Raw genomic sequence first — 56,652 nt, 5'->3', positions numbered from 1 at the left:
AAATTGTTTCTCAAACTACTTGACCTGTCGTAGTAGTTGTGTTATAGTGAGAATATAAATTACTACGACAGTCGTACTACTATAGTCGTAATAGATTTTGAGGTGAGAACATTGATCAGTAGTGACGTTATCAGAGGGTACAATGATACCATTATCCTGTTTCTGCTCATGGATCAGCCTTCTTACGGTTATCAGATTTCTAAGATGATCAGAGAACTTTCGGAAGAAAAATACATCATCAAAGAGACTACACTCTATTCTGCTTTTACCAGATTAGAAAAGAATGGGTACGTGGAGTCCTTTGCTGGGGGAGGAGAATCCGGCGGCAAACAGAGAACTTATTACAAGATAACTGATGAGGGTAGGCGATATTATGAAGAGAAATGCCAGGAGTGGCAGGTTACAAAAGAAGTAGTAGAGAGATTTATCAGAAAGAAGGAACTATAATGGAGATTATTTTAAATTATTTAGACAGTATGTTTGCCCAGCTTCCAGATACGGAAGAAGTTAGAAAAGCAAAAGGGGAAATGGCTTCGACGATGGAAGATAAATATACGGAGCTGAAGGCAGAAGGCAAGAGCGAAAACGAGGCCATCGGCATCGTCATATCAGAATTTGGAAATATGGAAGAGCTGATTCGAGAACTGGGAATCAGAGAGAGGGATGCTTCATCTAATGCAATGCAGGAAACCAAGCCGAGTCCGGCTGTGAAAATCAATTTGAACCAGGGAAGGGAATATATTGAAGACATGAAAGGTTATGCCCGAAAAATCGGTATCGGCGTGGTATTGTGTATCTGCTCTCCGATTCTTCTGATCAACAGTGGTGTAAGAACTGACGCGGCTACGCCGACAGCCATAGGACTGGTCGTGCTCTTCGTCATGGTTGCTGCAGCTGTCGTTCTCTTCATCGTCAATGGCATTTCCATGTCAAAGTATGAATACCTGCAGCACGAAGTTTTTGAACTGGAACCGGGAGCTAAATCGGTATTTGGGAAACTGCAGGGGGAAGCAAGGCCGGTCTTCGGACGGAAGATGGCCATCGGCGTCAGCTGCATCATTATCGGCGTGATTCCTGCTATTGTCGCAGGAATTATCTTCGACGAGTCACAAGCCGCAAAGATTGGCGCGGCGGTTTCCCTGCTGCTCTTGTTCGTAGCGGCGGGCGTCTATATTCTGATTACAGCCGGCATGCCCTATGGGTGTTACGACGTACTTTTACAAAAAGGAGACTACTCTGTAGAAAGGAAAAAGAACAAACTGATTGACAAGGTTGCGACGATTTACTGGCCTGTAATTGTCGCGATTTATCTGGCCTACAGCTTCTTGACAGAGGACTGGGGCAGGAGCTGGATCATCTGGCCTGTAGCAGGTGTTCTCTTTGGTGCCATAGCGGGAATCTGCAGTATCAGTTCGAAGAACGATAACGATCGTTAAACAAGGGGTGATCCGGCGGATAAAAAGTAAAGACCGACATAGCCATTGCGATGAGAAAGAGCAGCAGGCTGCCGGATAGAGTGGCTGCGGGCATGACGGAAAGACCGCTCTCTGTCAAATGATAATCCGTACAGAAAACTGCCAGCGTGGAAAGCATAAAAACCGTCAGATCTATCCAAGGTACGTTTCTGCGCAAAACCTTTGCGGATAAATACAATAGCAAGATGAGGACCATCATCCCGGCAAAGAGGGTAACCGCTTTGACTGGGATGAAGTTTTTTGTGAACTGACCATAATGCTCATATTCTATCAGTGCCCAGAGCATGTACGGCGTATAAAGCAGCTTCAGTTGCTGAAAGATGCTGCCATCGACAGGCGCTACCACTGCAATGAATGGACTTCGATCTGACCACACATAGGTAAAGTGAAGCAGTATGCCGATGATGACCGTAAAAAGCATTCCGTAGATTTTCATCACAATAAATCACCTCGTTATATTGTATGTGACACTTGCCAATCTGTGCAGAATGTTATACAATATTAGTCAAATTAATGGTAAGGAAGTGAAGAAATGTCAGAACATAAATTCAATACAAACTGCATTCATGCAGGATACAAGGCAGAAAGCGGCCAGCCGCAGGTACTGCCTATCGTTCAGAATACTACATACAGATACTATAACGCAGAAGATGTAGCGAAACTCTTTGACCTCGAAAGCGCAGATTTCATGTACACCAGATTGGGCAGCCCTACGGTTAACGCTCTGGAGGAGAAGATGGCGGCATTAGAAGGAGGCACAGCGGCTATCGCAACCAGTGCTGGTCAGGCCGCTAATCTGATTACCATGCTAAATATCTGTGAAGCAGGGGATCACATCATCGCCTGTGCCAACATCTATGGCGGAACCCATAACCTCTTCGGCGTAACCCTCAAGAAGATGGGCATTGAAACGACCTTTATCGATCAAGATATCAGCAAGGAGGAAATCGTCGCTTTGGCAAAGCCCAACACGAAAGTCCTCTTCGGAGAGTCTTTGGGGAATCCAGCGCTGACTGTTCTCGATATCGAAAAATTCAGCCAGGCAGCAAAGGAGATCGGAGTGCCTCTTGTAGTAGATAATACTTTAGCTTCTCCGTACCTCTGCCAGCCGCTGAAGCACGGCGCTGATTTTGTCGTTCATTCTACGACAAAGTGGGCAGATGGTCACGCTACTTCCGTAGGAGGAATGGTCATCGAAGGTGGAAACTTTGATTGGAACAAATATGCTGATAAGTTTCCAGGCATGGTAGAACCGGATGAGAGTTATCACGGTATCAAGTATTATGAGAAGTTTGGCGGTCAGGCATTCTGCCTCAAGTTGAGAGCACAGATGCTGCGGGACTTGGGATGTACCATGTCTCCGATGAACGCATTTCTGACCTTCCAGGGACTTGACACTTTGCATCTGCGTATGGAAAGACACAGCAAAAATGCTATGGCGCTTGCGGAGTTCCTGCAGAAGCATCCAAAAGTAGACTGGGTAAAATATCCTGGACTTCCTGGCGACGATGACTACGAGAGAGCGCAGAAATATCTGCCGAAGGGAGCCAGCGGCGTTCTCAGCTTTGGCGTCAAAGGCGGCAGAGCAGCAGGCGAAGCGTGTCTGGCAAATCTGAAATTGGCCAGCATCGTAGTCCATGTGGGCGATATCCGTACCAGTGTACTTCACCCGGCATCCACTACCCACAGACAGCTCAGTGAAGAAGATCAATTGGCAGGCGGCATCAAGCCGGAACTGATCAGAGTGTCCGTCGGATGTGAAGACATCGAAGATATCCTGGCAGACTTTGATCAGGCATTGAACCAGGTAAAATAGGATACATTGTAAAAATGGCGGCGTAAGGCCGTCATTTTTTGTTGGATTTTTGCTGCGTTTTTGCTGAACTCGCTCCCACGAGTGTCGTTTTACCCGTCATTTTGCAAAAAATAGCCCAAAACGCCTAAAAAATTTGGAGCTTTGGGCGGTGTGCACGCTGTATATGCAGAGAGTGCTAAAAGCTGCGACGAAGTTCCAACGGTTACAGCCGACGAAGCAGAGGGCACACCCTTTGTAGCATCTAAGGTTTTAGGTGCTATTGGTTTTTTTGATCAAATAGAGGTTAAAAGTGATATCGTCCTTGACAGATTAGAGTGATTATATTACAATAATGTAAAATAATGTATATAAGGAGGGGCGATGTACGGATTTACGCAAGAGATAGAGGACGAACTGGAAAATATCCGATTTTTGATTAACGAACTGGAGACCCGTGGTTGTGAAGTGCCCGATGGTGCGCTCGTTTACAAAAAAATCAATGGACAATTCTATTATTATCGTCAGTATTACGATGGTAATATAAAGAAGTCTGAGTACCTGGGAAAATATAATGATGAGAAGGTTCTTAAGTTTAAATTCGCTAAATTCAATGCTCTGAGGCTGAAAGTGCTGAAGCAGGATCTGGCACTACTCATGAATCTGCGAGAAAAATATGTACGTTATGAGCCTGCGGAGATTCACAGGCGGCTGCCATCTTCCTATAAAGACCTGCCTGACGAGTGCTATGTGGATGATAAGTTTGAAAGGCTCTGTGACTGGGCAGCGGAAGATTATGAGTCCAGTTCCTTTCCTTTTGCAAGCACGGGATGCACGACTATCGATGGAACAAAGGTCAGATCAAAGGGGGAGTGCATCTGGTATGACACCCTCTACAGATATGCAGTTCCCTTCAGGTATGAAGAAACGTTGGAACTTAGAGATGAAACTGGGCGCAAGGTTGCCGTGCATCCGGATTTTTCAATCATGTGTTATAACGAGAGGGTAATCTACATAGAACATGCGGGGATGCTGCTGAAACCTTCCTATATGGAAGACTTTAAGTGGAAAATCACGACGTATCTACGCAACAATATCGTTATGGGAGATAACCTCTTTGTCACCAGCGATAATAAGGACAGCGGAATCAACTCACAGATGATCGACCTCTTTGTAAAAAATATGATCAAACCGCTGGTTTTTGGAAACAAAACGTAGTACAATGGTCTTAAATACAAGGAGGAAAGACATGGATTACAGAATCGCTTTGAAACAACTCATTGAAGAATATCGGGACGGTATTTTAGAAATTTATCAGGTGACATCGCCCACTGCCATGAAGGATGCAAAGAAACTGGGCCTTTTTAAGAAGAGAAAGTTCGGATCGTATATTGAGAGTTTCAGAAGCCATATGGAGACCGCAAAGGCACTGGATGTGGATGCCATAGAGATCCCAGAGACGGACGAAGAATCTGAGAACTTAGTAGAATTGTTGAGAAAAAGTATTGAATCCTTCTGCCTGTTCTGCGACTTGAGTATAGAGTTCTACGAAATAGCGGAGAAGAAACAGTACAAGGACGGAGGCGTTACAGTAGAGGAATATACCCAGGCTTTGAGCCAGATGCAGCGAGTCCTCATGCGGTCTTTCGAGGATTTGAACAACCTAGGACAGGGATACGACGCGTTCCAAGCCAGCTAAACGTGCAGCTAAACTGTACTCCTTCGCGGCAGATGCCGCTTCGCTGTCCCATTTTCCATTGCAGCTGAAGCTGCGGAAAATCGGCAAGCTGGGGAACGCCAGCAGTCAATTGCCGCCGGCCAAGGCCGGGCAATTGTTGCATAAGGTCTTCCCTGCAATTCGCTATGCGAATTGGGGCAAGAACCATTAACCATAAATTCTGTCTAGCAAATTGAAGCCCTAGCCCGGTTTGCACAAGCAAACCGCGGCAGGTCTCATGCACCGAATTCGCAAATCTATGATTTGCTGAATTCGACTGCCGCCCGAGGCTCTTTGGACAGAATGTCATACGACGAGTATCATACTGACGATCTTACCGATTAATACAGAAATTATCAAGCTTCCCAGCCAGATCAGACAGGCCTTGGGAAGTTTTTGTTGTTTCACCAGAAGAATGCTGGAGTTAAAACAGGGCACGGAGAAAGTCATCATCATCATCATGACGATGAGCTGAATCGCATCGAAGGTTCCTTTGCTGGCAAAGGACAACAGTGAAGCGGAGCCAAAGTCTCGTTTGAGGATGTTGAGCACGAAAAGGCTGGCGGCTTCTTTTGGCAGATGGAGAAAATGTTCCATAAAAGGACCAAAGGCCTCAGCGATGAAATCCAATATGCCATAATAGGCTGCAATGCTGATGATGATGCTGCCGCCGCAGAATGGCAATGCGGTGTCCGCTACGGAGAGAAAAGCTTCTTTGACAATGCGGAACAGGTTGAACGAAGACGCGTCACTAGAAATTTTCACCAGGCCCTGGTTTAAGGGATACACTTTGGAAATGAGAAAATAGATGACCGCCATGAATCCGAAACAGAAGAACAGATATAACAGGAAGACGCGCAGTGTGACCATAGCGGCAAAAGTGGCGATGATGGCCAGCTGTGAGGAACAAGGTACGACCAGGATCAAGAGCCAGATCATACGCGTTCTCATAGGCGGGTTTTTTATGTAATCCAAAGAGGCAAGGGCTACTGTCGTGCAGCCAAGACCGATAAAGCTATAAAAAAATTGATTGATCAGGGGGCTCGTTTTTTGCAAAAAAGGAATTTTCGGTAATATTTGTCCAGAAATTCCTAAGAATACCATAATAGGAAACAGCACCAGAAACAGATATCTGGGAGTCAGAGTTAGGAGACCGAAGTCACCGAATAAGATTGACTGCAAAAGAGTTGTAATATTGTTCATTTCTCCTTTTTAATCCTTTCAAAGAATGGTATACTATATGTGTATGTGTAAAAACAGATTTCATGAAAGAAAGAGGTACATCAGGTGGGAGCAATTGAAATCGTAATGATGATACTGTTAGGTTTGACACTGGTCATGCTCATCCTCGTCTACAGCAGGTTTTCTGCCATAAAGAGAGAAATCAAAGAGTCCAGAGTGGAGACCATTCAATATATCAATAATTCCTTTAAAAATTTTGGCGACATGGTTACGGGCAATCAAAAAGAAATCACTCAGATGCAGGACAGGAGGCTCTACGAACTCAACGAAAAGTTCAATCACATGGCTTTGGAAAATGAGCAGAAATTAGAGAACATCCGCTACACCATGTCTAAGAAAATCGGCGAGTTGACGGAGGATAACAACAGGCAGCTCGAACAGATGCGGCAGACAGTTGACGAAAAGCTGCAGAAGACTTTGGAAGACCGCATCGGACAATCATTCAAACTGGTCAGTGAAAGACTGGAACAGGTTTACAAAGGATTGGGCGAGATGCAGACCTTAGCCACAGGCGTGGGCGATTTGAAAAAAGTGCTCTCCAATGTGAAAACGAGGGGCATTTTGGGAGAAATCCAGCTGGGCGCCATCTTAGAGCAGATTCTTTCCCCTGATCAATACGAAGAAAATGTGACGACCAAAAGCACGGGGGCAGAGCGAGTGGAATATGCCATCAAGCTGCCAGGTGAGGACGATAGATTCATCTATCTGCCCATCGATGCGAAATTCCCGGCGGATGCCTATTCCAAACTTGCAGATGCCTACGATACTGGAGATACAGCGGCCATCGATGCGGCTGGAAAAAACTTGGAACGTGTCATAAAGTCAGAGGCAAAAGATATCAAAGAAAAATACATAGAACCGCCCGGCACCACGGATTTTGGCATCATGCTCCTGCCGTTTGAAGGGCTGTACGCCGAAGTGGTCAGGCGCGGACTTGTAGAGGTATTGCAGAGAGATTACAAAGTCAATATCGCAGGACCTACGACGATGGCAGCGCTGCTTAACAGTTTACAAATGGGCTTCAAAACCCTGGCGATACAAAAACATTCCAGCGAGGTCTGGGACATTCTGGGCGCAGTCAAAAACGAATTCGGCAAATTTGAAGATGTTTTGACGGCAGCACAGAAGAAAATCAATCAGGCAGGAGACGATTTGGACAAACTGGTGGGCACCAGATCGAGAATGATCAGAAGCAAGCTGCGTAAAGTTACCACACTTACAGATGAAGAATCAAACGCATTACTTGAATTAGAGGAGAAATAAACCTTGAGAATTTATGCAATAGGCGATTTGCATCTGTCCTTTGATGAGAGGATAGAAAAACCCATGGACATCTTTGGTCCCAGATGGGTCAATCACCACGAAAGAGTAAAAGAAAAATGGGAAAGTCTGGTCAGACCGGAAGACGTGGTCATCATACCTGGCGACGTATCCTGGGGTTTGCGGCAGGAAGAAGCTATTGCCGATCTGGACTGGATTCACAGGCTGCCAGGCAGAAAGGTGATTACCAAAGGCAACCATGACCTGTGGTGGACATCTGTGACGCGGCTGAACCGGCTGTATGACGATATGACATTTCTGCAGAATCACTGCTATCTGGCCGATGAGAACACCGCCATCTGCGGAACCAGGGGTTGGATCTGTCCTGGTATGGAGGGCTTTGACGAACACGACCAGAAGATTTTCAACCGAGAACTTCTGCGGCTTGAATTTTCCCTCAAAGAAGCGAAGAGCAGCGGTGCGGAGACGATTATTGCGGCGCTTCATTATCCGCCGACCAATGACAAAATGCAGGGGTCGGGTTTTACTGAAATGCTGACAGAATACGGCGTAAAAATCTGTGTATATGGACATTTACACGGTAAAGATGCTTTTAAAAATGGGATTAAAGGTGTTTTGAACCGCGTAGAATATAAATTGGTTTCCCTCGATTATCTCGAAGGACAGCCAGAGCTAATTGTAAAGGTGGGTGAATAAAATGAAAAGGGTAACATTAATCGTAATGGACAGTATGGGAGTTGGAGCGCTGCCTGATGCCGAGAAGTATGGCGATAAAGGCGCGGACACCTTTGGACACATTGTAATGAATAACGCAAAATTTGAGATTCCAAATCTGCGGGAGCTGGGGCTTGGCAATATTCCAGGCATCGCAGAAGGAACCCTGAAAATAGACGAACCGGTAGGGGATTTCGGCAAGATGAAGGAACGCTCCACCGGCAAAGATACCATTACTGGACATTGGGAAATCACGGGACTTGAGACGAAGACCCCTTTTAAGACCTATCCTGACGGTTTCCCGAAAGAATTCATGGAACAGTTTGAAGCGAAGATTGGCGTAGGCTGTCTGGGCAACTATCCGGCCTCTGGGACAGAAATCATCGAGGAATTGGGTCCAGAACACGAGAAGACAGGAAAACCCATTGTCTACACATCTGCGGACAGTGTCTTTCAGATTGCGGCTAATACCGATGTCATCCCTTTGGGAAGACTGTATGAAATCTGCGAAGCGGCAAGAAAACTGCTGGTAGGCGACTGGGCTTGCGGCAGAGTCATCGCCAGACCATATATCATAGAAAACGGCAAGAGGGTGAGAACCTCTGATCGAAAGGATTATGCGGTTTCACCCAGTGGAGAGACCCTTCTGGATAAAGTGAAGAAAACAGGCAAGACTGTCTATGCCATAGGCAAGATCAGCGATATTTTTAACGGACAGGGTGTGACACAGGCCGTACACACAGAAAATAATATGGACGGCGTAAGTAAGACCATAGAAGCCTTAAAACAGCCCTTTGAGGGATTTATTTTCACCAATCTGGTGGACTTTGATTCCAAATTCGGCCACAGAAGAGACCCGATCGGATACGGGCAGGCGATTATGGATTTCGACCGCAGACTGCCGGAAGTCATCATGGCTATGGAAGACGATGATTTGCTGATGATCTGTGCAGATCACGGCAACGACCCTGTTCACAGCGGATGGGATCACACCAGGGAATACGTGCCGATTTTGGTATGGGGAAAGAAGATCAAAGCTGGCATCGACTTAGGTGTGCGCAACTCTTTTGCAGATATCGGAGCCACCATTGCAGAGTATCTGGACGCAGAACCTACGCTCATCGGAGAGAGCTTTTTAAAGGAGATTTTTTGAAATGAATATGAATGATATCATTCTGAAGAAAAGAGATGGGGGGAAACTGTCACAGGCAGAGATTCAATACTTCATCAAGGGTTATGCAGAAGGGGAGATTCCTGACTATCAGGCCTCAGCGCTTCTGATGGCTATTTATTTTCAAAAGATGGATAAGGAAGAGACCTTTGAACTGACCAATGCCATGAGATATTCCGGCGATAACATCGACTTATCTGGCGTCAAAGGTATCAAAGTAGATAAGCACTCCACTGGCGGCGTAGGTGATAAGACGACGCTGATCGTAGCACCCCTTGCTGCCGCCTGTGGCGTTCCCATCGCAAAGATGAGCGGACGTGGTCTGGGATTTACGGGAGGAACTGTCGATAAACTGGAAGCGATTCCGGGATTTCAGACTTCTTTAGAGGCCAGTCAATTTCTCTCGCAGGTCAATGAAATCGGCATTTCTGTCATCGGGCAGACGGCCCATATCACTCCTGCAGACAAGAAACTCTATGCCCTGCGGGACGTAACAGGTACGGTCGAAAACCTGAGCCTGATTGCTTCCAGCATTATGAGCAAAAAGCTGGCGGCTGGCAGTGATGCCATCGTGCTGGACGTAAAGTGTGGTAATGGCGCTTTTATGGAGAATTTGGAAGACGCTACAGCTCTTGGCAGAATGATGTGCGAAATCGGTACTGCCGCCGGTAAGCGAACTGTAGCTGCCATTACGGATATGAGCCAGCCTCTGGGCAAAGCAGTGGGTAACAGCCTGGAAGTGTTGGAAGCCATCGAAACCCTCAAGGGCAGCGGCCCGGACGATATCACAGAATTGTCCCTGCGCCTTGCCGGGATCATGATATACCTGGGCGGCAGAGTAAAAACCCATGCAGAAGGTCAGATCATGGCACAGCAGGCGCTGGTCAGCGGCGCTGGCCTGGAGAAGCTGAAGAGCTTTATCGCCAGACAGGGCGGAGATATGGCCGTGACAGAGGATTACAGCCTGTTCCCTCACGCTTCAGTGAAAAAGGATATCCTTGCCCCTGAAAGCGGCTTCATCGAGTCAATCTGTGCGAAGTCCATCGGTTTGGCATCACAGCATACCGGTGCAGGCAGAGCGACCAAAGAAGATGTCGTTGACCTGGCAGCAGGCATCTACATACATAAAAAAGTGGGGGATCGTGTTTACAAGGGAGAGGCCCTGGCCACGATTTACGGGAATCATAAAAACAAAGTCACCAATGCGGAGAAGGAAGCGGCAAAAGCCTTCTCAATCAGCAGAGAAAAGCCGCGCAGACCAGAGCTGATCAAAGAGGTTCTAGGATTATGAGTGATACGAAATTAGGTGTGTGAATGAAATTGGACGAAGTGAAAGAAAAGGTACTAGTTGTAGACGATAACAAAATAAATCGGGCGATCCTGTCCAAGATACTTTCTTCAGAGTATGAAATCCTAGAGGCGGAAAATGGAAAAGCGGCCTTGGAGAAGATGAAGGAACAGCAGGATATTATGGCAGTCCTGCTGGATTTGCGTATGCCGGTTATGGACGGATACGAATTTTTACATGTGGTGCGGGCAGAAATGCATAACGATACGCTGCCCATTATCGCCATCACTGCCATGGAGGGAGACTCTTCCGAGATACAGGCTCTGAATTTGGGTGCAGACGATTATCTGGTCAAGCCGGTAGTACCATCAGTGGTTCGCAAAAGACTGGAAAATGCCATCAGACTACAAAAAGCATTAAAGCAGGCCAATCACGATATGATGACGAATCTCTTAAACCGCAGCGCTTTTATTGACAAAGTAGAGAAGATGCTCTTTGAAGCTGAAAAAGATGTAAAATGTGCATTCTTTGTCATCGACTTGGACAACTTCAAGAAAGCCAATGATACCCTTGGACATACCTATGGCGATCACGTCTTAATCGATTTTAGTCGTAAGCTCATCGAGATGGGTAACAGAAAACTGATTGCCGGCAGACTGGGCGGGGATGAATTCACCCTGTTCTTATATGACTATAAAGATGAAGAAGAGGTGAGCCGCACGGCGGAAAACTGTCTTGCAGCCATGGCGTCTCTTCACACATCGAAATTAAATGCTGCCCCTACCTGCTCAGTAGGGATTTCCTTGTTTCCCCAGGACGGCCACGATGTGAACAAACTATACTATATGGCTGATCAGGCCCTGTATGAATCCAAAGGTCTGGGAAAAAACCGCTATACCTTTTATGGATCAGGGAAGACAGTGGAAGAAAAATTCTCCCGGGAGAGCAGGGAATGGATTTTGGACGAGATGGATTCTTACATCTATATCTGCGACGCTGAGACCCACGAAGTTTATTATGCCAATGCGAAGGCTTTGAACTTACTTGCGGGAGCAAAGCGGGGGGAGCCAAAGTGTTTCTGTTACTTATTGGGATTGAGCGATAAAGGGTTCTTTTTCTGCAGTGAGATGAAGCTGCAGGCAAAGACCTCCACCGGTAAAATTGTCGGCAGCAAGAAATTAGGCAGAGACATGTTTTACCGTGGGAAATTGATCAATTGGGATGGACGCCTGGCCAGAATGGCTATCGTAAGCGAAATAAAGGATGACTAGCGGTCATCCTTTTCTTTTTGGGCAGATAATTCCTCCATGTAGCCTGCGGTGATGACACCGGCAGGCAGAGCGATGATGGCGATACCGACGATAGCTGATAAGATGGTGATGACTCTGCCCAGCGTGGTAACAGGGTAGATATCTCCATAGCCGACGGTAGACAGGGAAATGACTGCCCAGTAGACTGCCTCAAAAAAGTTATGAAAAGTCTCAGGCTCCACATTGAAGATAATCAGGGCGCAGATAAACACGTAGGACATGGCCAGCCCGAAGACGAAGATCAGTGCATCTTTTTGGTTGCGAAATACGTTGAGCAGGATTGTCACATTTTTAGAATAGCGGAACAGCTTGACCACTCGAAAAACCTGCATGGTGCGGAAGAGGCGAAAAAGCCTGAAGATTTTCAGGCCGTTGTGCATGACAATGATCAGAGACGGCAGGATGGAAACCAGGTCTACAATCGCCATGGGTGTAAAAGGGTAGAGAAAGAAAGCCTTCTTTCCCTTTTCTTTCAACAAAAAATCTGCTACGAGAAATCGCAGCACGTAGTCGATGATGAAGATACCGGCACAGACTTTGTCAGTATAGTAGAGGAACGGGGTGATGTGACTGCTTTTGACTAGAAGTGGCATCAAGCTGGCAAAAATCGTAAATACCATGCATATATCGTAACCTCGCGCATATACTGTAGCATTGTCCCCCACACTGACCAAATCATAAATTTTCACTCTCAAATTTTTCATATCTCACGCTCCGATTTGATTCTAACATAATTATTTAATATTGAAAAGCTTTCTATTCACCCTCATGGGAATACAATTTTGGTACAATTATACAAAACCATATTGACAAACAAACCGTAAACAATTATACTTGTATACAAGAGATTGTAGCACGTTATTGCGCTAAAGAACAGTAGTGGAATTGGGAGGTAATATTTATGCTGGAAATATCTAAGAAGTCAAACCTGTTGGAACAGGGTACATATAAGTACAGTCTGCAGGATATAAAAGAACCGAATCTTTACAGAGATATGTACAACTACGACGAAGTACCGAAAGTCGTATTTAACCAAAGACGTGTACCGATGAATATGCCGGAAGATATTTGGATTACGGATACTTCGTTCAGAGATGGCCAGCAGTCTATGGCGCCTTACACTGTGAAGCAGATTGTAGATTTATATCAGCTGCTGTCAAAATTAGGCGGCCCTTATGGACTGATCAGACAGTCCGAATTTTTTATTTACACCAAAAAAGACAGAGAGGCTGTAGAAAAGTGCATGGAGCTGGGACTGCGGTTCCCTGAGATCACCACTTGGATCAGGGCGAAGAAGGAAGATTTCAAGTTGGTCAAAGAGCTGGGCATCAAAGAGACAGGCGTACTGGTATCCTGCAGCGATTACCATATCTTCAAGAAGATGCAGATGACGAGAAGACAGGCGGTGGACTATTACCTGGAGACCATCAAGGACGCTTTTGATGCAGGGGTCGTACCGAGGTGCCATCTGGAGGATATTACGAGAGCGGATTTCTACGGTTTTGTCGTGCCTTTCGTCAACGAGATCATGGAATTGTCAAAAGAGGCTGGCATTCCGATCAAAATCAGAGCCTGTGATACCATGGGCTACGGTGTGCCATATACGGAGGCCGCTCTGCCGCGAAGCGTTTCTGGCATCATCTACGGTTTACAGCAGTATTCCAACGTGCCGAGCGAAATGCTGGAATGGCACGGTCACAACGATTTCTACAAGGCAGTAGCCAACGCTTCCACGGCATGGCTGTACGGAGCCAGCGCTGTGAACTGCTCTCTGCTGGGAATCGGAGAGCGAACTGGCAATGTGCCTCTGGAGGCCATGGTCTTTGAATATGCTTCACTACGAGGTTCCATGGACGGTATGGATCCGACGGTCATTACAGAGATCGCCAGGTATTTCAGGGATGAGATGGGCTACGATATCCCATTGCAGACGCCGTTTGTTGGTGAGAACTTCAACGTCACAAGGGCGGGCATTCACGCTGACGGTTTGATGAAAGACGAGGAAATCTATAACATTTTTAATACGAAAAAACTTCTGAACAGGACGCCAGGCGTGGCAGTGAGCAAGACCAGCGGACTGGCCGGTATCGCTTATTGGCTCAACGAACATTACGGACTCACAGAAGAGAGGAAAGTGACGAAGGACAGCCCTTTGGTCATACAGTTGAAGGAATGGGTAGACGAGATGTACGCCGACGACCGTACTACCAGCTTGTCTAATAAAGAGCTTGAGGATAAAATCAAGGAGTTAACCAAGAGTGAGGAGTAAAGGAGAATAGAGATGATAGAATACAAGTCAGTATCCCTGGCAAACCAGGTTTACGATACATTAGAATACAACATTTTGAGCGGAAAATATGCTTATGGGGAAATCATCAGCGAGACGAGACTTTCTGAGGAATTGGGCGTCAGCCGCACACCGATCAGAGAAGCCATGTCCAGATTGTCTCACGAAAAACTGATCAAGGATTCACCTAACGGCACTGTCGTCGTGGGCGTCACAGAAAAAGACGTGCGCGATTTATTTGAGGTGAAGCGGAGAATCGAGGTCATTGCCACGAGAAGAGCTGCAGAGAATATCAGCGAAGAAGGGCTGCAGCAGCTGAAAGAGAACATCGACCAGCAGGAGTTCTTTGCCCAGAAAGACGATGCCGTAAAGGTGAGGGACCTGGATACGGAATTCCACGACATCATCTATAGAGAATGTGGAAGCATCATCTTAGAAGGCATCCTCTCGCCGATTCATCACAAGATGATGAAATACAGACGGGTGTCACTGGAGAGGGCACACAGAATCATGGATTCCGTAGCGGAACACAGAGCCATTTACGACGCCATCGCTGCAAAGGACGGCGATAAAGTAGACACATTGGTACTGGTACATATCGACCACGCATACAACAATATCATGGAGGGAAACAATCAATATGGGACTGACAATAGCACAAAAGATAATTAAAGAACACTTGATCAGCGGGGAGATGACCGTGGGCAGTGAAATCGCTCTGCGCATCGATCAGACGCTGACCCAGGATGCCACAGGCACTATGGCTTATCTGGAATTTGAAACCATGGGTATTCCGAGAGTGAGAACAGAACTCTCTGTCGCATACATAGATCACAACACACTGCAGTCTGGATTTGAAAATGCCGATGACCATCGGTTCATCCAGTCTATGGCGAAAAAATACGGACTATATTTCTCAAGGCCGGGCAATGGCATCTGTCACCAAGTGCATCTGGAGCGTTTTGGTAAGCCGGGAAAGACTTTGATCGGCTCTGACAGCCATACGCCGACAGGCGGCGGTATCGGCATGCTGGCCATGGGCGCTGGTGGTCTTGACGTGGCGGTTGCCATGGGCGGCGGCGCTTACTACATCACTATGCCGAAGATGTACAAGGTCAACCTGACAGGTAAGCTGCGTGATTTCGTGACGGCAAAGGATGTCAGCCTGGAGATTCTGAGGATTCTCTCTGTCAAAGGCGGCGTGGGCGCCATCATCGAATGGGGCGGTCCAGGACTGGATTCCTTGTCGGTACCTGAAAGAGCGACGATTACAAACATGGGAACGGAGCTGGGTGCAACCACTTCCATCTTCCCGTCAGACGAAGTGACCAAAGCCTTCCTGGAAGCAGAAGGAAGAGGTGAGGACTATAGAGAGTTAAAAAGTGATGACGATGCGGTTTACGACAAGGTCATCGACATCGATTTATCTTCTCTGAAACCGATGATCGCATGTCCCCACAGTCCGGACAATGTAGTTACCGTAGAATCCCTGAAAGGAACTAAAGTGGACCAGGTCTGCATCGGTTCCTGTACCAACTCTTCTCTGCATGACATGCTGAAAGTAGCGGCATTGCTGAAAGGAAAGACGATCAGACCGGAGGTCAGCCTGTCTATTTCACCGGGATCAAAACAGGTTCTTTCCATGCTAGCTGACTGTGGTGCTCTGTCGGATATTCTGGCCAGCGGCGCAAGAGTTTTAGAATGCGCGTGTGGTCCTTGCATCGGCATGGGATTCTCACCGAATTCTGGCGGTGTGTCCTTACGTACCTTCAACAGAAACTTTGAAGGCAGAAGCGGTACTGCAGATGGCCAGGTTTATCTGGTGTCTCCAGAGACTGCCGTTGCAGCTGCACTGACTGGCGAAATTACAGATCCGATGCTCTTAGGAGCTATGCCGGCGGTCAGTATGCCGGAAGCATTCAAGATAGACGACAGCGCCTTGATTCCACCGGCTTCTCCGGAAGAGGCTGAGGAACTGCCGGTTCTGCGCGGACCGAATATCAAAGCCTTCCCGGACAGCAAGCCGCAGGAGGACATTTTAGAAGCACCGTTGGTGCTGAAGGTAGGGGATAACATCACTACTGACCATATCATGCCGGCAGGCTCCAAAATTCTGCCGTATAGATCCAATATTCCACACTTGTCACAGTTCTGCTTTGCCGTCTGTGACGAGACATTCCCAGAGAGAGCTAAGGCTGCTGGAACCAGCATCATCGTAGGCGGCAACAACTACGGACAAGGTTCGTCAAGAGAGCACGCAGCTTTGGTACCTCTGTATTTGGGTGTAAGAGCGGTAATCACCAAGAGTTTTGCGCGGATTCACGTTGCCAATTTGATCAACGCCGGCATTATGCCGCTGACCTTTAAGAATCCTGACGATTATGAGAAGGTAAGTCAAGGCGACGAGTTAAAACTGACTGACATTTATGCTGGCATGGACAGCGGCGAGATGACTTTGACCGATGTGACTACAGGAGAAAGCTTTATATTGGTGTGCAGTTTTACAGACAGACAGAAGGAAATCTTGAAGGCGGGAAGCCTTTTGAAATACGTAGCAAAAGAGGGAAAATAAGATGACGAACAAGGATTACATAGAAAAAGCCTGCGAGCAGTTCAAGTCTTTGATGGAAGAACAGCTGGCTCGTCAGGAGCGAATGGAAGCAGGCAGTGCGCCAAAGGACTTTGCGGCCATGGATCAAATCACCATCGGCGTCTGCGGCGGCGACGGCATCGGACCGATTATCATGGAACAGGCAGAACGCCTGCTGCGCAAAGTTATGGCAGAAGAAATCGCTGCCGGCCGCATTATACTGAAGCAAATCGAAGGACTTACCATCGAAAACAGAACAGCGCTGGGCAAGGCGGTACCGGACGACGTCCTGGCAGCTATCAAGGAATGCGACGTTCTGCTCAAAGGACCGACGACCACGCCAAAAGGCGGCACCCTGGAGAGTGCCAACGTGACCCTTCGCCGGGAACTGGATCTCTATGCCAACGTGAGACCGGTACAGGTACCGGAAGAAGGAATCGACTGGATCTTCTATAGAGAAAATACAGAAGGCGAATATGTTCTCGGCAGCAGAGGTGTTGAAATACCTGGTAAACTTTCCATGGATTTCAAGGTGACAACAGAGTCTGGAACTCGCAGGATTGCAAAGGCCGCCTTTGATTATGCTGCTGCTAACGGTAAGGACAAGGTAGCCATTGTAACCAAAGCGAATATCATGAAAAAGACGGATGGTAATTTCACTCGCATCTGCCATGAGGTGGCGGCTGATTATCCGAATATCAAGGCTGACGACTGGTATATCGACATCATGACGGCAAATCTAGTCAACAAGGACATCCGAAACCAGTTCCAGGTATTTGTACTGCCAAACCTGTACGGCGATATCATCACTGACGAGGCGGCGGAAATCCAGGGCGGCGTAGGAACTGCCGGCAGCGCCAATATGGGCGACCAATACGCCATGTTCGAAGCCATCCACGGCAGTGCGCCCCGCATGATCGAAGAGGGGCTGGGCGATTATGCCAACCCGTCCAGCATTTTTAAGGCGGCGGAGATGATGATTCGTCATATCGGTTTCACGGCACAAGCTGACAAGCTGGCAGCTGTGCTGGAAGAGTGCAGCGAAAAGGAAAAGAAGGTTGTCGTAACCGGTTTTGCTGACGGCGCTACCTGCAAAGAATTTGCCGATTATGTAATTGAGAAGTTATAAAAAGAGATAGAATGGAATTGAAAAAGCGCACAGCGGGAGAACCGTTGTGCGCTTTCTTGGTGTTGCTTACGCGCATCTGACGACGCCACGGTGTTTTTATGTTTTTGTTGGTGAATTGGTTGATTTGACATAATAGATTTCTTTCGAATACCTACGAGTCTGTTCATAAAAGTTGAATTTAGAGGATTTTGTTATTCTTTTGTACGGATTACCGTTTGTAGTGTAGGCTGAGCATGCAAAAAAATAACCCACTGTTCAATATGCCTTTATTATTGTAAGTCTAAGCGGCTTCATAGCTCTGAGGCAGTGCTTCTGCGTAGCTGATTTTATGTCAAATAATTTAAAATCCCTGCAAAAACATAAAAACACCGTGACACATTGCGAGCTGTCATAGGGTTTGACGGAGATACTATTAAAGTGTATAATATAACTACATATAAAGTTTATCACAGTAGTAGATTTTAAGAGGTAAATGATGAAATTATATTTTAAACAGAGATTCTTTTCCTGGCTGGACAGTTATGATATCTTTGACAAGAATGGAGATACAGTTTTTACGGTAGAGGGACAGTTGTCGTGGGGGCACAAGCTGGTCATTTATGACGCGAGCAGTCAGGAAGTCGGAATGGTGAAAGAGATTGTTCTCACTTTTCTGCCTAAGTTCGAGCTGTATACCAAAGGACAGCTTGCAGGTACGTTGTGCAAGGAACTGAGCTTTTTTAAGCCTCGATACGATATCGATTTTAACCGCTGGCATGTAGAAGGCGATTTCTTTGAATGGGACTATCAGATTGAGGATGAGCAGGGAAATCCGGTTGCCTCCATATCAAAGGACCTGTGGCACATGACAGATCATTATGTCATTGAGGTAAATCAGGCAGAGAATGCCTTAGATGCCCTGATGGTAGTGCTTGCCATCGATGCAGAGAAGTGCTCCAGACAGTGAGGAAAAATAATGGCGAGAAGAATTCTGGCACTGATAAAAAAGACCTCCGCTTAACTGGAAAATCATAATCGGCGTTAGAACAGAAGACAATTCTCTTCTCTTCCCATATCACCAGTGGCATTGACAAAATTGGAGATCGGGTGATGTAACATGGTGGACGGGAAGCTGGCACTCGATAAGCGGATCGAAGAAATCCGGGAGGATTTTGTCAAAATCAGACCCAACGCAGATGCCACTCTGGCTGAAGTTCACGAAAACGGCGGCATCATGGTGGAGTATGGCATTGTCTTCTACGGTTTGAACATGGATGAGGATTTCTGCGAGCGTATCGAAAAAGATATCATCGATGTAACCGTAGAGGATGTGTTGTTCTATTACAACAGGGGAGCGGGCGCATATGAATAAATTACAGAAGGCACTGATAAAAAAGGATCTGTTGTTCAGCCGCAAGCTGGCGCCGGTATCTCTGATCTGTGCAGCGGCGATATCAATTTACGGAGGTGCCTTTGCCCGCGGCGTGTTTGCAAGTCCTCTGGTGACGCTTTCCACAGCGTCTGTCATTGCAGTCCTCGCCTATCTCTCTGTCATCTGCTATCTTGAGGATAATCTCGAGACAGAAGGCTTTCTCGATGCGCTGCCTGTGGCGAAGCGCTCCAGGATCCTTGCCCGCTATGCTGTTATGCTGCTTCTGGTTATTGCGGCACATGCAATTGCGGCGGCAGCCTTTGTCATCGCTAGCGGCGGGCTGGCATTTGGCGATGTGATGTGGGCTTTATCCATCACATTGGCACTTTACAGCATATTTTTATACGTGTTTTTTCAGCCGGGGTTGCAGACTGCACAATACGTGCCTGTAACCGTTCTTCTTGCAGGAGCCGTTGCTGTGAAGACAGGGATTTTTGGCGATTTTGCACTGCCTGCCGGATACGGGTACGCGGCATTACCTGCAGCGGTAATCGTTTTTGTCGTCTCTGCTAAATGTAGTGCAAAAGTGTAGTGCTTCAATGCGTTACCGCGCGGATGTGGAAAACTTGTTCTTTTTGCGCACTCTGCAAACTTTGCAAAAATATGTGGATAACTCACCTATTGACAAATCAAGGTAACTGTGTAAGCATTGGAATCACGGACATATAGCGATTTTAGTTATCCACAGCAAGATGTGAAAAGAATTGTATACAATATCGTGGAAGCTGTGAATAAACTCTGGAAGCCCCGAAAAACAGAGGAATTCTCCATGTGGAAAATATAGCCGCTTTTTCATCCGGCTTAAATAGAATTCAAATACTGCGTCGGGCTGCTGCGATATTGATTCGGCGTGCAGCCCTTGATTTTTTTGAAGCAGGATGTATAGTAACTCTGTGTGGAAAATCCGCAGCGCTGTGCTACCTCGGCAATCGTAAGTTCGGTATTGGACAGAAGATCCAGGCTTTTTTTGATACGGTATTGGCCGATAAACGAAAAGAGGGACGTGCCGATGATTTTTTTGAAGTACCGGCTGCATTCTTCTGGTGAGAGGAAAATCTGAGCAGCGATAGAACGAAGGGTGATTTTTTCTGCGTAATGTCCTTCAATATAGGTGACGATCTTTTTGATTCGGTCATTTCCAAGAGCGCTGACGGGACTGCCCGCATTCTGCGCTCTTTTTAGTATGGACGGCCACAACCTCAGTATTTCACTTTGAATGAAGAGCTCGCGGCCCAGAAGTCCTTCCTGGTTAAATAGTGTGAAAATCCTCTTAAGAGAAGAGAGCACCGCGATTCCTTCTGGCGTATCGCCCGAAAAAATGAAGACGGGAGAACTCGTGTTTCGGAAAAAGGGTTCCACCATCTGCTTGTAGACAATACTTTCTGCGTCAGGACAGATCAGGTCGGGATGCGTATCTACACAGTAATAGGCAGCATCGGGCGATATAGGTTCTGCGGTATGGGCTAGGCGGCAGTTGATAAAAATTCCGCTGTCCTTGGGCAGAGTGTAGCTTTGATCTACCACTTGAAAGCGCACAGTTCCTCTGTATACCCAGCAAAATTGGAAATCTTCATGCCAGTGCCAGATGACAGACTTATATGGCTTTGCGGAAAAATCGGTCTGGTAGACGGATACCGGAAATCCCGGGGTTATGCGCTGCATGATTTCACGCTGATCCTCTGCCAGCTGTAGCTGATTTACAATCATAAACTCCTCCAAATCTCAATATAATGATAAAATGAACCACTTTTTTGATATACGTCTTATGTTAGCATCTATATAATGATAATGTCAAGATGATAAACATTTAGGAGGTATGTCGATGAAAGAGAAAGAACGTAAAAAAATAGGAACTTTATGCTGTGTTGTCGGAGCCATATGCTGGGGATTTTCAGGAACTTGCAGTGAGGCTTTGTTTCGCAGCTATGAGATAGATACGTCCTGGGTGACAGCAATCCGCATGAGCGTCACGGGGATTTTGCTTCTCGGGTGGACGGCTGTGCGTAAAAAAGGCACTTTGACGGCTATGGTGAAAGACAAGAAAACGGGTATACAGCTGCTGCTCTTTGCATTGGCGGGATTGCTGCTCTGTCAGTACACCTATCTTGCAGCAATCAAGTCGAGCAATTCGGGAACGGCGACAGTGCTGCAGAATCTGTCTATTGTATTGATTGCGATTTTTATCTGCGTTACTACGCGGTCTCTGCCAAAAAAGAAACAGACGATTTCTATCCTGCTGGCATTGATCGGCGTATGGCTGATTGCCACAAAGGGCAGTTTTACGAGTTTGAAACTCAGTGGACCAGGCCTTTTCTGGGGAATTGGAGCTGCTACTGGAGCCGCCAGTTATTCTCTGCTCTCACGCAATCCGGTGTCAAAATGGGGCAGCCTGCCGGTGACTGGCTTCGGCATGCTCATTGGCGGACTGGTGTTCTTTATCATCACAAGATCGTGGTATCTTCCAGCCGGCTTGGACACCTATGCTTACCTCCTGCTGGCAATCATCGTTCTCATCGGAACCTTGGGCGCGTTCACTTTGTTTGTCCAGGGAGTCAGCATGGTCGGACCGGTGACGGCTGCTTTGCTTGCCTGCTTGGAACCCCTGACCGCCGCTTTGCTGTCTGCGGTCTGGCTTGGCTCCGTCTTTACGGCGGCTGAATTGATCGGATTTACCTGCATTTTGTCAACGGTATTCCTGCTGAGTAAGGAGGTTTGATCTGTAGGGGGTGATTGTGCGAAGCTGTTTTGAAAATACCTGAAATTGCCTATGTACATTGATTGCTCTGTTAACCCCTATTGCCATAAAAAAACGTAAAAGCACCTAAAAAATTTGTGGGCTGAAAAGGGAATATTGCGGTCGCGGCGGCTGTAACCGTTGAAACTTCGTCAAATCTCTTACCGAGGTTATTGCAATGGCACCTCAAAAGTCGCAATTTTTAGGTGTTTTTAGCCCTTTTAATAAAATGACGGGTAAAACAGCATCAGGGGCGGTTCGTCACAGACGACGATGATGATAAAAGCGATTTGAATATATTCCATTTTTTTACAAATACCTGCTATTTTCGTTGACATCATAAATAAAAATGCTTATAATAAAAGAAACTAAAGAGAGAATTTTTCTTCGCAGATGAGACGAGTGACGGTTCCGACTCGTCGGTAAAATAAAAATTGACCGAGCGAAGATGATTCAGCAAGAGGACATGGACTGTCCTCTTGTTTCTTTATATAGGCAATTTCCCCATAGATTTTTAAGGACTTTATGATGGAACAAGACTTTGATTTTCAGATTTTATGCCTCAGTAGTACATTTTATAGAGCGTATCCTAATCCACCATACATAGAGATATTAAAAAAAGAAACGAGGCCGTATAAGTGCCTATTATTAGAAACTCACTATGACTATTATATCTGCATTCCTTTTCGAACAAATATCCGGCATAACTATTGTTTTTTGACCAGAAGTTCTGAAAGAACAGAGGAAGGCAACACGAGACTTGATTATACAAAGATGGTTGTTATACAGAAATCGGAATTCTTAGACAGCGAAACAGCAGTCATCGGTCATGATGAGTACGTAAAAGTAATAAAGAACCTTGATAGAATCAAAAGAGATTCGCTGCAATATCTGGAGCAGTATTGCAATCATCATAGAGGGATTTCTGTTTTGAGTTCCAGAGAATATAGAAAGTACAGATATTCTCCCCTTAAATACTTTCACAAAGAACTGGGAATTTAGGAAGGCATCGTACATTCCTGTCATATTTACCCCTCTCGTTAATATATTACTTATGAATGAGAGGGGTGTTTTTGTGAGAAAGAATATAAAAAAACTGATTTGCTTAGCCTGTATTTTATCTTTATGTGGAATTATGGGAGTGAAATACTTTTCAAACCCTCAGGAACCTGTGACTTTGGAAACGGTTTCTGCCAGCCTTGAGGATCAGGGGGCACCGTCAGAGGAACAGAAAAATGCGAATTTAAAACTAAATGTTAAGGCCGCGGTTTTGATTGATGCGGATACCGGGAAGGTTTTGTTCCAGCAGGACGCACACAAAGAATTGCCGCCGGCATCGGTAACAAAGGTCATGACCATGCTGCTGGCTCTGGAAGCGGTGGAGGATGGCAAAGTGAAGCTGTCTGACAAAGTGACTGTTTCCGAGCGGGCTGCATCCATGGGCGGCAGCCAGATGTACATGGAAATCGGTGAGGTACATACGTTAGAGGAAATGCTGGAGGGCATTGCCATCGTTTCCGCTAACGATGCATGTGTCGCTGTATCAGAATACATTGCAGGCAGTGAAGAGGTCTTTGTGGAGAAGATGAACCAGAGGGCGAAAGAACTGGGAATGAGAGACACTCATTTTGTCAATACCAACGGTTTACCTGTAGCAGAACACTATACCAGTGCATATGATATAGGGTTGATGTCGCGTCTCCTTCTGAAGCACCAGCACACGCAGAAGTGGTTCAACACGTGGCAGACCACCATCAAAGTGGGGCTGCCTGGCAAGGAGAAGGACTTCGGCCTCACCAATACGAATAAACTGATCAAGCAGTATCCAGGCGCAAACGGCATCAAAACCGGATTCACCCAGGATGCGGGTTTCTGCTTGTCAGCGTCGGCAACAAAGGAAGACACGACTTTGATTGCTGTCGTATTGGGCGCGCAGACATCAAAGATACGTTTTGAAGAAGTATCGAAACTTCTCAATTATGGCTTTGCAAATTATTCATCGGTAACCCTGGCTGATAAAGGACAGAAAATAAAAAAGGTCACACTAGATAAAGGCGAACCATATACCATCAACGCAGTTGCTAAGGAGAAAGCCACCGCTTTTGTAAAGAAGGGCGAAGAAAAAACGGCGAAGTTCAAGGCCTCCATTGATAAAAATATCAAGCTGCCTCTTAAAAAAGGCGCGAAGGTCGGAACGCTCAATGTGTACTGCGGCAAGGAAAAGGTCGGTTCCTGCGAGCTGGTCTCTGACAGAAAGGTAGAAAAGGTTTCCTTTGTGACCTATTACATACGAAAGATAAAAAATCTGTTCTAACAGTTAGGGGGAAGAAGCGTGGATAAAGAGTTTATCATGTCTTTTTCATCGTTTTACAAGGCGGCGTATGCCAGAGACGTACTGGAGGAAAATGGGTATCACTCCACTTTACGCAAGCTGCCGCCACAGGTCGCCCATTCCTGCAGCACCGGACTATATCTGAGAATCGACTCCATAGAAAGGGTGCGGAGTGTTCTTGATGAAAGACAAATTGTTGCAAAGGGCGTCTATCACATTTCAAAGAATGAAAAAGGCGTAAAAACGTATAACAGAGTGTAAAATAAGAGCGGCTCACAGAGCAGGGCTGGGGCGAAATGAACTCTCAATCAGAGTCTTTAGCAACAACTTGGCGGCAGAGCCGCTCTTTTTTTGCCTGTACTTAGATATCATTGCAGTTTCTTCCCCGATATGATATTAGGAATAATTATGATGGATTATCAAAAGATGTTGGTATATAATAGATATATGAGTGAAAGGACGGTGTTTGATGGTGAGGGATCGAAAAATCATAACGGATGATCAAGTCGTAAAAAGAGCAAATGCTGCCATAAGATTGGAGTTAGAGAAGAGAAAAGCTAGAAATCAGCCAATTGCTGTTTTTGATAGAGAAACACAGAAGGTATGCATGCAGGCAAGTGATGGAACCATCATAGAATCAAAAGATCGACTGCGGAGAGGACGGTATAGTGAAAGAAAAAGAAACCGCACCTGAGGTTGTAGTGTTTGCTGGACCTAATGGATCAGGTATCTAGCAGAGCAACAGCGCTTGCGACACTTAGAAAAGATGGAAGAATTCTGTTTTGAAACTGTGTTATCCACGGATCGGAATTTAAAGCTGCTCCAACAAGCTAAGGGAAAAGGCTACTTTATTCGATGCTATTATATTCTGACTGCAGACCCTTTAATCAATGTTTACCGTGTGAAATCGAGAGTGGCAGCAGGCGGACATGATGTGCCAGAGGAGAAAATCATTTCCAGATATGATAAGGCGTTGGATTTAGTGAAGAATCTTTTACAAGTATGCGATATCTGTATGGAGTTGAAAGAACTAAATTAATATAAAAAGAGGCAAATGAACCAATGCCATTAAGTTAATGACATTGAATAAACCGCCTCTTTTTTTGTTGGACATCTTGACTTGGAGTGTACTCCAGGTAGTATAGTAATAGAAAAGACAAATAAAAGGAGCAACAGATGGCGATTATATTCTACTTATTAGCAGCGGGGTTTGTGGTACCGGCGGGAATCTATTTTTACTTCTTTTTTCGTCGGCTGCTTACGCTGTTTGGAATTGAAAAGAAGACGAAGAAGAGCAGGGCTTTGGCAGTGCTGCTGGCTGCAGCTGTGGCAGCCTTGGGTATAAGGATGATGGATTTCAGTTTCATGATTATGCTGCACCTCCTTCTGGCGTGTTTTTTCATGGAGCTTGCTAATTTCTTACTGAAAAGAATTCCGCAGGAGAAATTCCAGAGGGTTTGGTCATTTCTTTACAAAAGCGGCATCATCAGTGTCGTCGTGGCCGTGGTAGTTTTGACCTATGGCTATTTTAACATGCACAATGTACAGCGCACGGAATATACGGTAGAGGCGGCAAAGGCGGTCGGCAGCGATCTGAAGGTGGTACAGATATCGGACCTGCATACGGGAACATCTCTGGATAAAAAGGAGATGGAAGAATGTTTTAAACAGATTCAGGCAGAGGAAGCCGACCTTTTGGTTTTGACTGGGGATATCTTTGACGAAACCACCACCCTAGGGCAGATGAAAGAAACCGTGGATATGTTGTCAAAGATTGAAACAACCTACGGATCTTATTACATATTCGGCAATCACGACGTCAATCAGTATACGGCCAGCCCGGCTTATACATCTGAACAGCTGAAAGAGGCACTGGCAGGAGCTGGTATCAAGGTTTTGGAAGACGAGGTTATAGAATTGGCCGATGGATACACCTTGATTGGCAGGCAGGATGCGTCCGTCAAAAATCGCGCGTCCATTGCATCTCTGACATCACAGGTGCCAGAGAAAAATTTCCTACTGCTGCTGGATCATCAGCCGGTGGACCTTGCGGAGAATGCAGAGGCAGGAATTGATTTGCAACTGTCCGGACACACCCATGCGGGCCAGATTTGGCCTATGGGTTTTCTGAGCAAACTGGTCGGCGTTAACGAAGAGTACTATGGAATACATGACATTAAAAATTTCAGAGTCATCGTCAGCTCAGGCATGGCAGGCTGGGGATACCCAATCAGGACAGAGGGGCCTTCAGAGTACGTTGTCATAAATATTGTGCAGCCTGCTTGAGCACTGCAAAACATGAGAGTCTGATCGCAGACGAAGTCGGTTCAGCTGCAACAGAAGTTTTACTATATAGAGTCTTTTTCAAAAAATGAGTATAAAAAAATCCCAGTGTATCCCATAAATAGACGTTAGAAGAGTCATTGCTGGTTAATACCAACAGTAAAAGCTCTCCAGTGCCAATGATTTTTACATTAACTTCCAAATAATTATACTCAAATTGTGAAAATAACGTCATATAGTAAAAATTGTCTCTGCAGGTCAACTTGGGCAGCTTTTATGCTTTTGCCGCGGTCCGCCTGAGGAAAATCCTTGCCTACCGCTAGTCCTGTGTGTTAAAATATGGTATTATGAAAGAGAAAAATAGAAAAGTATTATTTGTATTAGCGATTATGTTTATCGGGTTCAATCTGAGGGCTGCTTTAACAGGTGTCGGGCCTCTGGTGAGCATGATTCAAAGTGACCTGCACTTATCTTCCGGTGCTACAGGTTTTATTACGACCATACCACTGCTGGCCTTTGCGGCGATGTCGCTTTTGGTGAGCAAAATCTCTGCAAAGCTGGGAGAGGGAAAGACCATCCTGCTTTCTTTTTTCATTATGGCAGCAGGACTTCTGGTTCGCTCCTATCTTGGAACTGCAGGGTTGTTTTTGGGGACTGTTTTAGCCGGCGTGGGCATCGCCTTTGGCAATGTGCTTCTGCCCGTCATCATCAAAGGAAAATTCCCAGAGAAAGCGGCTGCTCTGACCAGTGTCTATACGGCATCCATGGGTCTCTTTGCCAGCATTTCAGCGGCAATCAGCGCACCTCTGGCGCTGCATGTAGGATGGAGAAACTCCATGGCAGTGTGGGTTATTTTGGTTGTAATCGGGCTTCTGTTCTGGCTTCCTTTTGTTTCGATGAAGATGAAGCAGGAACATGGCGATGCGGTGAAGGGACTGTTTAAAAATTCCATAGCCATCTGGTTGTCCCTCTTCATGGGGCTTCAGTCTCTGCTCTTCTACTGCTTCGTGGCCTGGCTGCCAACGATCCTGGCTGTCAAAGGTTTTGATGCAGAGACAGCAGGTTATCTGTTCAGCATCTATCAGATTTTAGGAATACCGGCATCCTTTATCACGCCGCTGCTGGCAGGGCGTAAGAATGACCAGAGATGGGTCGTATGTCTGATTGCAGCTGCTTACGTGCCGGGACTCCTGATGATTACGGCTTTCCAAATCAAAGCGGTCATCAGTATCGGTGTGGCCATCTGTGGTTTCTGTTCTGGCTGCTGCCTGAGCATTGCCATGCTGATGATCAATACCAGAGCCAGCAATGCCGCCGTTTCCGGTCAGCTTTCCGGCATGAGCCAGGCGGCTGGTTATATCCTCGCTGCTGTTGGACCTTCTGCTATGGGAGTTGTCTTCGATCTGACACAGAATTGGACCATCACTCTGACCATTTTGATCGTCATCATGGTGCCACTGTTTACGGCAGGCTGGAACGCAGCCAAAGATCGAAAAGTATAAAAGCGTATTAAGAAAAAATAGAATAATAAAAACCAGCTATTGAGAAATGAAGTATCTCGTTTTCAATAGCTGGTTTTTATATTGCTGGGTTTGATGCATATTTTTGTCTTCTCAGAGAAAAAGCCTTGACTTGGAGTGCACTCTAAGTAGTAAAGTGTTTATAGAACAGAAAAGGAGGAAAGAGAATGGCTACAGATCAATTTGCAGAGCAATGTCATCGGCAGATGTTCCCTGAAGGCAGTGGGACTATAAGAGAAACAGATCCAGAGTTTGCTGAACTCTTTGCGCATTTCGCCTTTCATCAAGCAGCGGATCAGGATGACTTGAATGACCACAGCCGCATGCTCGCTATTTTAGCGGCACTTCTTGGATGTCAGGGTCTGGACGTATTTAAAAATATGACAGGTGCAGCTCTGAACCTTGGCGTAACGCCTGTGGAAATCAAGGAAATTGTCTACCAGGCGACGGCATATCTGGGTATAGGCAGGGTATATCCGTTTTTAAAGGTGCTCAACGGAATCCTGGCAGAAAGAGGAATTCGAATGCCTCTGAAAAGTCAGAAAACGGTATCAAGAGAAGAACGGCTGACAAGAGGAAATGAAAAGCAAGTGGAAATCTTCGGCGAAGGGATGAGAGACTTTTGGAACCAAGCGCCGCAAGAGACTAGACACATCAATGCGTGGCTGGCAGAAAATTGCTTTGGAGATTATTACACCAGATCCGGTTTGGATAACGAACAGCGGGAACTGATTACATTTTGTTTTCTGGCGGCACAGGGGGCTTGCGAATCGCAGTTGACCGGCCACGCAGCAGGTAACATGAGAATCGGTAATGACAGGCAATTTCTGATCAAAGTTATATCACAATGTATCCCTTATATCGGTTATCCGCGGGCACTGAATGCGTTGCAATGTATTGATACAGCGGCAAAAACTATAGGGATAGACAAGGAGGAGCGATGAACACAAAAGTATATTTTACAAAAGAAATAACAGCGGAAAAGGTACTAGACCTTTATAAGATAGTAGGAAAAGAACTGAACGGTAAGACTGCCATTAAGGTTCATTCCGGGGAAGCGGGCAATCAGAACTTTTTGAAACCGGAGTTTTGGAAGCCTGTCATTGATCATGTAGGCGGAACTGTAGTTGAATGCAACACAGCTTACGATGGAGAGCGGGATACTACCGAAAAACATTTGCAGCTGATGGAAAACCATGGTTGGAGTAAATCTTTCGAGGTCGATGTTTTGGATGGAGAAGGGCCTGATCTGGAACTTGCTATTCCAAGTGGAAAAGTCATCCAGAAGAATTATGTCGGCAAAAATTTGGCCGCTTATGATTCCATGCTGGTACTGTCACACTTTAAAGGACATCCCATGGGAGGATATGGAGGCGCTATCAAGCAGTTGTCCATCGGTGTCGCATCGTCTTACGGCAAAGCATATATACACGGTGCGGGTAAGCCCGATGAAATGTGGACGGCTGATCACGACCGATTTTTAGAATCTATGGCAGATGCGGCAAAATCTGTTACAGACTATTTTGAAGGGCACATCATCTATATCAACGTGATGAAGAATATGTCCGTAGACTGCGATTGTTGTGCAGTGGCAGAAGATCCGTGTATGCAAGATATCGGTATTCTGGCATCTACAGATCCTATCGCCATTGATCAGGCTTGCTTAGACTTAGTATACGCAGCAGAAGATCCGGGCAGAGATCACCTTTTGGAACGAATTGAATCCCGCAACGGTGTTCATACCATCGAGGCCGCATCCGCGCTGGGTTATGGAACAAGGGAATATGAATTGATTACAGCAGAGTGAAGACAAGGGAGGTCGATCTATATGAATGATTTTATGGAAAGTTCCATTTTTCCTATCGGTGAAAAGAACGAGGCGTTCGCTCAGTATTTTGTTGGCCAGAGTTATCTCTCCATGCTGACGACCACAGGCGTTTCTATCGGCAATGTGACTTTTGAACCGGGGTGCCGCAATGATTGGCATATTCATCATAAGGGCGGACAGATTCTCCTCGTTACCGGCGGCAGAGGCTGGTATCAAGAATGGGAGAAACCAGCCAGAGAATTACACCCTGGTGATGTGGTGAATATTCCGCCAGAAGTAAAGCATTGGCATGGTGCGGCAAAAGACAGTTGGTTTTCCCATCTGGCCGTAGAGGTGCCGGCAGAGGGTGCTTCGAATGAATGGCTGGAAACTGTCGCTGAAGAGGAGTATAATCGTTTGTAATAGGAGGTGTATGTGATGACAATCGCTGAAGTGAGCAAAATAATGGATATCTCAGCAGATACGCTTAGATATTATGAGAGAATCGGTTTGATTCCGCCTGTCAAAAGAACGAAAAGCGGCATCAGAGACTACGGCGAAAAGGATCTGGGATGGGTTGGTTTTGCTAAATGCATGCGCGGCGCGGGGATTTCCATCGAGGCGTTGATAGAATATGTTTCCTTGTTTCAGCAGGGAGACGACACGATCACGACCAGAAAGCAGATTCTGATCGATCAGAGGGATGAACTGATCAAGAAAATTGAAGAGATGCAGGGAACCTTGGAATATCTGAATACGAAACTGGAGCACTATGAAGATACCTTGGTGCCGAAGGAAAGAGAACTGGCAGAGGAATAGCGCAGCCATAAGACTTAGGTTCGAAGAGCGGAGGGAAATTGTGAAATACAAGATTCCCTCCTTTTCTTTTTATAGAGTACAAGAATTGTTTCGTCGAGTGCCGAACTGATTCTTAAGATACTGAAGTGGTTTCGCTCTAAAGTTCTTTGAGTTCATAGACGTCGGTCCTGCGCGCTGAGAGGAGAGGCAGCTGGCGGCGAATTTTGTCCACATCGTCCAGGTTGATTTCAGAGATGATCCATCCCTCTTTTTCATCCATCTCCTGTATGATATCGCCCCACGGACTGACGAGCAGCGAATGTCCCCAGGCTACATAGGAAAAATCTGTATCTCGAGCTGGAGACGTACCGGCCACAAAACATTGGTTGTTCAGCGCCTGACTGCGGAACATGATTTCCCAATGAGCGGGGCCAGTGGTCATGTTAAAAGCGGCGGGCACTAGAATCAGTTTGGCTCCTGCAAGTGCCATCAGTCTGCCGAGTTCTGGAAAACGAAAATCAAAACAGATGCAGAGTCCGATTTTGCCGAACTCCGTATCGAAGACCGTAACCCGGTTTCCAGATGTCAGCGTATCGGATTCTTTGAAGGATTGTCCGCCAGCGATGTCAATATCAAAGAGGTGCATCTTTCTATGCTTTGCAATTTGAGAGCCATTCCGATCGAAGACATAGGCCGTGTTATAAATATGTCCGTCTTCCACTTCTGGTACGGAACCGGCGGAAAGATAGATGCTGTATTTTGCAGCGAGAGCACTGAGCTTTTGCCAGATATGGCCGCCTTCGGCTTCCGCATAGAGGGGAAAGTTCTCTGTAATGTAAGGGCAGCTGAACATTTCCCCTAAGGTGATGAGATCAGGGGCTTCCGGCATCACCTTGTCGATATGCTCCTCAAGACAGACCATATTGCGCTCTTCATCTGAAAAGACGTGGGTCTGCAGTTGTGCGATTTTCATAAAAGATACCTCCATCGTGGATTTTTCGATCAACTGGAACCAATATTGAGTTCATCGTACTTCTCATTTTACTCCTACTGCATGACTTGGCGCAAGATACAATTCTCAGCAATAGGAGAACCAATGTGTATAACTTTTTTTCTTAAATTGTAAATTTTGCAAAAATAATTAATATTTTGCAAATATATTGACGAAAGGGTGACTATGTGATATTTTATAATATATAAAAACATTTTGCAAAATTATTCCTGATTTACAACCTATTTTATCTGATGTAATTTATAAATAAGGAGAAAAAATGAGTAAAGGAAGTAATGCACAGATTAAGAAAATCGGCCTCATCGGCTGTATTGCAACAGGTATTGGCACAATTATCGGATCCGGCATTTTCGGATCTCTGCCAGAAGTGATTAACAGCATCGGTCCAGGTGCTGTAGGGGCTCTCATAATCGCTGTAATTTACATTATCGCTTGTCTAATTCCAAATATGTTTGCTTCTTCGGTGATTCCGGCAACGGGAAGTTTTTTCCTCTATCAGGCAAAGCTGGTTCATCCCATGGCAGGGTTGTTCATGGCAGTTCAAAATCTGCTGTTCCCCGTACTGGTATCGGTTTTTGCCGTACTGTTTTCGGATTACTTTGTTGCCTTAATCCCTTCGTTAGATGGCAAGCAGGTTTTGATCAGCATCGCCATTTTGATCATTTACACAGGGATTGGCTGGTTTGGCAACCATACCTTCGTATCGGTAAATAATATCATGGTGGCCATGCTGTTGGTAGCGATCGGACTTTATGTTTTTATCGGTGTGCCAAATATGAATCCGGGCCAGCTAGTTTTGGCAGACATTATTCGCCCCGGAGTAAAGCTGACCTCTTTCAGCGCTGCCGTCGGCATTTTGTCATCCTCTTTGTCGGGAGCGGGGTCAATTTCACAAATTGCAGGCGATGTGGAGAATCCGAGAAGAAATCTGCCTCTTGCCATGATCCTGGCTCCGGTATTGGTCTGCGTGGTCTATATCCTTATGGCTGTTGTCAGCCTGGGCGCTATGGAAGGCAGCCAGCTAGTGACATTGTCTGATGTAGCGAGGGAGTTCATGTCACCTGCGTTGGTAACCTTTTTTATCGTAGGCGGACCGCTCTGCGGCGTCCTGACTTCTATGGTACCGCAAATCATGTTGTCAGTAGCTTCTGTAGCCGTTGCTGCGGACAGCGGTGTATACCCGGAAGGCTTTGCAAGGAGAAACAAGCACAATGTACCTGTTGGAACCTTTATTTATGTCATGGTCTTTGCCATGATCCTGGCGGCTACCGGCGCAGGCTTTGGCGTGCTGATGACCATGTTTTCTTTTGTAAATACCCTTTCTAACCTGTTGATGGCATTGATTCCGTTTTTCTTGTACAAGCGGTATCCTCATGCGTGCCATCATGCCGGTTTTAAGATGAACAAGGCATTCACCTATGTCGTTTCAGTCTTTGCGGCGATTGCTTCTGGATATCTGTCCTTTACCATGCTTTCTACTCTGGGAGCAACCGTGTGGGTTCTGATCGGAATCGGGGCGGCAGCATCGGTGGTCTATTTCTACCTGAGAATCAGGTATTTGAAGAGGCAGGGCCGTGATCTGATTGCGGATATGAGATCCCCTTATCCAGAGTGGAGTGAGAGAGAAGAGGCGTGCAGAAAGATGGATGAAGAATTAAAGAAAAGTGTTTAAAATTTAGACAGATAGAAAAAGGATGTGGCCTTACATACAGCCGCATCCTTTTTCTTTAAATTCTTTATATGCGTTGAGAGCATAGACCATATTGTATTGAAGGTGGATGCACATGATAGCTGCAGCCTCTTCAAAGTCGCCTTTCTTGATACACTCCAAGATGGATAGATGTCCGTTATTGATGTTCTCTACTTGGATGGGATCACCGTCATAATACAAGTTAGAGAGGAGATCAATTTTTGCCCGCAGCCGTTTGGCGGAGTCATCCAGATAGTGGTTCTGTGCATGGCGATAGAAGACTAAGTGCGCTTCGTCGGAATAGTGTCTCCAGCTTTCAATATCCCCTTCTGCCAGAAGCTTGCTGCCGGTCTCTACAATTTTTTCTAACTCAAAAACTAGAGGCGCATGGGTAAACGAATTGCGGCAGAAACGGATTGCCAGTGCGTCAAACTCACTGATACACTGAAATAGTTCCCGAATATCTGCTTCCGTAAACTCGGTCACAGCAACACCCAGATTAGAGTAATAATTGATCAGCCCGTCTTCGGTCAGGCGTGTCAGGGCTTCTCTGATCGGCGTCTGGCTGGTGCCGAAGCGCTCTTTTAACTCCTTCAATGTAAGTTTTTGTCCGCAGTACAGTCTCTGTTTTGTAATATCTTGGTAGAGTTCTTGATATATTTGTTCTGATAGAGTGGTCTTGCTTCCCATGATAAACCTCCAATGTAAACCATCATTTTATAAGACCATTTTAGCATCTAACTTCTGAGAAATCAAATCATTTAATAATATAAGTATAAAATTTGCAAAAAAATCAAAATAGTCATTGTTTTTTGGAATAGTTTATGATATTTTATAAAAAGGGAATAAATTTTGCAAAATAATTCTGAAAGGAGAAAATGATGAAAGAGTATAAATGGCCGTACGAAAATGAGATTGGAGACGTACAGACCGATAAGGCGGAGGTCCTGGTACTGGGCGGCGGTCTGGCCGGATGCTTTGCTGCCATTGCGGCGGCCAAAAAAGGCAAGTCGGTGATTTTAGTGGAGAAAGGTGCCACCGTGAGAAGCGGCAGTGCAGGTACCGGTTTCGACCATTGGGAATCTGCCTGCACCAATCCATGCTCCCAAGTAACCCCAGAAGAAATTGCAGAAGCCTATGTGGATGAACAGAGCCATTACAGCAATGGAATCGCTCATTATATCGAATGCCGCGAAGGTTATGACCGCCTTCTGGACATCGAGCGCTTTGGCGGAAAGATCAGAGATACAGATGGAGAGTTTGCAGGCGCAGAATTTCGCGATGAAAAGACGAAGCTGATGTTTGCTTATGATTATAAAAATAAATTCACCCTCAGAGTATGGGGTTCTACCTTTAAACCAGCGTTGTATAAACAGCTTCAGCTTCTGGGCGTAAAAATCTTTGACCGTACAGAAGCTACGTCGCTTCTGACTGCGGTGGAAGACGGAAAGAAGAGAGGAATCGGTGCCTGCGGCATGAATGTGAGGACCGGCAAATTTCACGTATTTAAAGCGAAAGCTACGGTGCTGTGCATGTCCAGGCCTGCGCGTGTCTGGCTATTTAATCCGGATTTAGTCGGTCTCTGCGAATTTCGTCCAATGCAGAGCATCGGCAGCGGTCATGCCATGGGCGCCCGGATCGGCATGGAATTCACCATGATGGAAAAGTCCGTCAAAGGTGAGTTCTCTGCAGCAGGAAGAAGTTTTCCTCCTTATGGGGCGGGAAACAATCACAATACGTGGTATGCGGCCACCATGGTTGATGCCAGAGGTGTGGAAATCCCTTATCTGGACCGTGACGGCAATATTCTGGAGATGGTATCTCAGAGATATTATCCGGTAGAAGGGCAGAAATTCTTCCTCAAAGGCGGCGTTATCGATGAGCCGAAGTACGAGTACAGAGGTCCTGAAACCATGCCCTTCGATCAGCTGATGGAAAGGGGATATCAGCTGCCGTTTTACGCAGATCTATCCAAGATGCCGGAAATGGAACGCAAGGTGATCTGGGGGATGATGGTCGGTGAAGAAGGAAAGACGAAGATTCCCATTCTGCAGAATTATACGGAGAGGGGCTTTGATCCTGCAAAACATGCATTGCAGAGCTATGGCACCGGCTGGCAGTCGGCAGCGTTCTTAACCCAGGAACGCCAGCTTTTCGGAGCGCCGGGCGGCATCATGCACGATTGGGATCTGAAGACTAACATTGACGGCATTTACGCGGCAGGTGACCAGCTTTTCGCTTCTGACTGCTGTGGCTATGCCTGTGCGACGGGTCATTATGCGGGCAGAAAAGCCGCTGACTATGCGGGAACTGTAGATTACATAGCACCCGTTCAGGCGGATATTGATGCCGAGATGACGAGGCTGTATAAGCCTTTGGAAAAAGAAGACGGCATGGGCTGGAGAGAATTGAATATGGCTATTTCGAAGGCTATGCAGAATTACTGCGGCGGCGTCAAGTGCGCAGAACTTCTAAAGGAGGGATTGGATCTTCTTACAAGCTATGAGCAGGAAAAGGTTCCGCAGCTTTGCGCAGTTACGCCTCACGACTTGATGAGGACCCACGAAGTGCTGGATATCTTAGAGGTCTGCAAGCTAATTCTAGGCGCCTGCCTGATGAGAGAATCCAGCTCTGCACCGCTCTGCTTTGAGCGCAGCGACTTTCCTGCATTGGATCCGGAGAAGGACCGGCATTTTATCACGATCCGCATGGAAAATGGCAAGCCGGTGAAGGGGATCATACCTCATGACTATTTCGGCAACCTGAAGGAAGAGTATGAGAAAAGGAATCAAGACTATATAGGAGGTGCGCACTAATGGAAAAGAAGGAACTGTATACATCCGTCGTCAGCAGCAGCGCAAGGCCGATTCTTTATGATGAGCATCTCTGCATTGGATGTAATCGTTGTGCAGATGTCTGCCAGGTCGATGTGCTGGTGCACAGCGTCAATCAGGGAGAGCATCCCATCGTCATGTATCCTGGTGAATGCTGGTACTGCGGTGCCTGTGTCATGGAGTGTCCCGTCAAAGGCGCGATCAAACTACAGCACCCATTGATGAATGAAGCCAAGTTCATTCCCATAAAAGAATAGAAGAGAACGAAAAACCTGTGATTTGGGGATGCCCCAGTTCACAGGTTTTACTTTTCGTTTCTATTTGTTTTTGTCCTGATACTCTTTATAGGCGTTCAGCGCATAGACCATGTCGTATTGCAGGTGGCTGCGCATCAAAGAGGAGGCCTTGTCAAATTCGCCGTCTCTGATGAGATTAAAGATGTCCTGATGTCTCTCATTGATTTCTTCTACGTTGGTCTGTTGATAATACATGCAAGACAGGACCTCGATTTTCGCACGGAGTTTTTTTGCGGCTTCGTTGAGGTATTCGTTCTGTGCGTGGCGATAGAAAGCTACGTGGAAGTCTTCCGAGAATTCTTTCCATTCGGTGATTTTTCCCTGCTCCAGCATCACATTTCCTTTTTTGATGATCTGCTCCAGTTCAAAAAGCAGGGGTGCTTCGGAAAAGGCGTTCTTACAGAATTGAATGGCCATCGCATCCAGTTCTCCGATAAATTGAAATATCTGACGGATATCGGTTTCCGTAAATTCTGTCACTGTGACGCCGCAGTTGGAATAGTATGTGACTAAACCGTTCTCGGCCAGCCGGGTAAGAGCCTCCCTGATCGGGGTATGACTGACATTGAATCTGTCTTTCAGTACCTTCAGGGTCAATTTTTGTCCACAGATGAGACGCTGATCCGTGATGTCGTGATACAATTCGTCATAAATCTGTTCGGACAGTGTGGTTTTATTTGCCATAATTTTCTCTCCTAAATGATAAACTACACTTCTATTTTAACAAAACTATCTTAAAAATCAATAGAACCAGATAAAATGAAAAAATATTTTGCAAAATGTAATCGTTTGTTCCTAAATGACGTGATGTAATGCGTCATTTTAGATTCTCTGGATTCAGATTTTCTAACTCTGGCAGCACAAAGCTGCCGTCCTTGCGAATCAGCATGTCATCAAACCAGATTTCACCACCGCCGTACTCCGGACGCTGAATCAAAACCAGATCCCAGTGCAGAGCGGACTTATTGCCATTAAAAGCGTCGTCGTAAGCCATGCCAGGGGTGAGATGGAAGCTGCCGGCAATTTTCTCGTCAAAAAGGGTATCTTTCATCGGCTCCAGAATATGAGGGTGCACGCCCAGGGCAAATTCACCGAAATAGCGAGAGCCTTCATCTGTATTCAGCAGTTTGTTGATTCGCTTAGTATCGTTGGCTGTCGCTTCTACGATCTTTCCGTTTTTCACTTCGAACCGAACTTTCTCATAGGTAAACCCCTGTTCATTGGAAGGCGTATTATAGGTGATGATCCCGTTCATAGAATCTTTTACCGGGGCAGTGTAGACTTCTCCGTCAGGGATGTTCATCCTGCCATCGCACTTAATGGCATCGATGCCCTTGATGGAAAAAGTGAGGTCTGTTCCTGGACCGAGGATGTGTACCTGATCTGTCCGGTTCATCAGTTCTACCAAGGGGTCCATGGCTTTACTCATCTTTTCATAGTCAATGGTGGAGACATCGTAATAGAAGTCTGCAAATGCTTCTTCACTCATACCCGCAAGCTGAGCCATAGACGCATTGGGATATTTGAGCACGGCCCATTTGGTGTGGTCAATCAGGTAGCTGCTGGCGCGGCGCATGGTCCGCTGATAAAGATTCATCTGTTCTGTAGGAACGTCCGCAAGCTCAGAAATATTGTCGAAGGCGCGAATACCGATGTAGGCGTCCATACCCTGATTCTGACTAAGCGTATAGTCCGCTTGATATGCAAGTTGTTCTTCACTGCAGTGCATGGCCAGTTCTCTGATGATCTTTGACTCCCTGATGGATACATAAGGCCAGCCGCCGGCCGCATAGATATCTCGAATCAAAGCCTTGACCAGTGGCAGGCAGCAGGCACCCTCATATTCGATCAAAACCTTTTCTCCTGGTTTGATCTGGGTACTGTAGTTGATGAGAAGATTGGATAGTTTTATATCTCGGATATCCATTCTCTGCTCCTTTCTTACATCGTGTAAATATGCGAAAACCCCTGAGTTAGGGGTTTCGCATGGATATGATTTTATTCTTTTAGGATTTTACCATGAGAAGTCGTAAATGTAATAAACACCTTCTACTGGCAGATGATGAATCTTGAGGCCAGCGTTGCGTGCATAGAGCATGGTAGGATTGTAAAGTACCGCATAGACTGCTTCTTCCTGTACTTTCTGGAAGATTTCATCGTAAACCTTTGCACGATCCTCTTCCTTAATTGTCGTCACTGCTTTCTCAAAGAGCTGGTCGATTTCAGGATTGCTGTAACGTGCGTTGTTGGCTTGACCTACATACTGGGAACAAAGAGCCATTGCCACCTGCTGCGTGTCTCCCTCCAGTGACATCTGCAGTGTAGTGATGCCGAAGTCTCCCTGTCTCAGCTTATTCAGATAAGCGTTGAACTCAAGAATCTCGATTTTGCATTTGAGGCCGACTTTCTCCAGGTTAGCCTGCACAACCTCCGCCAGGGATTTATACTGTTCAGCCACGTACATCTTGCCCAAGTCATATTCACCTTTGATACCGGCTTCTTTCAACAGGGCTTTTGCTTTATCAAGATCATATGTATAGGATTTCTGATCTTTTGACCAGCCCAGTCTGTCTGGTGTCAGCAGGTTGGAGTTCTCTGTGGCATAACCTTCCTGTACGCTGTCGATGATGCCCTGACGGTCGATGGCGTAGTTGATCGCCTGACGGAATTTTACATTGTTATACGGCGCTTTTTCTGTATTCATAGCCACGAACCCAAAAGTTGTCTCTGTCGCTTCTTCCAGCGCCACGTTCTCATCGTCTTTTATGGTGCTGACTACAGATGGATCCACTTCCGCGAAGTCCACTTCACCTGTCTGAATGCCAACGCCCATGGAGGCTACGTCTGAAATGATCTTAAAGGTCACGTTTTTAATTTTAGGCTCGCCTCTGTAATAATCTTCATAAGCCTCAAAATCTGCTTTGTTGCCGTCTTCATGGCTGACCCATTTGTAAGGGCCGCAGCCGACTGGCTCCTGTGCGAACTTATCTTTGCCAGCCTTTTCATAATAAGCCTTGCTGGCGATGAACATCTGATCCATGCTGTCCAGGAATGGGGCGTAGACGCTCTTGGTGTAAACTTTGATTGTCGTATCGTCGACGATATCGTAGTGGTCAAAACCTTCGACAACAGCACCCTGATATTCTGATTTTGCGTAGAGGTCGAGGGTAAAGCCGATGTCTTCTGCTGTCAATTTGCTGCCGTCGTGGAAGGTTACGTCATCACGCAGATGGAAGGTATAGCATTTACCATCTTTGCTGACTTCCCACTTTTCTGCCACCCGTGGTTCCAGCTTTGTCTGGTCTTCATAATTCTTTCTCAGCAGCGTGTCGTAAATCTGGCTGTTCATGCGCTGCTCTACCGTGGTACTCCAGTTACATGGATGGAGTGTTGCGTAGTCGTTATCTACAGCAACGACCAGCGAAGTTTTGCCTTCTGTGTCGCTGCCGCCACCGCCGCAGCTTGCAAATAAACCCATAACCAGGGCCAGGGACAGAAGAAGCACTGCCGCCTTTGTCATTTTCTTTTTCATTATTTTTCTCCTTTCAGTTCTAACTTAATTCGCATTTATTCAGCGAAATTGAAGACTCTTTTGGTATACTTATCAGCAAGATCGATAGCGCCTCGTACATCTTTTTTGCTGATAATGGAGCTTTGACTGTGTGGGAAGCGGTCCACGATGGAAATACCGCATACCTTGACGCCGCAGCCAGATAAATTGATGCTGCTGGCATCGGTGCCGCCTCGATCCATGACATCCCTTTGATACTCGATGTCATTTTCTTCGCAACAGGCAAGCATTTCGTCTACCAGATATTCGTCCAGCATAGCTGACGGGTCGCCCAGCTTGACACCGACGCCCATTCCTACCGCATTGCTGCCCTCCAGATCGGAAGGGTAGAAGTGGTCTGGCGTCACATCGATGGAGATGCCGATATCCGGTCTGATTCTCTCACTGGCGCAGACAGCACCGCGACAGCCGATTTCTTCCTGTACGGAGAATACATAGTAGACGTCGTTGGGACCATCTCCCTGGTTTCTCTTGAGCGCTTCAATTAAAACGTAGCAGCCCACTCTGTTGTCAAAAGATTTTGCGGTGATTTTTTCATTCTGCAACTCGTAGTAGTTGCCGATAAAGCCGCAGTAATCGCCTACTTTTACATATTTTTCGGCATCCTCTTTCGTGGTGCAGCCGATGTCGATGTACAGTTTTCCGGCACTGTTTTTCGCTTCCTCGATAGGTCCTTGGCAGCCGACTACGCCGATGGTGCCGTTCTGAAATATGACTTTGTCGTTGTAGATCGCACTGGTCCAAATGAAACCTACGTTGCAGACTCTGATTCTGCCGTCGGCCTCTACCTTTGTAACCTGGAAACCGATTTCATCCATGTGCGCTGAGAGCATGATCTTCTTCTTGTCCGGCGTGTCAGCTCCTCTCTTTAAGGCGATGAGGTTTCCGATTGGGTCTGTATAGACTTCATCAGCCAATCCTTCGATTTCTCTTTTGATGATGGTTCTGATTGATTTTTCGCGGCCTGCGATACCCCAGGCCTGGGTCAGTTCTTTCAGCAGTTCCATTTATTTACCTCCTAGCAGACTTTCTTTCGTTACCCAGCGAGTCTGATTCATCAGTGGGTGGTGCAGCTTGATGGCGTCTTTCGGGCATTCCATGACACAGCAGCCGCAGTACCAGCACTCGTCAGGGTAGATGACGAGGGGATGGGTTCCTGTTTCTTCTCCAGGAATCATCAGATCCATCTGGCAGGCCTCCAGGCATCGGTTACAGCCGATGCACTTCTGGCTGTCGAAAGTGAGCGGTATGGAAGCAGGTGTCTGCCTGATCTGGAAATTCTTTATTTCTGCCATGATACTTCAGCTCCTTCCTTTAACTCTGCGATGTAGTCCTGGTTATTTTTTTCATAGTTTTCTTTTATATTGCCGGCATAGTCAAGAGGCACTTCTCTCGTAACGACTTTGCTGCCGTCCTGTCTGACGACGATAAACGGAGCCATTTCTTTGCCGTCGTCGTCAGAACGGTAAAATTCCAGTTTTTCACAGGACTGATGACGGGCCAGGCAGGACTGCAGGATGATCTGAGATACGGTGAGAATGTCGAACACTTCCAGAAGCCTTACCAGTTCATGAGGGTTGGCGGCATAAGTATGGGGCACAATTTCTCTTTCATATCGCTCAAGGAGTTCTACCCCTGACAAGAGCAGTTCATCTCTCTTGATTTCGCCGCAGTAGTTCTGCATTGCCTTAGAAATCGCTTCATTGAGTTCTTTCCAGCTGGTACCACTGATTGGGTCGCCTGACAGCGGGGCATAGACTCTGTCCATCTCCCGGTCGACCTGAGGCTGATGAGGTTCCACGAATGCGGTTTGTTTTGCCGCATAATCGGAAGCTTTTCTGCCTGCATAATAGCCTGTTGAAGCAGCATGTCCAAAGCAATTGGAGGCATAAAGAGAGTCGCCGCCGACAAAGAGGCCTTCGATATTTGTCATCAGGTCCCAATCATTCATGAAACCGCCGGGAAGACCGAAGAGCTGTCTTTCCTGAGGCAGGAATTCTGCCGATGTCCAGCCGACGCCGTAGCATTGAAGCACATGTTTTTCCGGATCAAAGCCGGCTTCTGTAAAGTTCTTGTATACTGGCACATTGGTTTTGCCTTCCTGGCCGACCATCATGCCCCAGATGACCTTTCTTTCCATTTCTGGCATCAGGGAGAGGTCAGCATAGAAAGGAAGCTTGTAACCCATCTCTTTTAATTTGTCATAAGGGAGGGTTTCTGGGCCTTCATATTCGTATTTCGCCTGTTCGATATTGCCGCCTTTCATAAAATAGTGCTGACCGTCAGCCGGCATGAAGCGAGATTTGACATCTTTCAGAATATTGCCGTCTCGATCGGCGTAAGGAATTTCTTTACCTTCTGCATCAATCAGGGAAGCAGGATACCAGGTATTGTGATTGTTTCCAGCACTATATGGAGGGAACGATCTGCCGGCAGAAGAGAACTCCGCACGGACGGATTTTTCCATCATATTGAATTCGGCACCAGCCCTCCAGCCCATGGCGTGACCGTCTCCTATAGTTGTCATCGGTCTGAACTCACAGAGGCCCGGATGTGCAGAAGAGAAGAGCCAGATTCTTGCTGGTCTCGACATGGTGATGATACTGGCTTTGCCGGAGAAGACGTAAAATTCGCCTGTTCTCGTATGGATACCGGTAGCGCCGATACACTTTGCTCCGTTCTTGCCGCCTTCCGTCAAGAGAGAAGTGACCATGCAGCGGTCGACAACCTTGACACCCAGACGTTTCAGTTCCTTTTCCATGGCAGGCTTGAAGGTAGTTCCCCAGATTCGGATGGTGAATCTGTTCTTATAATCGTAGGCGAACATCAGCTTCGTTTTTTCATCGCGGAAGTCTGCACCTTTGAATTCATCTTCTGTATCGCGGATTTTGCCGCCCATCTTCTCGATGTCCAACAGGCGGTCCCAGCCTTCTCTGCATTCTATGTAATGGGAAATTGCGTTGTTGTAGCCGTTATTATCATCCAGCATGGCATCTACCAGGTCCTCTGGCGTAACGCCTGAACACGGGTTTGTCGCGGCGGATTCCCAGTGGTCACAGCCTGAGCCGCCTGCACCGCTTCGCTTCGTCGCCCCTTTCTCAACGAGAATGACACTCTGGCCCTTTCTTGCTGCGGCAATTGCTGCCATGCAGCCGGCGATGCCGCCGCCCAGTACCAGTACATCGGCTTTCATGTGAGTAGTTTTGCCGACTTCTGATGGATAGGGCCATGAGTTATTGTTATTAGCCATAACGTTCCTCCTTTAGTTATAATATTGCGTTAAATTTTGCAAATCGTTATCTTGTTTATGCTATATTATCAAATATTAGAAAATTTTGCAATATATTTTTACAGAAAATTTTGCAAAATTCTTGACTTATTTTACAAAATGCGGTAAAGTTATGACAACAAAACGGTATTTTAACAAAAAACGGAGGAATTATTATGTATAAGTACGTGATAAAAAGGCTATTATTCACTATCCCCGTTCTGTTTGGAGCAATCTTCCTCGTATTCACCATCATGAATATGACCCCGGGAGATCCGGCGACGCTGATTCTGGGAATCACCGCCAAACAAGCAGATATCGATGCGCTGAATCACCAGTTAGGCGTAGACCAGCCCTTCTTTGTACAATTTTTCAATTACATAAAGGATATGGTCACGCAGTTTGATTTCGGTACATCTTATCGTACGGGAAAACCGGTATTTGATGAAATTCTTTCCAGGTTCCCGACTACCTTCTGGCTGGCGCTTCTGTCGATGATCATCAGTTCCATCGTAGGCATTGTCCTCGGCATCGTATCGGCAGTCAAACAGTATTCTGTTCTCGACAATACGTTCACTACCCTGGCCATGCTGCTTTCTGCAATTCCAGGCTTTTGGCTGGGACTGATGCTGATGCTGCTATTCTCCCTGCAGCTTGGCTGGCTTCCATCCAGCGGGATTGACACCTGGGCCGGTTACGTTCTGCCAGTTGTAACTTTGTCCCTGGGAGGAGCGGCCAGCCAGATGCGTCTGACCAGGTCCACCATGTTGGAAACCATCCGATCCGATTACATAAGAACAGCCAGATCCAAAGGCGCTCCGGAGAACGTGGTCATCTGGAAACACGCATTAAAGAACGCGCTGCTTCCTGTCATCACCTCCATGGGCATGAACTTCGGTGCAGGCCTCGGCGGTGCAGTCATCATCGAGACCGTGTTCGGAATGCCGGGACTGGGCATGCTGATCGTTAACTCCATCAGACAAAAGGATACGCCCACCGTCATGGCGGCGACGCTGTTCTTGGCATTTCTGTTCTGTCTGGTCATGCTCGTAGTCGACATCTTGTATGCTTATATTGATCCGAGGATCAAAGCAAAGTATCAGAACTGATGCAGGCAGAAAGGAGATAGAAATGAGCGAAGTAAAATTGAAACCGGCAAAATCGAAGAAAAACAACCAGATGAAGGAAATCTGGCGTAGATTTAGAAAAAGCAAGACGGCCATGCTGGGACTGATCCTCCTTGCCTTTGTCTTACTGATTGCAATCTTTGCAGATCTGATTGTCCCATATTCAGAGGCAGTCACACAAAATACATCTATGAGACTGCAGGGACCGAGCGCAGAGCATTGGTTCGGCACAGATAATCTGGGCAGAGACGTCTTTGCCCGTGTCGTCCACGGTTCCCGTTACTCCCTTTGGATCGGCGTTTCGACCAGTGTGTTGTCACTGATCATTGGCGGTCTCCTGGGAGCAGCAGCAGGTTACTATGGCAAGACAGTTGACAACATTATTATGCGTGTTACCGACGTAGTAATGACTGTGCCTCCTATTTTGCTGTCCCTTGCCGTAGTTGCCGCTCTGGGCGCCAATCTGAGAAACCTGCTGATCGCAATTACCATTTCCTGCGTACCGAGCATGGTCAGAATGGTGCGTTCAGTGGTACTCACCGTAGTTGACCAGGACTACATAGAAGCGGCCAAGTCTTACGGCGCTTCTGATATGAGAGCGATTCTGAAATACGTCATCCCCAACGCGCTGGGACCGATTATCGTCACGACAACCATGAATGTGGCGGCCATGATTCTCTCCGCAGCGGGGCTTTCCTTCCTCGGCATGGGAGTACAGCCGCCATCACCAGAATGGGGTGCGCTGCTATCAGATGCGAGACAGTTCATGTTCAGTGCGCCTTATCTGCTGTACTTCCCAGGCGTCTTTATCGTCATCGCCGCTCTCAGCTTTAACCTGGCCGGAGACGGTCTGAGAGATGCGCTGGATCCGAAGTTGAAGAATTAGAAGAAAGGATATACATATGAAAGAGACTTTCTTAAAGGTCAGAGACCTAGAAGTAATATATAAGACAGACCTGGAAACCGTATATGCTGTCAACAAAATTTCTTTTGATCTGAATAAGGGCGAGACTCTCGGACTTGTGGGCGAGACAGGCGCCGGAAAAACAACCTCAGCCCTTTCCATTCTGCGCCTTCTCCCGGAGAGAACCGCCCAGATTGCAGGCGGCGAGATTGAGTTTGAAGGCCGCAAGCTTTTAGAAATCCCGGAAAAAGAAATGCAGCGAATTCGCGGGGAGAAAATCTCCATGATATTCCAAGATCCCATGACAGCACTGAACCCTGTTCTGACAGTAGGAGACCAAATCGCAGAATCCCTGCTGCTTCACGACGATAAAGGGAGAGGCAGAGACGTCATCGAAGCTCGTGTAGAAGAAGTGCTGGAAATGGTTGGCATACCAGCCTCCCGTAAAAAAGACTATCCCCATCAGTTCTCCGGCGGCATGAAGCAGCGGGTGGTTATCGCCATCGCCTTGGCCTGTAATCCGATGCTGCTGATTGCCGACGAGCCGACCACGGCGCTGGATGTGACCATTCAGGCACAGGTGCTGGCAATGATGAAAGATCTGAAGGATCAGCTGGAAACCGCTATGATTATGATTACCCACGACCTGGGCATCGTCGCGCAGACTTGTGACAAAGTCGCTGTCATGTATGCGGGAGAAATCATCGAATACGGAACGGTCGAGGACCTCTTTACCGGAGAGGCGCACCACCCGTATACAGATGGCCTTTTCGGCTCTATTCCGAATCTGGAAGCGGAAGAAGACCGGCTGCACCCTATCGAGGGCATGATGCCGGATCCTACCAACCTGCCGTCAGGCTGTGCATTTTCACCTAGATGTCCAAAAGCATCAGAAAAATGCAGGCAGTTTCACCCCGATCAGTACACGGTGGGCAGCCACAAAATCAGATGTTTTCTGTATGAGGAAAACAAAGAGGAGGTGAAATAGATGAGCCAGCCATTAATCGAATTACAGAACCTGACCAAGTATTTTGACATCAGCAAAACGGCGAAGCTACACGCTGTGGACGGCGTCAGCCTCACCATCAATCAGGGTGAAACTCTGGGTGTCGTCGGAGAATCAGGCTGCGGCAAATCTACTTTGGGAAGAACAGTGCTGAAACTCCATGAGCCGACAGACGGTAAAATCATCTTTGACGGAAAAGATATCACCAATTATAGAAAAGGGCAGATACATAAGATCCGCCAGGACATGCAGATGATTTTCCAGGACCCTTACTCCAGTCTCAATCCGAGAATGAGTGTCCAGGATCTGATTGCAGAACCTCTGCTGATTAACAAAGTCTGCAAAGATAAGAGAGAAGTCTTTGACAAGGTGTCTGAGCTGATGGAGACCGTAGGTCTGGCGGAACGTCTTTCCAGTGCTTATCCCCATGAACTGGACGGCGGCAGGAGGCAGAGAATCGGTGTAGCCAGAGCCTTGGCTCTGAACCCTAAGTTCATCGTCTGCGATGAGCCGGTTTCTGCTCTGGATGTGTCTATTCAGGCGCAGATTCTCAATCTTTTGATGGATCTGCAGGACGAAAGACACCTGACCTATATGTTCATCACCCATGACCTCAGTGTTGTCAGACACATTTCTGATCAGATTGCTGTCATGTACCTGGGAAAATGTGTGGAACTTTGCTCTTCAAAGGAACTGTTCAAAAATCCGCTGCACCCGTACACCAAAGCGCTGCTCTCAGCCATTCCAGTTCCAAGCATAGAGATGCGAGACAAGAAAATCGAGGTGATCAAAGGCGAAGTGACAAGTCCGGTCAATCCGAAGCCGGGATGCAGATTTGCAGCTAGATGCCCACTTGCCAGCGATGAATGCAGAGGGACTGATATCCCATTTGAGGAAATAGAACCAGGACATTTTGTTTCCTGCTGCAAGGTAAAAAAATAGGGAAAATTTACTATGAATTATAATCAGTTCTATCGGAGAAAAGATAAGTATAAGAGGAAAATCACCCAGCCTGAGAAAGAAAATGCCCAGAGACTGGGTATTTCCTTTGGAAAAAGTATTTTAGCGGGAATGGTCTGCGGGCTGGTTATCCTGGCCGTCTACAGGCTGTTCATGTAAAGGTGGTAAGATGGAATTAAATAAGACGATACAGAATTTTAAAGAGCATCAGAAGAAGATGCATGCCTTTGATCACGTCATGAATTTGTTGACCTACGATGCGGCAACCGGCATGCCAGCCGGCGCTTCGGATACCCTCAGCGACACTTTAGCTGTGATGAGCGGTGAATCCTACAAGCTGACAGTGAGCGAAGAGTACAAGGACATGCTGAAGATACTCAACGAGCACAGAGACGAACTGGACTTTCAGACACGCAGAGAGGCAGAAGAATTACGAGAAGAACAGGAAAAACTTGCCAAGGTGCCGGAGGAAGAAGTGGTAGCGGCGGCAAAAGCGCAGAACGAAGCGAATCATTATTGGGAGATTGCCAAGAACAAAAATGACTATGAACTTTTCAAGCCTTATCTTGCGAAACTCATAGAGATTCAAAAGCGTTATGCTGGTTATATCAATCCGGGCGGAGATGTCTATGATACGCTATTGAACGAATTTGAAAAAGGCATGACCCAGGAACAGATGGATCCTTTCTTTGACGACATCAAAGAAAAACTGGTTCCTTTGATAGCAGCCGTAAAGAAGTCACCTGTTAAGCCAGACACTTCCTTTTTGGAGGGAAGTTTTTCTATTGAAAAACAGAAAGAGCTGTCGGCTTATGTGATGGATCTCATGGGCATCGACAAGGAACGCTGTACCCTGCGGGAGACGGAACACCCATTTACCACGGAGTTTTCCAAAAACGATGTCCGCATTACCACGAAGTACAAAGAAGAGGACCTGACCAGCAATCTCTACAGTGTCATTCACGAGAGCGGCCATGCCATGTACGAATTATGCGTATCTGACGACCTGCTGCATTCCGCATTGGGTCACGGTGCCACCACGGCGATTCACGAATCTCAGTCCAGGCTTTGGGAGAACTATATTGGCAGAAGCAGAGCTTTTTGCCAGTTGCTTTTTCCTAAGGTGAAAGCGCTGTTTCCAGAGCAGATGGAGGGTGTAACAGCTGAAGACTTTTACCGTGCAGTCAATGTGGCTCGCCCCAGCCTGATCAGGACGGAGGCAGACGAATTGACCTATTCTCTTCATGTGCTCATCCGTTATGAGATTGAAAAGAAGATTTTCAAGGACGAGATTACGGTGGATGAACTGCCGGCAGAGTGGAACAGGCTGTACAAGGAATACCTGGGAGTGGATGTGCCCGATGATACCCGCGGCGTTCTGCAAGATGCCCATTGGGCGGGAGGCGCTTTCGGTTACTTCCCTAGCTATGCCCTGGGCACTGCTTATTCTGCACAGATTATGAAATATTTGAAAGAGGTAGTGGATTTAGAGAAGTGCTGCTTCGAAGGAGATTTTTCACCTGTCAAAGAGTGGCTCAGTGAGCGGATTTATAAACATGGCATGCTGCTGACGGCAGAGGAACTGATAGAAAACACTTGCCATGAGAAGTTCGATCCAAACTATTATACGAAGTATCTGACTGATAAGTTTACGAGGTTATATAAGTTATGATTGCAGAACTGCAAAAACTAGTTTCTATAGAAAGTGTAGCAAGACCGGGAGAGGAGGGCCTGCCTTATGGGGCGGGTCCTGCCGCTGCCCTTACCTATGTGCTTTCACTCTGCGAGTCTTTCGGCTTTCGAATTAAAAATGCAGATGGTCTTTATGGTTATGCCGAAATTGGGTCGGGCGACGAGCTGATCGGCATCCTCTGCCATCTGGATGTGGTGCCGGCAGGTGAGGGCTGGGATTATCCACCTTATGAGGGTATCTTGATTGGCGATCGCCTCTACGGAAGAGGCGTCATCGACGATAAGGGACCTGCGATTGCCTGTATCTTCGCTATGAAAGATCTGTTAGACAGTGGCTGCCTTCTGAATAAACGCATCAGGATCATCTTTGGCCAGACAGAAGAAAACGGAGAGTGGACCGATATGGCAGCGTACAAACAGTGTGAAGAACTGCCTGCTTATGGATTTACCCCCGACGGAGACTTTCCCGCCATCTATGGAGAAAAAGGGATCATGCTGGTAACCGTCTCCATGGACAAAGAAGTCAGCGGGATTCTTTCTATTCGAGGAGGCAGCGCTCCTAACATGGTGCCGGATAGCTGCGTGGCAGAAGCAGGAGGAAAAACCTTTGAGACGATCGGAAAATCCAGTCACGGATGTGCCCCATGGATGGGTGACAATGCAATCACGAAGATGATGGAACGCCTCTGCATAGAAGGCTTAGACGTACCTTTTGCCAGAATGTACATGGATAAAATCGGCGGCTGCCTTCACGGTGAAAAGATGAACTGCGCTTTTGAAGATGGAGACAGTGGCAAGCTCTCTATGAACGCTGGAATGATCAAAGACCTGGATGAAAAGCTGACGTTATACCTGGATATCCGCTATCCTGTTACTTTCCAGTCGGATGAGATCATGGCGATTATCGAAGAAGAATTTGCTCCTTATGAAGTGGAGGTCAGGCTGATTCATCAGCAGAATCCTGTATACATGGATAAAAACGGGCCGATAATGCGGAGGCTGCTGCAAGCTTATAGGGCGGTGACAGGTGATCTGTCAGACCCCCTCGTCATTGGCGGCGGTACTTATGCCCGTGCTATGAATAATATTATCGCTTTTGGTCCCAATATCCCCGGACACCCTAACACAGAGCACGAAAAGAACGAGTACATACTGATTGAAGATCTGCAGACCATACGAGAGGTGTACAAAAGAGCTTTGGAAGCTCTTGCCTTTTAACAAAACAGTAACAACTAGCGATTATTTTACGCATCCTGAGATGTCATCGGCAGAATAAAGTCAAGCGCTTTTGAGACCATTTCGAATTGGACAGTCTTTGCGGTACTGATTTCTCCATCTGCACAGAGAAAGAAGTGATCTCTCTTTGGCTCCAGAGTCAGGCTTTGGCATTTTTTGATGGTCAAGATTTCCTCTATAGCGGGGACTTGTAGATGAGTGCCTTTTTTATATTTGGGAAAAAGGCGCAGGAAAGTCAGGCGGGGCACGTCTTTGATGATGTTGAGATCAAAGAAGCCATCGCTGATCTGAGCCTGCGGAGAGGTGTACATGCCGCCGCCACAATAGGAACCGTTGGCGATAGCGCATAGGAGCACTTCATCGTCAATTAATGTTTTTCCGTCTTCTATCAGCTTCAGTGCAATACCTTTTTTCTGAAGGAACATGCCCATGACGGCCATCAGATAGGCCATAGAGCCGGCAATCAGCGGTTTCTTCTTTAGGCGGCCTGTCAGTTCCACCACATTGCAGTCAAAGCCGATATTAAACATGTTGATACAATATCGCTCCTGGTAGGTGCCGTTGATAACGCCGCTGTACTTGATCAAGTCTATTTTCTGTGTTGTTCCGCAGAGCTGGGCTTTGATGTCCAAAAAATCGCCGGGAAAGTTTCTTACCGTGTCGTTGCCCGTTCCAATTGGAACGCAGCCGACGGCAATATGATCAAAACCTGCTGTGCCGTTAACGATTTCGTTGTTGGTTCCGTCACCGCCACAGGCGTAAAATCTGGCGGGCAGACCTGACAGGGACTGAGCGGTTTCGCGAGCCTTCCGCTCACCGTCGCCGACGCCTTTCGTTATGTAGATTTTGGTGCTCACGCCAAGGGTCGCTCCACCCGCTTCGATTTTAGCAGCCAGTTTGTCAATTCCCTTGCCCTGACCGGCTTTGGGATTTATAAAAAAATAATTGTCCATCCATCATGCCTCGTATTCTCAATAATAGATACATTTTAAGACACATTTCAATCAAATCAAACTATAATTTTTGACTATCTCTTTATAAGTTCTTATATGCCGGTATAGCCTGTATTTACAGGCTTCCCGGCGTTTTTCGTATCGGAAGATATTCTTAAATCTTCTCATATCCCCTCATGTTTCAGCGTTCAAAGGTAGTAGAAAGAGTAGTAAAACCTCTATTTACTACTACGCAATCAGCCGTTCCATTTCCGCTAATGCACTGTCAGAAGTGGCGTGAGCGTAATAGTTCAGCGTCATGTTGATGTTGGAATGTCCCATGATATACTGTAATGCTTTCGGGTTCATTCCGGCGTTTGCTAAATTGGTACAGAACGTATGACGTAAGGTATGCGGCGTTGTCACTTTCGGTAGTGCTTCCTCATGGCACTTGTTGTACTTCTTCACAAGCCCCCGAAACATACTTTCATAGTTTGCCGCCACTTTTGGCAAGCCGTTACGGTTAAGGAAAAGGAATTTGCCGTAACCGTCGATAACAATAGGCTTTGCCCGTCCTCTGTTTTTCAGCACACGCCCCAACGCTTCATATACGGCTGCGCTCATGCGGATTTGTCTGATACCGCTTTTTGTTTTCGGCGGGTCAACATGATAACCAATCCCCGATATTTTGGAAAGTTGGTGGTCTATGTTGATTAGCCTGTTCTCAAAATCTATATCGGTTTCAGTCAGCCCGCAAAGTTCAGAAATGCGAAGCCCTGTTCCTAACAGTATGATAATCTCGTCATAATACTTCTGATAGACAACATCATTCTGCACAAAGGACAGGAAAGACGCTTCCTGCGTAGGGGATAATGGCACCTTTGGTTCCGTGGTATCTTCTAACACCGTGTTCAACTGGAAGTCAAACGGATTTTTCCGAATACAATCGTCCTGTATGGCTGTGTAAAAAGCAGCTTTCAGCGAACGCTTGTGGTTGTTGATTACGTTATAAGAGAAGCCTTTTTCTTTCATTCGCAACGCCCATTCTTTCGCGTCGGACAGCTTCACGTTCTCAATGCTGCAAGCCCCAAGACTATCTTCTTCCAAAATCCGCATAAACTGTTTGCGCCCCTGTTTGGTTCCATGCCGTACATTCGCCCGGTGTCTTATCTGCTTCGCGTAAAGTTGGCAGACAGTCATTTGCTTTCCTATGGAGTCGATACCATCGTCAAGGTCTTTCTGGATTTCTTTTTCCTTTTCCCGAAGTGAAATATCGTCCCGCTTTCCTGCCGGGGTCTTGTCCGTGGGTACTAACTTCCAAGCATAAACAAACTGTGGCTTTCCAAAGGTATCAGTATATTTGTAAGCATATCTTCCGTCTTTTCTCTGGCTTTCTCCTGTCCGTAAGATACGGTTTTTGCTATCTCGTCTTTTCTCTGACATTTTTCGTCATGCTCCTTTCATGACGGAAAAAGCCTTGATATGCCTACATCTATTATAGCATATTCAAGGAAAAATTACATCATATTACGTCCAAAGTATCTATGATTTTTTCAAACTGTTTCCGCTTGATTTGTATACGGTTTCCATTCATGATTACCCAACCTGCGGTGGGGTTTTCCTCTGCCAGTTTGCGGAGTTTGTTCTCTCCAATGCGGAAATATTTAGACGCTTCCTCAATCGTCAGCGTGTACTTTTCCCAAATAGGCACATCAGCACTATTCATAAGTTAAGCCCCCTTTCATGGTAGTGCTAAAAGGTTGACAAGTTAAAAGGGACTTTAATCGGACGGCTTTCAGCAAAGCTCCACGGGAGTTTCACCCCTGCATGGTTCTCATGCAGCCCTACCCATTGTCTGCGACGCTTTTAACGCTCGGACTGTGGCGGTAAGGGAGTATCATTATCCTTTCTGTGCTGTCGTCGCCCGCAAGCCGCTACCCTTGCTTTCCGGCGCGGTGTTGGTCGCTCGTTCCCGGTAAACAGGGAAGTCATGGCGCGCCCGCCGTATGGCTCGGCACAAAAAGAACGTATCCGATTTGCCCTATGCTGCGCCGCCGTTATCTTGCGCCGCTTTCTTTGTCAAGGTGCTAAGGGGCAGACTGTTAAGAAGCTGAAAGGGGGACGCTTCCAACCGTGGAACGGTTTAGTCTGCCGTAAAGTTCAGGACTGCCAACATGAGTTTTGCTTGCAGACGTTCCCGCAAATCCTCGTCTATGCCATAGTAGATATTGCCGTTTTCATCACGGATTTTCCGCATAGACAGGTAGGATATGTAGCTGCGGTAATGCTGCAACACAATTTTCATTGCGTCGGGGTCGCCCTTTGTCGCGGCTAATATGACCGGGTAGGGTAATAAGCCGCGCTCGTTGTCGGTATTATTACCATTCGTCCCATTCATCAGCGCGTTCCTCCAAATATCGTTTTAGCTGTTCAAAAGAGCTTGTCCGACGGTACTGTACTGTGCTGCGGGGAATACCTAATTCCTCCGCAATCTCAACGTCTGACTTGTTGACAAAATAGTACAGCAGTACGGCTTTGCGTTTTTCGTCCGGCAAAGTCCGCAAGGCTTCGGCAAGCAGCTTCGCGGTAATCTTCAAATCGCCCACACGGAAAGCGTCGTCTTTTTCCTCGTTAGCAAAATATTTGTCAACGGTAAAGAGCTGTCTTTCTTCGTGCGGCGCAAGGTCTGAAAAGATTACCTCTCGTTGCTGCCGACGCTTGCTTTCTTTACTGGCATTGATAAGTTCGTTGCGTAAAGTGTGTTTGCAGTACGCATTAAACTCACAACGGGTCTGCCATTCAAAACGTTCATTGTTCATGTTCTCACCCCCTTTCCTGCCGGGGGGCGGCTTATTTATCCCCTTTCGCTGACCTTCCACAACGCTTTGAGGAAAATGCCAAAGAGAAACACAAACTTTTTCAAATTTTTTTCGGACAAAACAAAATGCGCCCGACTGCAAAACGCAATCGAGCGCATGTGAAAAATAAACAGTATTATGATGATATGTGTAATCATCTTTGAAGCCGGAATATCCCGTGGCGGGGGGCGGGCTTTTTTTGATAAAAAGGTTATTGTCAAATTCTGTCGATAGGTTATGTGCTTCATGGCAGCTACCTCCATTAGCCGCCGTATCTGTCAGCGTTCAGTCGTCATTACTTTTGAGGTTAAAAGAAACAGCGGCTTACTTACAATTCCGTTCCATATGAACGGTTTATATATCTACAAAAAAGAGAGCCGACAAACTGTGATTGCTCACAAGTTCGTCGGCTCTGCGTCTTTGCGTCTGGCTCTATGATAAAATGTTTTCTGATCTGCAAACTGAAAGTTGCCTATTGTGGCGTGACTGTTCCGTTTATGCTATTACTTCTTTAATGTTGCTCCTTCCAAAGCATTTTGAATAGCCTTTTGAATTACTTTGCTAGAATTAGTTGCTCCAGTGATAGCGTCAACCGGGAACGCCTGCGTGTCTACAATATTAGATATTACCTGTTCAGCCGCTTGCCCCCGTTCATTTTCGTGTTCAAAAAGAATTATATTTTCAATAGTGCCATTGGAAATAATAATTTCTACCTTTGTATAAATATAACCTGCGTCATACTCTCCAATATAGGTTCCATCAGCGATATTGCTGACGTCAAGCCCTTGAAGTTGAATGTTTTTGATTTTTGTTTGATAATCGCGGAAATCAAAACAATAAATTGCGATGTGTCCCACAATGAGCAGGAACATAACGCCAGCTAAAACTCTATGCCATTTCAGCCATTCTACGGTGTTTTTTCTTTTTACATGGCAAAAAAATATCATAAAAATTAGTAATAAAGCAATTAATATACCCGTGATATAAATAAACAAATTACGGGTTTTGAAAACAGGAATAACAAATATAAAGTGGAATATACAGGACACTGTTAAAATACAACAAAGCGGTTGATGTAATATTCTTAACACCTTGTCTGCCTTTGTGATATGAAATTTATGTGTAAAAATTTTTGCGCTCAATAGGATAAAACATAAAAGGCTGATATAACCTAAAACAATACCCATATTTTTTCTCCTTTTCACCTACATAATCGTTCAATTTTCTTTATTACATTAACCGGCAATTCTGCCCTGCCTTTTGCATTTGGAAAAACCACAGAACCAAGACGCTTCATACCGGAAGTTTTGAAGAACGCTTCCATTGTTCGCAAGGCGGCTTTACTTTGCCCCAGAAGCCATGAAAAAGGAAAGGGGGTATTGCAGGCCGTTAAAAGTATATAACGCTGTTTTTGTGATAGACGCGAACAAGGAAATCTTTTAGTATCTTCGAGAGCTGTTCCTAATAAACGGTCAAACAAGTTTTTGACTACCGCAGGGACATTCGCCCAATAGGTAGGTGCAGCTAAAATAATTTTGTCACACGTTTTAATTTGATTAGCAATTTCCTGTATATCATCATTAATAACGCATTTTCCTGTTTTGGTGCATACTCGGCACCCGTTACAAAATGCAATTTGTTTTTGATAAAGGTAGATTGTTTCAATTTCCCATTCCGCTAAATTGGTAGCCTTAATTGCACAATCTAACATAGCCGCTGTTGAGCCATCCCTATGTGGACTTCCCAATATAGCAATTAGTCTTTTCTTCACGTCTTACCCTCCGAGCTTTCTGCACTGCCATTTTGACAAACTGGAATTTATATCATTTGATTAATGCGTTAATTGTAATTGAGTCATCATTGGGCGATACTTGAAGCACTCCCCAATCAAACAACAATGCGTTATTTTCATCAGTTCCCGTCGATGTAGATTTATAATGCTCCATTAGGGTATCATAATCAGCTTCGGTTGTATCTTCAAAGGTTACAGTTAATACCGATTTATAGTCCGGGTTATCGGTTGTACCGGCAGAATAGTATACATTCCCAAAAGTGCCGACTGTCGTTTCCAATATATCGGGGATATCAGCATCATCAACGCCGGGAAAGGTACTATTTATAGGATCTTTTGCACTTGTACATGCAGTAAAACTGATTAATGTGATTAACAAAAGCATTGTAAAAATAGTTTTCATAATTTTCATTGTGATTTTCTTTTCTCCTTAAATTCTATTTTTTCAGTTTGACAAACTGGGAGTTGCTATTCTAATTCTTTAAATGTATTTTTATCATATCGCTTGATTTCTTTGCGAAACAGCGAATAGCATAAATGAAATTCTATACAATTTTCTTTTTCAATCCTTTTAACTTTAGGCTTTCCATTTA

The 56,652-nt window shown here is 46.3% G+C and carries 60 protein-coding genes; 40 read left to right on the top strand and 20 right to left on the bottom strand.

Annotation, left to right across the window (positions count from 1 at the left end):
• Positions 1-111: 111 nt before the first annotated feature.
• The gene (locus ACMQ5W_RS13175) at positions 112-447 is read left to right on the top strand and encodes a PadR family transcriptional regulator (protein WP_419025564.1); all 336 of its coding nucleotides are present in this window, start codon (positions 112-114) and stop codon (positions 445-447) included.
• A complete protein-coding gene (locus tag ACMQ5W_RS13170) occupies positions 447-1,436 on the top strand; it encodes a permease prefix domain 1-containing protein (RefSeq protein WP_419025563.1) in 990 nt (329 codons plus the stop codon). Before ACMQ5W_RS13175 ends, ACMQ5W_RS13170 begins: the two co-directional genes overlap by 1 nt.
• Here ACMQ5W_RS13170 and ACMQ5W_RS13165 read toward each other — a convergent pair.
• Entirely contained in the window at positions 1,408-1,911 is a 504-nt protein-coding gene (locus ACMQ5W_RS13165) for a DUF6512 family protein (protein ID WP_419025562.1), read from the bottom strand. The genes ACMQ5W_RS13170 and ACMQ5W_RS13165 overlap by 29 nt on opposite strands.
• A gap of 96 nt (positions 1,912-2,007) precedes the next feature.
• Here ACMQ5W_RS13165 and ACMQ5W_RS13160 point away from each other — a divergent pair, with 96 nt between their 5' ends.
• From ACMQ5W_RS13160 to ACMQ5W_RS13145, 4 genes are all read left to right on the top strand, one after another.
• Complete coding sequence (locus ACMQ5W_RS13160) at positions 2,008-3,291, top strand: O-acetylhomoserine aminocarboxypropyltransferase/cysteine synthase family protein (RefSeq protein WP_419025561.1); 1,284 nt, start codon at positions 2,008-2,010, stop codon at positions 3,289-3,291.
• A 150-nt stretch (positions 3,292-3,441) separates the two neighbouring features.
• The gene (locus ACMQ5W_RS13155; RefSeq protein WP_419025560.1) at positions 3,442-3,609 is read left to right on the top strand and encodes a hypothetical protein; all 168 of its coding nucleotides are present in this window, start codon (positions 3,442-3,444) and stop codon (positions 3,607-3,609) included.
• A gap of 42 nt (positions 3,610-3,651) precedes the next feature.
• On the top strand, positions 3,652-4,485 hold the full coding sequence (locus ACMQ5W_RS13150; RefSeq protein WP_419025559.1) for a hypothetical protein: 834 nt from the start codon (positions 3,652-3,654) through the stop codon (positions 4,483-4,485).
• 31 nt (positions 4,486-4,516) lie between these two features.
• Positions 4,517-4,966: a hypothetical protein gene (locus ACMQ5W_RS13145; protein ID WP_419025558.1), complete on the top strand. Its 450-nt coding sequence runs from the start codon at positions 4,517-4,519 to the stop codon at positions 4,964-4,966.
• Between the two features lie 324 nt (positions 4,967-5,290).
• Here the strand turns inward: ACMQ5W_RS13145 and ACMQ5W_RS13140 are convergent, their stop codons facing one another.
• A complete protein-coding gene (locus ACMQ5W_RS13140) occupies positions 5,291-6,187 on the bottom strand; it encodes a nucleoside recognition domain-containing protein (protein WP_419025557.1) in 897 nt (298 codons plus the stop codon).
• 84 nt (positions 6,188-6,271) lie between these two features.
• Here ACMQ5W_RS13140 and ACMQ5W_RS13135 point away from each other — a divergent pair, with 84 nt between their 5' ends.
• The 5 genes from ACMQ5W_RS13135 to ACMQ5W_RS13115 are packed head-to-tail and all read left to right on the top strand — an operon-like array spanning position 6,272 to position 11,951.
• The gene (locus ACMQ5W_RS13135) at positions 6,272-7,489 is read left to right on the top strand and encodes a DNA recombination protein RmuC (RefSeq protein ID WP_419025556.1); all 1,218 of its coding nucleotides are present in this window, start codon (positions 6,272-6,274) and stop codon (positions 7,487-7,489) included.
• 3 nt (positions 7,490-7,492) lie between these two features.
• Entirely contained in the window at positions 7,493-8,203 is a 711-nt protein-coding gene (locus ACMQ5W_RS13130) for a metallophosphoesterase (protein WP_148492503.1), read from the top strand.
• Position 8,204: 1 nt separating this feature from the next.
• Positions 8,205-9,374 carry a phosphopentomutase gene (locus tag ACMQ5W_RS13125; protein ID WP_419025555.1) on the top strand — a complete coding sequence of 390 codons (1,170 nt, stop codon included), beginning with the start codon at positions 8,205-8,207 and terminating at the stop codon, positions 9,372-9,374.
• A gap of 1 nt (position 9,375) precedes the next feature.
• Positions 9,376-10,683 carry a pyrimidine-nucleoside phosphorylase gene (locus ACMQ5W_RS13120; protein WP_419025554.1) on the top strand — a complete coding sequence of 436 codons (1,308 nt, stop codon included), beginning with the start codon at positions 9,376-9,378 and terminating at the stop codon, positions 10,681-10,683.
• A gap of 23 nt (positions 10,684-10,706) precedes the next feature.
• Positions 10,707-11,951: a diguanylate cyclase domain-containing protein gene (locus tag ACMQ5W_RS13115; RefSeq protein ID WP_419025553.1), complete on the top strand. Its 1,245-nt coding sequence runs from the start codon at positions 10,707-10,709 to the stop codon at positions 11,949-11,951.
• Here the strand turns inward: ACMQ5W_RS13115 and ACMQ5W_RS13110 are convergent.
• Positions 11,948-12,694: an ion transporter gene (locus ACMQ5W_RS13110; RefSeq protein WP_419025552.1), complete on the bottom strand. Its 747-nt coding sequence runs from the start codon at positions 12,692-12,694 to the stop codon at positions 11,948-11,950. The two genes, ACMQ5W_RS13115 and ACMQ5W_RS13110, sit on opposite strands and share 4 nt — an antisense overlap.
• A gap of 197 nt (positions 12,695-12,891) precedes the next feature.
• On the opposite strand from ACMQ5W_RS13110, the gene ACMQ5W_RS13105 reads away from it, so the two are divergent.
• The 7 genes from ACMQ5W_RS13105 (at position 12,892) to ACMQ5W_RS13075 (ending at position 19,939) form a co-directional block, all read left to right on the top strand.
• Positions 12,892-14,259: a 2-isopropylmalate synthase gene (locus ACMQ5W_RS13105; RefSeq protein ID WP_419025551.1), complete on the top strand. Its 1,368-nt coding sequence runs from the start codon at positions 12,892-12,894 to the stop codon at positions 14,257-14,259.
• A gap of 12 nt (positions 14,260-14,271) precedes the next feature.
• Positions 14,272-14,949 carry a GntR family transcriptional regulator gene (locus ACMQ5W_RS13100; RefSeq protein ID WP_419025550.1) on the top strand — a complete coding sequence of 226 codons (678 nt, stop codon included), beginning with the start codon at positions 14,272-14,274 and terminating at the stop codon, positions 14,947-14,949.
• Positions 14,918-16,849, top strand: a complete 1,932-nt coding sequence (locus ACMQ5W_RS13095; RefSeq protein WP_419025549.1) for an aconitate hydratase — start codon at positions 14,918-14,920, stop codon at positions 16,847-16,849. Before ACMQ5W_RS13100 ends, ACMQ5W_RS13095 begins: the two co-directional genes overlap by 32 nt.
• Before the next feature lies 1 nt (position 16,850).
• Positions 16,851-17,996, top strand: coding sequence for an isocitrate/isopropylmalate family dehydrogenase (locus ACMQ5W_RS13090; protein ID WP_419025548.1), 1,146 nt, complete (start codon positions 16,851-16,853; stop codon positions 17,994-17,996).
• A gap of 475 nt (positions 17,997-18,471) precedes the next feature.
• Positions 18,472-18,942: an LURP-one-related/scramblase family protein gene (locus ACMQ5W_RS13085; protein WP_419025547.1), complete on the top strand. Its 471-nt coding sequence runs from the start codon at positions 18,472-18,474 to the stop codon at positions 18,940-18,942.
• Between the two features lie 150 nt (positions 18,943-19,092).
• The gene (locus ACMQ5W_RS13080; protein WP_419025546.1) at positions 19,093-19,347 is read left to right on the top strand and encodes a hypothetical protein; all 255 of its coding nucleotides are present in this window, start codon (positions 19,093-19,095) and stop codon (positions 19,345-19,347) included.
• Entirely contained in the window at positions 19,340-19,939 is a 600-nt protein-coding gene (locus ACMQ5W_RS13075) for an ABC-2 transporter permease (RefSeq protein WP_419025545.1), read from the top strand. Before ACMQ5W_RS13080 ends, ACMQ5W_RS13075 begins: the two co-directional genes overlap by 8 nt.
• 269 nt (positions 19,940-20,208) lie before the next feature.
• Here the strand turns inward: ACMQ5W_RS13075 and ACMQ5W_RS13070 are convergent, their stop codons facing one another.
• A complete protein-coding gene (locus tag ACMQ5W_RS13070; protein WP_419025544.1) occupies positions 20,209-21,114 on the bottom strand; it encodes an AraC family transcriptional regulator in 906 nt (301 codons plus the stop codon).
• Between the two features lie 115 nt (positions 21,115-21,229).
• Here ACMQ5W_RS13070 and ACMQ5W_RS13065 point away from each other — a divergent pair, with 115 nt between their 5' ends.
• The 12 genes from ACMQ5W_RS13065 (at position 21,230) to ACMQ5W_RS13010 (ending at position 30,902) form a co-directional block, all read left to right on the top strand.
• The gene (locus ACMQ5W_RS13065) at positions 21,230-22,123 is read left to right on the top strand and encodes a DMT family transporter (RefSeq protein WP_419025543.1); all 894 of its coding nucleotides are present in this window, start codon (positions 21,230-21,232) and stop codon (positions 22,121-22,123) included.
• A gap of 543 nt (positions 22,124-22,666) precedes the next feature.
• Entirely contained in the window at positions 22,667-23,143 is a 477-nt protein-coding gene (gene tenpIN / locus ACMQ5W_RS13060) for a type III toxin-antitoxin system TenpIN family toxin (RefSeq protein ID WP_419025542.1), read from the top strand.
• 73 nt (positions 23,144-23,216) lie between these two features.
• Positions 23,217-24,455 carry a D-alanyl-D-alanine carboxypeptidase family protein gene (locus tag ACMQ5W_RS13055; protein WP_419025541.1) on the top strand — a complete coding sequence of 413 codons (1,239 nt, stop codon included), beginning with the start codon at positions 23,217-23,219 and terminating at the stop codon, positions 24,453-24,455.
• An 18-nt stretch (positions 24,456-24,473) separates the two neighbouring features.
• Positions 24,474-24,734, top strand: a complete 261-nt coding sequence (locus tag ACMQ5W_RS13050; protein WP_118333457.1) for a DUF3343 domain-containing protein — start codon at positions 24,474-24,476, stop codon at positions 24,732-24,734.
• A 208-nt stretch (positions 24,735-24,942) separates the two neighbouring features.
• Positions 24,943-25,167 carry a hypothetical protein gene (locus ACMQ5W_RS13045; RefSeq protein WP_419025540.1) on the top strand — a complete coding sequence of 75 codons (225 nt, stop codon included), beginning with the start codon at positions 24,943-24,945 and terminating at the stop codon, positions 25,165-25,167.
• Between the two features lie 54 nt (positions 25,168-25,221).
• Positions 25,222-25,512 carry a hypothetical protein gene (locus ACMQ5W_RS13040; RefSeq protein ID WP_419025539.1) on the top strand — a complete coding sequence of 97 codons (291 nt, stop codon included), beginning with the start codon at positions 25,222-25,224 and terminating at the stop codon, positions 25,510-25,512.
• Between the two features lie 137 nt (positions 25,513-25,649).
• Positions 25,650-26,759 (top strand): metallophosphoesterase, encoded by a 1,110-nt coding sequence (locus ACMQ5W_RS13035; RefSeq protein WP_419025538.1) that lies wholly within the window; start codon positions 25,650-25,652, stop codon positions 26,757-26,759.
• Between the two features lie 344 nt (positions 26,760-27,103).
• Positions 27,104-28,258 (top strand): CynX/NimT family MFS transporter, encoded by a 1,155-nt coding sequence (locus ACMQ5W_RS13030; protein ID WP_419025537.1) that lies wholly within the window; start codon positions 27,104-27,106, stop codon positions 28,256-28,258.
• 185 nt (positions 28,259-28,443) lie between these two features.
• Positions 28,444-29,220, top strand: a complete 777-nt coding sequence (locus ACMQ5W_RS13025; protein ID WP_419025536.1) for a carboxymuconolactone decarboxylase family protein — start codon at positions 28,444-28,446, stop codon at positions 29,218-29,220.
• Positions 29,217-30,083: a DUF362 domain-containing protein gene (locus tag ACMQ5W_RS13020; protein ID WP_419025535.1), complete on the top strand. Its 867-nt coding sequence runs from the start codon at positions 29,217-29,219 to the stop codon at positions 30,081-30,083. The genes ACMQ5W_RS13025 and ACMQ5W_RS13020 overlap by 4 nt, the downstream gene beginning before the upstream one ends.
• Before the next feature lie 21 nt (positions 30,084-30,104).
• Positions 30,105-30,506: a cupin domain-containing protein gene (locus ACMQ5W_RS13015; RefSeq protein ID WP_419025534.1), complete on the top strand. Its 402-nt coding sequence runs from the start codon at positions 30,105-30,107 to the stop codon at positions 30,504-30,506.
• A 15-nt stretch (positions 30,507-30,521) separates the two neighbouring features.
• Positions 30,522-30,902 carry a MerR family transcriptional regulator gene (locus tag ACMQ5W_RS13010; protein ID WP_148492527.1) on the top strand — a complete coding sequence of 127 codons (381 nt, stop codon included), beginning with the start codon at positions 30,522-30,524 and terminating at the stop codon, positions 30,900-30,902.
• A 136-nt stretch (positions 30,903-31,038) separates the two neighbouring features.
• On the opposite strand, the gene ACMQ5W_RS13005 is transcribed toward ACMQ5W_RS13010, so the two are convergent.
• Positions 31,039-31,854, bottom strand: coding sequence for a carbon-nitrogen hydrolase family protein (locus ACMQ5W_RS13005; protein WP_419025533.1), 816 nt, complete (start codon positions 31,852-31,854; stop codon positions 31,039-31,041).
• A 298-nt stretch (positions 31,855-32,152) separates the two neighbouring features.
• On the opposite strand from ACMQ5W_RS13005, the gene ACMQ5W_RS13000 reads away from it, so the two are divergent.
• A complete protein-coding gene (locus ACMQ5W_RS13000; RefSeq protein ID WP_419025532.1) occupies positions 32,153-33,565 on the top strand; it encodes an APC family permease in 1,413 nt (470 codons plus the stop codon).
• A gap of 30 nt (positions 33,566-33,595) precedes the next feature.
• Here ACMQ5W_RS13000 and ACMQ5W_RS12995 read toward each other — a convergent pair whose 3' ends face one another.
• Positions 33,596-34,273 carry a GntR family transcriptional regulator gene (locus ACMQ5W_RS12995; RefSeq protein ID WP_148492529.1) on the bottom strand — a complete coding sequence of 226 codons (678 nt, stop codon included), beginning with the start codon at positions 34,271-34,273 and terminating at the stop codon, positions 33,596-33,598.
• A gap of 191 nt (positions 34,274-34,464) precedes the next feature.
• Here ACMQ5W_RS12995 and ACMQ5W_RS12990 point away from each other — a divergent pair, with 191 nt between their 5' ends.
• A complete protein-coding gene (locus ACMQ5W_RS12990; protein WP_419025531.1) occupies positions 34,465-36,399 on the top strand; it encodes an FAD-dependent oxidoreductase in 1,935 nt (644 codons plus the stop codon).
• Positions 36,399-36,674, top strand: coding sequence for a 4Fe-4S dicluster domain-containing protein (locus ACMQ5W_RS12985; protein ID WP_419025530.1), 276 nt, complete (start codon positions 36,399-36,401; stop codon positions 36,672-36,674). Before ACMQ5W_RS12990 ends, ACMQ5W_RS12985 begins: the two co-directional genes overlap by 1 nt.
• Before the next feature lie 60 nt (positions 36,675-36,734).
• Here ACMQ5W_RS12985 and ACMQ5W_RS12980 read toward each other — a convergent pair whose 3' ends face one another.
• The 6 genes from ACMQ5W_RS12980 to ACMQ5W_RS12955 form a co-directional block, all read right to left on the bottom strand.
• Entirely contained in the window at positions 36,735-37,397 is a 663-nt protein-coding gene (locus tag ACMQ5W_RS12980) for a GntR family transcriptional regulator (protein ID WP_148492532.1), read from the bottom strand.
• A 133-nt stretch (positions 37,398-37,530) separates the two neighbouring features.
• Positions 37,531-38,640, bottom strand: a complete 1,110-nt coding sequence (locus tag ACMQ5W_RS12975; protein ID WP_419025529.1) for an aminopeptidase — start codon at positions 38,638-38,640, stop codon at positions 37,531-37,533.
• An 87-nt stretch (positions 38,641-38,727) separates the two neighbouring features.
• A complete protein-coding gene (locus ACMQ5W_RS12970) occupies positions 38,728-40,245 on the bottom strand; it encodes an ABC transporter substrate-binding protein (protein WP_148492534.1) in 1,518 nt (505 codons plus the stop codon).
• A gap of 35 nt (positions 40,246-40,280) precedes the next feature.
• Positions 40,281-41,291 carry a M42 family metallopeptidase gene (locus tag ACMQ5W_RS12965; protein ID WP_148492535.1) on the bottom strand — a complete coding sequence of 337 codons (1,011 nt, stop codon included), beginning with the start codon at positions 41,289-41,291 and terminating at the stop codon, positions 40,281-40,283.
• Entirely contained in the window at positions 41,292-41,579 is a 288-nt protein-coding gene (locus tag ACMQ5W_RS12960; RefSeq protein WP_419025528.1) for a 4Fe-4S dicluster domain-containing protein, read from the bottom strand.
• A complete protein-coding gene (locus tag ACMQ5W_RS12955; protein WP_419025527.1) occupies positions 41,567-43,534 on the bottom strand; it encodes an FAD-dependent oxidoreductase in 1,968 nt (655 codons plus the stop codon). The genes ACMQ5W_RS12960 and ACMQ5W_RS12955 overlap by 13 nt, the downstream gene beginning before the upstream one ends.
• Positions 43,535-43,728: 194 nt before the next feature.
• Here ACMQ5W_RS12955 and ACMQ5W_RS12950 point away from each other — a divergent pair, with 194 nt between their 5' ends.
• The 7 genes from ACMQ5W_RS12950 to ACMQ5W_RS12920 are packed head-to-tail and all read left to right on the top strand — an operon-like array spanning position 43,729 to position 50,459.
• On the top strand, positions 43,729-44,661 hold the full coding sequence (locus tag ACMQ5W_RS12950) for an ABC transporter permease (RefSeq protein WP_148492538.1): 933 nt from the start codon (positions 43,729-43,731) through the stop codon (positions 44,659-44,661).
• Between the two features lie 22 nt (positions 44,662-44,683).
• The gene (locus ACMQ5W_RS12945; RefSeq protein WP_148492539.1) at positions 44,684-45,565 is read left to right on the top strand and encodes an ABC transporter permease; all 882 of its coding nucleotides are present in this window, start codon (positions 44,684-44,686) and stop codon (positions 45,563-45,565) included.
• Positions 45,566-45,581: 16 nt separating this feature from the next.
• Positions 45,582-46,571, top strand: coding sequence for an ABC transporter ATP-binding protein (locus ACMQ5W_RS12940; protein WP_419025526.1), 990 nt, complete (start codon positions 45,582-45,584; stop codon positions 46,569-46,571).
• On the top strand, positions 46,572-47,531 hold the full coding sequence (locus tag ACMQ5W_RS12935) for an ABC transporter ATP-binding protein (RefSeq protein WP_419025525.1): 960 nt from the start codon (positions 46,572-46,574) through the stop codon (positions 47,529-47,531).
• A gap of 12 nt (positions 47,532-47,543) precedes the next feature.
• Positions 47,544-47,708: a tetrahydromethanopterin S-methyltransferase subunit G gene (locus tag ACMQ5W_RS12930; protein ID WP_148492542.1), complete on the top strand. Its 165-nt coding sequence runs from the start codon at positions 47,544-47,546 to the stop codon at positions 47,706-47,708.
• Positions 47,709-47,718: 10 nt separating this feature from the next.
• On the top strand, positions 47,719-49,221 hold the full coding sequence (locus tag ACMQ5W_RS12925) for a carboxypeptidase M32 (protein ID WP_419025524.1): 1,503 nt from the start codon (positions 47,719-47,721) through the stop codon (positions 49,219-49,221).
• Positions 49,218-50,459, top strand: coding sequence for a Sapep family Mn(2+)-dependent dipeptidase (locus ACMQ5W_RS12920; protein WP_419025523.1), 1,242 nt, complete (start codon positions 49,218-49,220; stop codon positions 50,457-50,459). The genes ACMQ5W_RS12925 and ACMQ5W_RS12920 overlap by 4 nt, the downstream gene beginning before the upstream one ends.
• Before the next feature lie 26 nt (positions 50,460-50,485).
• Here the strand turns inward: ACMQ5W_RS12920 and ACMQ5W_RS12915 are convergent, their stop codons facing one another.
• The 8 genes from ACMQ5W_RS12915 to ACMQ5W_RS12880 all read right to left on the bottom strand — a co-directional run bounded on the left by ACMQ5W_RS12915 (position 50,486) and on the right by ACMQ5W_RS12880 (position 56,471).
• Positions 50,486-51,430 carry a diacylglycerol/lipid kinase family protein gene (locus ACMQ5W_RS12915; RefSeq protein WP_419025522.1) on the bottom strand — a complete coding sequence of 315 codons (945 nt, stop codon included), beginning with the start codon at positions 51,428-51,430 and terminating at the stop codon, positions 50,486-50,488.
• Positions 51,431-51,658: 228 nt separating this feature from the next.
• Positions 51,659-52,852, bottom strand: a complete 1,194-nt coding sequence (locus ACMQ5W_RS12910; protein WP_419025521.1) for a tyrosine-type recombinase/integrase — start codon at positions 52,850-52,852, stop codon at positions 51,659-51,661.
• 79 nt (positions 52,853-52,931) lie between these two features.
• Positions 52,932-53,135: an excisionase gene (locus tag ACMQ5W_RS12905; RefSeq protein ID WP_196028902.1), complete on the bottom strand. Its 204-nt coding sequence runs from the start codon at positions 53,133-53,135 to the stop codon at positions 52,932-52,934.
• 417 nt (positions 53,136-53,552) lie between these two features.
• Positions 53,553-53,807, bottom strand: a complete 255-nt coding sequence (locus tag ACMQ5W_RS12900; RefSeq protein WP_419025520.1) for a helix-turn-helix domain-containing protein — start codon at positions 53,805-53,807, stop codon at positions 53,553-53,555.
• On the bottom strand, positions 53,788-54,228 hold the full coding sequence (locus tag ACMQ5W_RS12895) for an RNA polymerase sigma factor (RefSeq protein ID WP_419025519.1): 441 nt from the start codon (positions 54,226-54,228) through the stop codon (positions 53,788-53,790). Before ACMQ5W_RS12895 ends, ACMQ5W_RS12900 begins: the two co-directional genes overlap by 20 nt.
• A 542-nt stretch (positions 54,229-54,770) precedes the next feature.
• Complete coding sequence (locus ACMQ5W_RS12890) at positions 54,771-55,454, bottom strand: FMN-binding protein (protein WP_419025518.1); 684 nt, start codon at positions 55,452-55,454, stop codon at positions 54,771-54,773.
• Between the two features lie 14 nt (positions 55,455-55,468).
• The gene (locus ACMQ5W_RS12885; protein WP_419025517.1) at positions 55,469-56,038 is read right to left on the bottom strand and encodes a flavodoxin family protein; all 570 of its coding nucleotides are present in this window, start codon (positions 56,036-56,038) and stop codon (positions 55,469-55,471) included.
• 52 nt (positions 56,039-56,090) lie between these two features.
• On the bottom strand, positions 56,091-56,471 hold the full coding sequence (locus ACMQ5W_RS12880; protein WP_419025516.1) for a hypothetical protein: 381 nt from the start codon (positions 56,469-56,471) through the stop codon (positions 56,091-56,093).
• Between the last annotated feature and the right edge of the window lie 181 nt (positions 56,472-56,652).

This window comes from Emergencia sp. (assembly GCF_048465375.1).
Taxonomy (GTDB): Bacteria; Bacillota; Clostridia; order Peptostreptococcales; family Anaerovoracaceae; genus Senimuribacter.
The sequence above is the reverse complement of the archived record's forward strand: the minus strand, read 5'-3'. Positions and strand labels throughout refer to the sequence as shown.

Bases quoted from the DNA above. Each gene is read 5' to 3' on its own strand.
- ACMQ5W_RS13170 (WP_419025563.1), top strand. From the start codon at position 447: ATGGAGATTATTTTAAATTATTTAGACAGTATGTTTGCCCAGCTTCCA.
- ACMQ5W_RS13165 (WP_419025562.1), bottom strand. From the start codon at position 1,911: ATGAAAATCTACGGAATGCTTTTTACGGTCATCATCGGCATACTGCTT.
- ACMQ5W_RS13160 (WP_419025561.1), top strand. From the start codon at position 2,008: ATGTCAGAACATAAATTCAATACAAACTGCATTCATGCAGGATACAAG.
- ACMQ5W_RS13150 (WP_419025559.1), top strand. From the start codon at position 3,652: ATGTACGGATTTACGCAAGAGATAGAGGACGAACTGGAAAATATCCGA.
- ACMQ5W_RS13145 (WP_419025558.1), top strand. From the start codon at position 4,517: ATGGATTACAGAATCGCTTTGAAACAACTCATTGAAGAATATCGGGAC.
- ACMQ5W_RS13140 (WP_419025557.1), bottom strand. From the start codon at position 6,187: ATGAACAATATTACAACTCTTTTGCAGTCAATCTTATTCGGTGACTTC.
- ACMQ5W_RS13125 (WP_419025555.1), top strand. From the start codon at position 8,205: ATGAAAAGGGTAACATTAATCGTAATGGACAGTATGGGAGTTGGAGCG.
- ACMQ5W_RS13120 (WP_419025554.1), top strand. From the start codon at position 9,376: ATGAATATGAATGATATCATTCTGAAGAAAAGAGATGGGGGGAAACTG.
- ACMQ5W_RS13115 (WP_419025553.1), top strand. From the start codon at position 10,707: ATGAAATTGGACGAAGTGAAAGAAAAGGTACTAGTTGTAGACGATAAC.
- ACMQ5W_RS13110 (WP_419025552.1), bottom strand. From the start codon at position 12,694: ATGAAAAATTTGAGAGTGAAAATTTATGATTTGGTCAGTGTGGGGGAC.
- ACMQ5W_RS13105 (WP_419025551.1), top strand. From the start codon at position 12,892: ATGCTGGAAATATCTAAGAAGTCAAACCTGTTGGAACAGGGTACATAT.
- ACMQ5W_RS13100 (WP_419025550.1), top strand. From the start codon at position 14,272: ATGATAGAATACAAGTCAGTATCCCTGGCAAACCAGGTTTACGATACA.
- ACMQ5W_RS13095 (WP_419025549.1), top strand. From the start codon at position 14,918: ATGGGACTGACAATAGCACAAAAGATAATTAAAGAACACTTGATCAGC.
- ACMQ5W_RS13090 (WP_419025548.1), top strand. From the start codon at position 16,851: ATGACGAACAAGGATTACATAGAAAAAGCCTGCGAGCAGTTCAAGTCT.
- ACMQ5W_RS13085 (WP_419025547.1), top strand. From the start codon at position 18,472: ATGAAATTATATTTTAAACAGAGATTCTTTTCCTGGCTGGACAGTTAT.
- ACMQ5W_RS13080 (WP_419025546.1), top strand. From the start codon at position 19,093: ATGGTGGACGGGAAGCTGGCACTCGATAAGCGGATCGAAGAAATCCGG.
- ACMQ5W_RS13075 (WP_419025545.1), top strand. From the start codon at position 19,340: ATGAATAAATTACAGAAGGCACTGATAAAAAAGGATCTGTTGTTCAGC.
- ACMQ5W_RS13070 (WP_419025544.1), bottom strand. From the start codon at position 21,114: ATGATTGTAAATCAGCTACAGCTGGCAGAGGATCAGCGTGAAATCATG.
- ACMQ5W_RS13065 (WP_419025543.1), top strand. From the start codon at position 21,230: ATGAAAGAGAAAGAACGTAAAAAAATAGGAACTTTATGCTGTGTTGTC.
- tenpIN (WP_419025542.1), top strand. From the start codon at position 22,667: ATGATGGAACAAGACTTTGATTTTCAGATTTTATGCCTCAGTAGTACA.
- ACMQ5W_RS13045 (WP_419025540.1), top strand. From the start codon at position 24,943: ATGGTGAGGGATCGAAAAATCATAACGGATGATCAAGTCGTAAAAAGA.
- ACMQ5W_RS13035 (WP_419025538.1), top strand. From the start codon at position 25,650: ATGGCGATTATATTCTACTTATTAGCAGCGGGGTTTGTGGTACCGGCG.
- ACMQ5W_RS13030 (WP_419025537.1), top strand. From the start codon at position 27,104: ATGAAAGAGAAAAATAGAAAAGTATTATTTGTATTAGCGATTATGTTT.
- ACMQ5W_RS13025 (WP_419025536.1), top strand. From the start codon at position 28,444: ATGGCTACAGATCAATTTGCAGAGCAATGTCATCGGCAGATGTTCCCT.
- ACMQ5W_RS13020 (WP_419025535.1), top strand. From the start codon at position 29,217: ATGAACACAAAAGTATATTTTACAAAAGAAATAACAGCGGAAAAGGTA.
- ACMQ5W_RS13015 (WP_419025534.1), top strand. From the start codon at position 30,105: ATGAATGATTTTATGGAAAGTTCCATTTTTCCTATCGGTGAAAAGAAC.
- ACMQ5W_RS13010 (WP_148492527.1), top strand. From the start codon at position 30,522: ATGACAATCGCTGAAGTGAGCAAAATAATGGATATCTCAGCAGATACG.
- ACMQ5W_RS13005 (WP_419025533.1), bottom strand. From the start codon at position 31,854: ATGAAAATCGCACAACTGCAGACCCACGTCTTTTCAGATGAAGAGCGC.
- ACMQ5W_RS13000 (WP_419025532.1), top strand. From the start codon at position 32,153: ATGAGTAAAGGAAGTAATGCACAGATTAAGAAAATCGGCCTCATCGGC.
- ACMQ5W_RS12995 (WP_148492529.1), bottom strand. From the start codon at position 34,273: ATGGGAAGCAAGACCACTCTATCAGAACAAATATATCAAGAACTCTAC.
- ACMQ5W_RS12990 (WP_419025531.1), top strand. From the start codon at position 34,465: ATGAAAGAGTATAAATGGCCGTACGAAAATGAGATTGGAGACGTACAG.
- ACMQ5W_RS12985 (WP_419025530.1), top strand. From the start codon at position 36,399: ATGGAAAAGAAGGAACTGTATACATCCGTCGTCAGCAGCAGCGCAAGG.
- ACMQ5W_RS12980 (WP_148492532.1), bottom strand. From the start codon at position 37,397: ATGGCAAATAAAACCACACTGTCCGAACAGATTTATGACGAATTGTAT.
- ACMQ5W_RS12975 (WP_419025529.1), bottom strand. From the start codon at position 38,640: ATGGATATCCGAGATATAAAACTATCCAATCTTCTCATCAACTACAGT.
- ACMQ5W_RS12970 (WP_148492534.1), bottom strand. From the start codon at position 40,245: ATGAAAAAGAAAATGACAAAGGCGGCAGTGCTTCTTCTGTCCCTGGCC.
- ACMQ5W_RS12965 (WP_148492535.1), bottom strand. From the start codon at position 41,291: ATGGAACTGCTGAAAGAACTGACCCAGGCCTGGGGTATCGCAGGCCGC.
- ACMQ5W_RS12960 (WP_419025528.1), bottom strand. From the start codon at position 41,579: ATGGCAGAAATAAAGAATTTCCAGATCAGGCAGACACCTGCTTCCATA.
- ACMQ5W_RS12955 (WP_419025527.1), bottom strand. From the start codon at position 43,534: ATGGCTAATAACAATAACTCATGGCCCTATCCATCAGAAGTCGGCAAA.
- ACMQ5W_RS12950 (WP_148492538.1), top strand. From the start codon at position 43,729: ATGTATAAGTACGTGATAAAAAGGCTATTATTCACTATCCCCGTTCTG.
- ACMQ5W_RS12945 (WP_148492539.1), top strand. From the start codon at position 44,684: ATGAGCGAAGTAAAATTGAAACCGGCAAAATCGAAGAAAAACAACCAG.
- ACMQ5W_RS12940 (WP_419025526.1), top strand. From the start codon at position 45,582: ATGAAAGAGACTTTCTTAAAGGTCAGAGACCTAGAAGTAATATATAAG.
- ACMQ5W_RS12935 (WP_419025525.1), top strand. From the start codon at position 46,572: ATGAGCCAGCCATTAATCGAATTACAGAACCTGACCAAGTATTTTGAC.
- ACMQ5W_RS12930 (WP_148492542.1), top strand. From the start codon at position 47,544: ATGAATTATAATCAGTTCTATCGGAGAAAAGATAAGTATAAGAGGAAA.
- ACMQ5W_RS12925 (WP_419025524.1), top strand. From the start codon at position 47,719: ATGGAATTAAATAAGACGATACAGAATTTTAAAGAGCATCAGAAGAAG.
- ACMQ5W_RS12920 (WP_419025523.1), top strand. From the start codon at position 49,218: ATGATTGCAGAACTGCAAAAACTAGTTTCTATAGAAAGTGTAGCAAGA.
- ACMQ5W_RS12915 (WP_419025522.1), bottom strand. From the start codon at position 51,430: ATGGACAATTATTTTTTTATAAATCCCAAAGCCGGTCAGGGCAAGGGA.
- ACMQ5W_RS12910 (WP_419025521.1), bottom strand. From the start codon at position 52,852: ATGTCAGAGAAAAGACGAGATAGCAAAAACCGTATCTTACGGACAGGA.
- ACMQ5W_RS12905 (WP_196028902.1), bottom strand. From the start codon at position 53,135: ATGAATAGTGCTGATGTGCCTATTTGGGAAAAGTACACGCTGACGATT.
- ACMQ5W_RS12900 (WP_419025520.1), bottom strand. From the start codon at position 53,807: ATGAATGGGACGAATGGTAATAATACCGACAACGAGCGCGGCTTATTA.
- ACMQ5W_RS12895 (WP_419025519.1), bottom strand. From the start codon at position 54,228: ATGAACAATGAACGTTTTGAATGGCAGACCCGTTGTGAGTTTAATGCG.
- ACMQ5W_RS12890 (WP_419025518.1), bottom strand. From the start codon at position 55,454: ATGGGTATTGTTTTAGGTTATATCAGCCTTTTATGTTTTATCCTATTG.
- ACMQ5W_RS12880 (WP_419025516.1), bottom strand. From the start codon at position 56,471: ATGAAAATTATGAAAACTATTTTTACAATGCTTTTGTTAATCACATTA.